Genomic DNA, 55,394 nt, shown 5'->3' with positions numbered 1-55,394 from the left:
GGTGGCCGACGCCGAGACGGTGGAGACCGAGCTGATGCTCGCCGATCTCGAGAGCCTCGAGCGCCGCACGGCGCAGACGCAGAAGCGCGCCACCGGCAAGGACAAGGAAGCGATGGCCGTGCTGCCGATGATGGAGAAGGCGCTGGCGCTGCTCCAGGACGGCAAACCGGTGCGCCTGATGCTCGACGGCATCGCCGCCGAAGACCTGAAGATCCTGCGCGGATTGAACCTGCTCACCTCCAAGCCGGTGCTCTATGTGTGCAACGTCGCTGAAGTGGATGCGGCTGGCGGCAACGAGCACAGCAAGGCCGTCGAAGCCATGGCCGAGGCGCAAGGGGCGAAATCGGTCGTCATCTCAGCGGCGATCGAAGCCGAGGTTGCACAGCTTCCCGATGCGGAAGCGGCCGAGTATCTGGAGGCGATGGGGCTCGAAGAGCCCGGTCTCGATCGCCTGATCCGCGCCGGCTACGAGCTTCTCGACCTGATCACCTTCTTCACCTCCGGCCCGAAGGAGACGCGCGCATGGACCGTGCAGAAGGGCTCGAAGGCACCGCAGGCCGCCGGGGTCATCCATTCCGACTTCGAGCGCGGCTTCATCCGCGCCCAGACCATCGGCTACAACGACTTCGTGACGCTCGGCGGCGAAGTGGCCGCCCGCGAGGCCGGCAAGGCCCGCGACGAAGGCAAGGAATATGTGGTGACGGACGGCGACGTCATGCTGTTCAAGTTCAACACGTAAAGCTCGGCGCGCGCGGGCTTGACGCCGCGCCCATGGCACCGGAAAGCTTGTGCGATCACAGCCGGAAGGAGCGCTCCATGATCAAGGCCTACATCGTCGACAATGAACGCCTGCGCGCCGTCGATGACATCGCGGCGCATCGGGACGCGATCGTGTGGGCGGATCTGCTGTCGCCGACGGCCGAGGAGATGGAGCGCATCGAGGGGTGGCTCGGCATCGCCGTGCCGACGCGCGAGGAGATGGAGGAGATCGAGATCTCCAGCCGCCTCTACACGGAGAACGGTGCCCATTTCATGACCGCCACCCTGCCCGCCCACGCCGACGGCGACCGGCCGGAGATGTCACCGGTCGCCTTCGTGCTGTCGGCCGGCCGGCTGGTGACGGTGCGCTTCCACGAGCCGCGCGCCTTCCAGACCTTCCCCCAGCGCGCCGAAAAGGCGGCGCTCGGCTGCAGCACGGGCGAAACCGTGCTCGTCACCCTGCTGGAAGTCATCGTCGACCGGCTTGCCGACATACTGGAGCGTGCCGGCAAGGAGATTCTCGACATATCGCGGGCCATCTTCCATCCCGCCGAGACCAAGGCCTCGCAGCGCGACCGCAGCTTCCAGATCATCCTGCGCAAGATCGGCCGCAAGGAGCATCTGGTGTCGAACCTTCAGGACAGCCTCCTGACCCTGCAGCGCCTGTCGAGTTTCCTCGGCGCCATTCCCCTGGGGGGCGGCAAGGACCTTCGCACGCGGATCAAGACCCTGGCGCGCGACGTCGCCTCGCTCTCCGACCACGCGACGGGCCTGTCGCAGAAGATCAACTTTCTGCTCGATGCCACGCTGGGCATGATCAACATCGAGCAAAGCGCCATCATCAAGATATTCTCGGTGGTGGCCGTGGTGTTCCTGCCGCCGACCCTGGTCGCTTCGATCTACGGGATGAACTTCGAGATCATGCCCGAGTTACGCTGGGATTTCGGCTATCCGCTGGCGCTTGTCCTGATGGTTCTGTCGGCCCTCCTGCCCTTCTGGTATTTCAAGCGGCGCGGCTGGCTCTGAAACCTCCTTCCCGTCCTTGCAGAACGCGACGCTTGCCGCCATAAGGTTCAAGCCTGAACAGGATTTGACCATGACAGACAAGAAATGGGCCTTCGAGGATCTGCGGGAGGGCGTCTCCATCCCCCTCGGGCGCAAGACGGTGAGCGCAGCGGAGATCATCGAGTTCGCCAGCCAATTCGACGCCCAGCCGATGCACCTCGACGAGGAAGCCGGCAAGGCGAGCATCCTCGGCGGTCTTGCCGCTTCGGGCTGGCACAGCTGCGCGATCTTCATGCGCATGCTTTACGAGGCACTGCTTTCCGACTCCACCTCGCAGGGCTCTCCCGGCATCACCGAGGCGCGCTGGAAGCGACCTGTGATCGCTGGCGACACGCTGACCGGCGAGACCACCGTGACCGCCAGGCGGCCCCTCCGGTCGCGGCCGGGGATCGGGCTCGTCACCTTCCACCATCTGGTCGTCAATCAGCGCGGGGAGACGGTGATGGAAATGGAGAACCCGATCATGTTCGCCATGCGCGACAAGGGGGACGCCCGATGAGCCTCGACACCTTTCTGCGTCTCGGCGAGACCGTCACGCTCGGCACGCACCGTTTCACCGCCGATGAGATCAAGGCTTTCGCCCGCGCCTATGATCCGCAGCCCTTCCACACCGACGAGGCGGCCGCCACGGCGAGCGTCTTCGGCCGCCTGTGCGCCTCCGGCTGGCACACCTGCTCGATGTGGATGAAATACAATCTGGAGAAAAGGGCCGACGCCACCGGTCCATGGGAGGGCTCCGGCCCGCGGCCGGAATTCGGCCCCTCGCCCGGCTTTTCCAACCTGAAATGGCCGAAGCCGGTCTATCCGGGAGACGCGATCACCTTTACCCGCTGCGCGACCGGCCACCGGCCGCTCGCCTCGCGACCGGGCTGGCGGCTCGTCACGCTCGTGGCGGAAGCGCACGATCAGGACGGCCGCGCCGTCCTGACGATGTCGAATGGCGTTCTCCTGAAGGCCTGAGATCAGAAGCTGAAGGAAAGGCCGAGCCGGGCCTGGTGCCGTTCGGATGCCTCGCGGAAAGAGCCGGAATAGCCCAGAAAAGCGGTCAGACCGGTCTCCGGCACGCGCAGGCCGACCTTCGCTCCGATGCCGAAGAGGTCGCGGCCGAGAGGCGCGGTGCGCGCCTCCATCTCGCGGCCGAGAAGCCTCGTCCCGACCGTAAAGCCATCCGACCCCACAAGCCGGGCATAGGAGATCTCAAGCTCCGGCTCGACCTGCCAGCCGCCGAGGCTGAACCTGTTCGAGACGCGGATGCCGGGGCCGACGCCGGCGGTCGACACGCTGCCCGAACGCAGATCGTAGCCGAGACTCTCCAGACCGCTCTCACTGGCGCTCCCGAAGTGCTGATAGGCACTCGACAAGCGGGCAAACATCGAAACATCCACCCGGCCGAGATCGACCTTGCGGCCCGCTTCCAGATCGGCGAAGGCGCCCCAGACGGCGTTGCGCGACCGCGCCTCGGGGTTCTGCAGGGCAAGCGCCGTGCCGGCAAGTCCGGGGATGGTGCGCCGCGCGTGCTTCTGCCGGAAATGGCTCAGGCCGGCGCTGGCTTTGGCATACCAGCCCTCGCCGTCCCAACGGCCGTAGCCGAAGCCATGAAAGCCACCCGCCGTGGCCTCGTTGGCCGTGCCGCGCTCACGGGTCCTGATGCCGGTGTAGCCCAACCCGATGCCGGCCGTCAGGTCGTCCCGTTCGATCAGATCGACGCCTGCGACGAGCATCCGGCTTCGCCCTCGGGTTCCCGGCAGACCGGGCGAAGCATCGATGCCGGCGGTTTCAAGGCTGCCGGTCATCCAGACCCGCCGGGACGCCGCGGGGCGCACCAGCGCCGCCAGGAAGGGCGCGCCCGCCACCTGCCCCATCGCCATGTGCCGGCTCCAGGCTGCGCCGGCAAAGATGCTGCGGCCCGACGGCGAGATGACATCGACTACATTGCCGAGATCGAGCCGTCCCCAGCCGAAGGTGGCATCGACGCCCGGGGCGCCGAGATCGACCGCCGTCTGGAGGAGCAGCCGGCGCAGATCGCGTGTGTCCGCCTGCGGGAAGATTTGGCGCGCGACGGCCAGCGCGCCGGTGACATGCGGTGCGGAGACGGACGTGCCGGACGCCGTCATATACCCTCCCCCGGCGGCCACCGAGAGGATGCCTTCAGGATCGCCGATATCGCCCTCTCCGCCGGGAGCGGCCAGGCACCACGCGGCCGCGACGCCGCATCTGTTGGAATAGGACGCCAGGAAGCCCGCCCTGTCGAGCGCGACGACGCTGAGCGTCGTCTCTTCCAGTTCCGGATAATAATGCGGCAGGCGCGCCTGCAGCTCGGCATTCTCGCCAGCATCGTTGCCCGCCGCCCAGACCGTGACCACACCCCTGCGCGCGGCCTCCCGGAGGGCGGGCACCGCATCGGGTAGATAGCCTTCGATAAAGGCTTGGCCGGCCCCCGCCGGCACCTCGCTTTCGTCCACACCGACCGAGGCGTTCACGAATTCCACGCCCTGCTCGGCGAGATGAGGGTGCCCATATCTAATCAAGGCGGCGAGGGGAACGCGGCCCGCACCATCGGAAACCGGCACGAGCAAGGCATCATAGGCGATGCCGTGCATGCCCTTTCCGTCTCTGCCCGCTGCCATGACGCCGGCAATGAACGTGCCGTGCCCCTCTTCGTCGCCGCGGACTGGCATTGCTCTGCCAGCGGCGAAACTGGCGTCGATATCGAGAGAATCCGGCGAAACGCGACCGGTGAATTCGGAGTGGCCTATGTCCAGGCCCGAATCGATAAAGCCAACACGGACGCCCTTGCCGCTATAGCCGGCCTCGTGCGCCTTTTGCGCATTGACCGCCGCAAGCCCCCACTGTGCATCGGCTTCGCGCTCTTCCGCAACGGCTATGCCGCAGAACGCCAGGGCGGATGCGCCCGCAAGCGCCCGCCAAAAATATAGTGCGAACAAATGAGTACCCTAAGATCTGAAAATACTAAGTATATGAAAAAATTGATATATATGTGAACCGGCAAAGAGAGCGGCGACCCATTTTCCAGGATGCGCCGCAAGCGTCTATGCTCTCAATCTCCCTCAAAGGCAATAAGCGTGTTGACGTCGACGCCGAGCGCCTCGAGCCGGGCGCGACCGCCGAGATCCGGCAGGTCGATGACGAAGCAGGCGGCGACGATCTCCGCCCCCATCTGCCGCAGCAGCTTCACCGCGCCTTCCGCGGTGCCGCCTGTGGCGATGAGGTCGTCGACCAGGATCACCTTCTCGCCGGGCGTCACCGCATCGCGGTGCATCTCCATCTCGTCGATGCCGTATTCCAGGCTGTAGGCCACGCGCACCGTGTCGTGCGGCAGCTTGCCCTTCTTGCGGATCGGGATGAAGCCGGAGGAGAGCTGGTGCGCCATGGCGCCGCCGAGGATGAAGCCGCGCGCCTCGATACCGGCGATCTTGTCGATCTTCGCCCCGGCATAGGGATGGACGAGCTCGTCGACCGCGCGGCGGAAGGCGCGCGCATTGCCGAGCAGCGTGGTGATGTCGCGAAACAGGATGCCGGGCTTGGGATAGTCCGGAATCGTGCGGATCGCCGTCAGAAGCGTGTCCTGGAGTGTCTGTGAAGCTGCCATATGCCTCGCCCTGCGGCGCCTGCGCCCATTGCTAAAGGCCGACGCCGTGAAGTGGTGGGGCGCATCACGGCTTGTCGCCGATGCGCCTGTCTGCCCGTGTCTTTTGCCGCCTCGCGCAGCAAAAGAAAAGGGCGCCCGCGGCGCCCTTGTCGAATTTCCAGATCCCGAAGCGCCTCAGTGCACGGCCGCCCAGATCTTGCGCTTGGTGAGATAGACGAGCCCGGCGAACAGGATCAGGAAGATCATCACCGTGAAACCGGTGGCCTTGCGCGCCTCCAGATGCGGCTCGGCGGCCCACATCAGGAAGGCGGAGACGTCGCGGGCGTACTGGTCGACCGTCTCCTGCGAACCGTCGTCATAGGTCACCTGCCCGTCGGACAGCGGCGCCGCCATGGCGAGCGAAGCGGAGGAGATGAAATACGGGTTGTAGTACGTGCCTTCCGGAACCTCGTGCTCGCCGGGATCCTCGCCATAGCCGGTCAGCAGGGCGTGGATATAGTCCGGGCCGCCTTCGGCATACTGGGTGAAGACGTCGAAGACGAAGGTGGGGAAGCCGCGTTCCACGGCGCGCGCCTTGGCGATCAGCGAGAAGTCCGGCGGAGCGGCACCGTTGTTGGAGGCCGCCGCCTGCTCCGGATTGGCGAAGGGCGCAGGGAAGTGGTCAGACGGCTTGGCCGGACGCATGAACATGTCGCCGGCATCGTCCGGACCGTCCTGAACCTCGTATTCGGCGGCGATCGTCTGCACCTGCGCCTCGGAATAGCCGAGATCTTCCAGGTTGCGGAACGCCACCAGGTTGAGCGAGTGGCAGGCCGAGCAGACCTCGCGGTAGACCTTGAAGCCGCGCTGCAGCTGGCCCTTGTCGTAGGTGCCGAAGGGGCCGGCGAACGACCAGTCCTGCTGGACCGGCTTCTTGATCGGATACTCGGCGGCATCGGCCGCGGTGACGGCCGCCAGGCCGAGGCCGAGCGCGGCCAACCCGTTGAGGACATTCTTCATTGCGAAAATCCTTTTGCGCATTCTCTCGCTCAGCCCTTTGCCTGTTCGGTGGCCGGCACGGCGGCGGACGATTTCTTCTCCAAAACCGCTTCCGTGATCGAATTGGGAAGACGACGCGGCGTCTCGATCAGGCCGAGCACCGGCATGACGACGAGGAAGAAGAGGAAGTAGTAGAGCGTCGCGGCCTGGGCCATCACCACATAGGTGCCCTCGGCAGGGCGCGAGCCCAGCCAGCCGAGGAAGATCGCGTCGAGGACGAAGAGCCAGAAGAACAGCTTGTACCACGGTCGGTAGACGGCCGAGCGAACCTTCGACGTGTCGAGCCACGGCACGACGAACAGGACCGCGATGGCGCCGAACATGGCGAGCACGCCGCCGAGCTTGGAATCGATCGGTCCGATGTTGAAGGTGATGGCACGCAGGATCGCGTAGAACGGCAGGAAGTACCATTCGGGCACGATGTGGGCCGGCGTCTTCAGCGCGTTGGCCTCGATATAGTTGTCGGGATGGCCAAGGAAGTTCGGGATGTAGAAGACGAAATAGGCGAACACGGCGAGGAACACGATCATGGCGAACGCGTCTTTGACGGTCGCATAGGGCGTGAAGGCCACGGTGTCCGTCTTCTGCTTCACCTCGATGCCGGTCGGGTTGGTCTGGCCCGTCACATGCAGCGCCCAGACGTGCAGGACGACGACGCCGGCGATCATGAAGGGCAGCAGGTAGTGGAGCGAGAAGAAGCGGTTCAGCGTCGGGTTGTCGACCGCGAAGCCGCCGAGCAGGAGCTGCTGGATCCAGTCGCCGACCAGCGGGATGGCGGTGAAGAAGCCGGTGATGACGGTGGCGCCCCAGAAGCTCATCTGGCCCCACGGAAGCACGTAGCCCATGAAGGCCGTGGCCATCATCAGGAGATAGATGATGCAGCCGAGGATCCACAGAAGCTCGCGCGGCGCCTTGTAGGAGCCGTAATAGAGACCGCGGAAGATGTGCACATAGACGGCGACGAAGAACATCGAGGCGCCGTTGGAGTGCAGGTAGCGCAGCAGCCAACCGGAGTTGACGTCGCGCATGATCTTCTCGACCGAGTTGAAGGCGACCTCGGTGTTGGCCGCGTAATGCATGGCCAGAACGACGCCGGTGAGGATCTGCGCCACCAGCATGATGGTGAGGATGCCGCCGAAGGTGTAGGCGTAGTTCAGGTTGCGCGGCACAGGATAGGCCACGAAAGAATCATAGACCAGACGCGGAAGCGGCAGGCGCGCATCCATCCAGCGGCCGAGGCCGGTCTTGGGCGTGTAGGTCGAATGTCCAGCGCTCATTGAAAATCCCCTCTCGCCAGGACTAGCCGATCTCGATGACCGTATCGGACGTGAATGCAAAGGTCGGCACCGCCAGGTTCTCGGGGGCCGGGCCCTTCCGGATGCGGCCGGCCGTGTCGTAGTGCGAGCCGTGGCAGGGGCAGAACCAGCCGCCGAAATCGCCGGCCTGGCCAAGCGGGACGCAGCCCAGATGCGTGCACACGCCCACCATCACCAGCCAGTTCTCCTTGCCCTCGCCGGCCGAGCGGTCGGTATCGGTCGCCGGTGCGTCGGCGGGCAGGTTGGCATTGCGGGCGACCGGATCCTTCAGATCCGCCAGCGGGACGGCCTTGGCCTCCTCGATTTCCTTATCCGTGCGGTTGCGGATGAAGACCGGGCGACCGCGCCACTTCACCGTCAGCGACATGCCGGGCTCGACGCCGGAGACGTCCACCTGGATCGAGGCGAGCGCCCGGGTGGACGCATCCGGCCGCATCTGGTCGATGAACGGCCAGGCAACACCGGCAGCGCCGACCGCCCCCGCAACGCCTGTCGCGACGTAGAGAAAATCACGCCTAGTATGTTCGGTCGAATCGGTAGCGCTCACGGGACTGCGATCCTTTCACCTCAGTTTCGGACGGGGACCAGCTTTATTGCAGTTGGAACCCGGGCAATCCGCTAGGCACAGCAAAACCGCCCGGTCCGACCCCCGGCATTTTTCGATGGTTTCTATGCGCCATGCCTGCACTTGTCCAGACGCGCAAACCGCGACAGGGCAGATTGTCGCGGGGAAAACACATGAATAAAGAAGAGTATAATACTCCTGTTTTTTCAAGCGCTACAGCGGCAACGCTCGGCTGGCACGATCACCGCCGGCCGGCCCGAAACTCCCGTGGACCGGGGATGCGGGAAACCTATCGCGCCCCGAGCCGCGCCAGCACCCTTGCGGGAATGCCAAGATCACGGATCACCGCTTCATGATTCCTGAGGCCGCACAGCTCGCGCTGGATGAAATAGCCGTGCACCGCATCGGCGGCGGCGAAAAGCAGGCGGCGCGCCTCGTCCTCGTCCGCACCGTCGGCGGTCGAGAGGCGTTTCAGCGCCGCCTCGACCCGGCGGCCGGCATGGCCGAGGGAGGACGCCTGCTCGGCGGCGATCTCCTGCTGCAGCACCACGTCGCCGCTGACGGGGTGCGGCACGAGACCGGTGACGGTGTTGGGCAGCCTGAGCATCGCACCTTCATTTTCTGGACCAAGGGCTCCGCCTCGACAGGCGGCAGCGACACCGTCTATCTTGCCGCCTCGGGCAGCCCACATCAACCCACGGAACCGCGGCCATGACCCTTGTCGAGCTTGCAACCTTCACCCTCGTTGCGGCGCTTCTGGTGATGTCGCCGGGACCGAACGGCGTGCTGATCGCAAAGACCGTCCCGACGTCCGGCAAGGCGGCGGGCTTTGCCAACATCGCCGGCTTCTTCGCCGCCTTCTACGTGCACGGGGCGCTGTCGATCCTCGGCATATCGATCATTCTCGTGCAGTCGGCCAACGCCTTCTTCATCGTCAAGATGCTCGGTGCGGCCTATCTCTGCTACATCGGTGCGAAGGCGCTGTGGCAGGCATGGCAGGGTGTGCCGGTGACGCCGTCCGTTGCCCCGGCGAAACGGCGCCGGACGCTGGCCAAGGCGGCGGCGGAAGGCTTCCTCACCAACGCACTGAACCCCAAGGTGTCGATGTTCTACCTGGCGGCCTTCCCGCAGTTCATTCCGGCGAATGCCGAAGCGACGTTGTGGGCTTTCGCGCTGGTGGTGATTCACTCGCTGCTCAACGTCGTCTGGTTCTCCAGCCTCGTGCTGCTGTTCTCCTCGCTGAAGGCGTTCGGCGGTCGCGCCGGCGTGCAGCGCTGGCTGAAGGCGATGACCGGCGCGGTGTTCATCGCCTTCGGCCTGAAGCTTGCGACACTGAGGCCCTGAGACGACGCTTACGGCCACTTCACCTCGGGCGGCAGGCTGGAAAGGATCGCCTCCACATTGCCGCCGGTCTTCAGCCCGAAGATCGTGCCCCGGTCGTAGAGCAGGTTGAACTCCACATAGCGGCCGCGCCGGACGAGCTGCTCCTCGCGGTCGGCCTCCGTCCAGTTGGTGTCAAAGTTCTTGCGCACCAGATGCGGGTAGACGATGGCGAAGGCACGCCCGACATCGCGGGTGAAGTCAAAATCGGCCTGCCAGCCGCCCGCCTCTTCCGGGCTCTTCAGCCAGTCATAGAAGATGCCGCCGATGCCGCGCGGCTCGTTGCGATGGGGCAGGAAGAAATATTCGTCGCACCACGCCTTGTACTTCTCGTAATCGGCGATCGCGGCGTGACGGTCGCAGACGAACTTCATCGACTGGTGGAAGGCCTGCGTGTCCGGGTCCTCCTGTGTCCGCCGCCGGTCGAGCACCGGCGTCAGGTCGGCGCCGCCGCCGAACCATTGCCGGGTCGTCACCACCATGCGGGTGTTCATGTGCACGGCCGGCACGTTGGGATTCTGCGGATGGGCGATCAGCGAGATGCCGGAGGCCCAGAAATGCGGGTCCTCCTCGGCGCCGGGGATCTGCTTGCGGAATTCGGGCGTGAACGCGCCGTGAACCGTCGAGACATGGATGCCGACCTTCTCGAACACGCGGCCATGCATGACCGACATGACGCCGCCGCCGCCGGCCCCCTCCTCGCGCTGCCACGGCGTGCGCTCGAAGCGTCCCGGTGCGCGGCTGGCCAGCGGTCCGGTCAAATCGTCCTCGAGTGCTTCGAATGCCGTGCACAAACGGTCGCGCAACTCCTCGAACCAGGCCTTGGCGGCTGCCTTCTTGTCTTCGATGCCTTCCGGCAGGCCGGCCGGTATGTCGGGTCTTTCCATTGTCGTTCCTTTCGGCCGGCACCCGCCCCGACGGGCCAGGCGACCTCACAAATGACTCGCTATTTTAAAGCGTGTTGCCTAAGCTTCTTATCTGACGGGTCAAGGAGTTCTTTCGTGCGTGTGCCCGCTAAGCCCCCGCTGGAAGGGCTGAAACGCAGTATCGACAAGCATCGCGCCAAGGCAAGCCGCCTTCCGCGCGACGGGTTCTTACGGGAAAGCTTTTCCCTGCCGAGAGCCCAGGCCCGCGCCAAGGCGCGCGAATGGCTCGAACGCTGGCCCAAGCAAGCCTACTGGACCGAGATCGAAAGCTGGTGCGAGCGCCCCGGCGACATGATCGAATTCACCATGCGGCGGCTGCCGAGCGCCGACTGATCGCGCAGACGAGACGACTTCAACACCTATCGAACCTGCCGGATCGCTTCCCCGGCCGCCATCGCCGCGCTCATCGCCAGGTTGAGGCTGCGCGCGCCTTCCTTCATGGGAATGAGAAGCCGCGCGTCGGCCGCGCTGTGCACGGCCTCCGGCGCGCCGGCCGACTCGCGCCCGAACAGAAGGATATCGCTGTCGGCGTAGGAAAAGTCCGTATAAGCGGTGTCGGCCGTGGTGGAGAACAGGAGAAGGCGGCGCCCCTCTCCTCGGCGCCAGGCCTCGAACGCCTCCCAGGAGGCATGGCGGTTGAGCACGGCGCGTTCGATATAGTCCATGCCCGCCCTCTTGAGGTTCCGGTCGGACAGGTCGAAGCCCGCCGGCTCGATCAGATCCACGGTGAGATCGAGGCAGGCGGCAAGGCGCAGGATGGCGCCGGTGTTGCCGGGTATGTCAGGCTGATAAAGGGCGATGCGCATATGGCTTTGTCTTTCGACATGGCTTGGAGCGTCGTGCGCCCATTCGGACGCACAAAGGACGATCAATCTTATTGCTTTGCACATTTATACGGGCATCAGGTGAATCCACCTGACTGCAGAATGCTGAACTGTGTCCACCAGGACACAGTTCCGGATCGGCCGCCCGCAAAGCGGAATACCCGCTGGCAAAGCGCCGCAACTGCAGGTATAAGCCCCCCACTGTCAACTCGAACCGAAGGAGAAAGGCATGATTACAATGTTGCACATGACTTGGCTCCACGCCCGCAGGCACACCGCCTGACGGCGGACTCGGTTCGAACAGCTCACTTTCAAAGCACGAAGAAGCATCGTTTCGAGTTCCGCCGGAAGCCGTTTTCCGTTTCCCAAGGACTGTTACGATGCATAACCGTTTCCCCCAACGGCCGAAAGGTCGACCGCCCAGTTTGCACAACCCGGCTCTCGATCCGGCCCGGCAGACCCTGCACGACCGGAAACTGGCCGCTTGGGCCCTGACCATCGGCGCGCACGTGCCGCTCGCCACGGATGAACCGGGGCGCCGCCCGCACCGCGGCCAGTTGCCCGACATCGACATGACACGCCTCGAGCCGGCTCCCCGCTCTTGGCGCGAGCGCCTGTCCGGGTGGTTTGAATGAAGGCGCCGGGCGCGAAAGCGGCGGCAGACACGGGCCGGTCCACCGGCCCCGCAGCCTGCCGCCCTTTCGGCGCCGGAAAGCGCGATACCGTCGATGGCGCCTTGACACCATTGGCAAACATGCACACTCGCGGCTATAAAGGCCGTTCTGTCAACGAACACCGCTGGAGGCGGCAATGGATTATCGGATGCTTTCCTCCCTCGTCGGTCTGCGCCCGTGGATCGTGGCGCACCGCGAGGCCTGACGGCGGTTTTCGTTCCCTAGCTCTTTTACAATCACCGAAGCAGCGCGAGCGGATCCGCCGGACATTCTTTCCGGAACTCCAAATGGATTCGCATCATGACTGCTCGTTTTCCCAACGGACGTTCGACGTCCGGACAACAACAACCGCCCCAAGCCGATCCGGCCGCTCCTGTCGCGACGTTGTCGGGAGCCTTCAAAGCCGCTCTTGGCAAACCTGCACAAGGACTGCAGTCCTTCGATTCGAAAAAGAGCGGCAAAGGGCACAAATTCATATCGACCGCCGGCCCGTTGCATGGGCCGGCACAGCAACCCGTTCACGGACCGGCGGTGACCGGCCCACGACGGGGACATCGCTAGCTTCACGAGGCCTTGCGGGCTGTGCATCGCGCACCCGCAAAGGCCATGCAAAACAAGGACCTGCCTCCTCGACACGACTCACCGTGCGAGGTTGACGGGGGCACCAGGACGAAAGATGCTGAAAACGATGTTTGATTGGTTCGAACGACGGCTCGACCCCTTCCCCGCGGAGGAGCCGCAGGAGCCACCGAAGACGCTGGTGGCCTTTTGCCTGCACTACACGAAGGGGGCCTGGCCCTATCTCGTCCCCGCCGCGATCCTGATGGCCGGCATCGCCATGGCCGAGGTGTGGATGTTCTCCTTCCTCGGCAACATCGTCGACTGGCTGTCGGAAAAGGATCGCGCCACCTTTCTGGAGACGGAAGGGTGGAAGCTTGCCGGCATGGCTTTCCTGGTGCTCGTCGGGCTGCCGCTGATGGTGTGGTTTCATGCCCTGCTCAACGACCAGACGCTGATGGGCAACTACCCGATGCGCATCCGTTGGCAGGTGCACCGCTACCTCCTCAAGCAGTCGATGAGCTTCTACCAGGACGAGTTCGCCGGCCGCATTGCCACCAAGCTGATGCAGACGGCGCTTGCCGTGCGCGAATGCGTGATCAAGCTGTTCGACGTGCTGAACTACGTGATCGTGTATTTCAGCGGCATGCTGTTCATCATCGCCTCGGCCGACTGGCGGCTGGCCGTGCCGATCGTCGGCTGGCTCGCCTGCTATGTGCTGCTGATGCGCTATTTCGTGCCGCGTCTCGGCAAGGTCGCCGAGCAGCAGGCCGACGCGCGCTCGGTGATGACGGGCCGCGTGGTCGACAGCTACACCAACATCCAGACGGTGAAGCTGTTCTCGCACGCCCGCCGCGAGGCCTCCTATGCAAGAGAAGGCATGAGCGGCTTCCTCGACACCGTCTACCGGCAGATGCGGATGATCACCGGCCTCTACGGCATTCTCTATGTGCTCAATTCGAGCTGCCTGTTCCTGATCGGCGCGCTCGGCATCTGGCTGTGGCTCGGCGAGGCCGTGTCGATCGGCGCGGTGGCGGTGGCACTCGGCCTGGTGCTGAGGCTCTGGGGCATGTCGCAATGGATCATGTGGGAGTTGTCGGCGCTGTTCGAGAACATCGGCACCGTGCAGGACGGCATCAGCTCGATCTCGCTGCCGCGCCTTATCGAGGACAGGCCGGGCGCCAGACCGCTCGCCGTGCCCGAGGGCCGCATCGATTTCGAGAAGATCGGCTTCCACTACGGCAAGAAGGGCGGCGTGATCGAAAGCCTGTCGCTGTCGGTGAAGCCGGGCGAGAAGGTCGGGCTGGTCGGACGCTCGGGGGCCGGCAAGTCGACGCTGGTCAATCTGCTCCTGCGCTTCTACGACCTGGAGCGCGGCCGGATCCTGATCGACGGCCAGGACATCTCGGCGGTGGCGCAGGATTCGCTGCGCGAGCATATCGGCATGGTGACGCAGGACACCTCGCTGCTGCACCGCTCGGTGCGCGACAACATCCTTTACGGCCGCCCGGACGCGACCGATGAGATGATGATCGAGGCGGCGCGGCGCGCCGAGGCCATGTCCTTTATCGACGGGCTTTCCGATCCCAAGGGCCGCAAGGGCTTCGACGCCCATGTGGGCGAGCGTGGCGTGAAGCTGTCAGGAGGCCAGCGCCAGCGCATTGCCATTGCCCGCGTGATGCTGAAGGATGCGCCGATCCTCATCCTCGACGAGGCGACGTCGGCGCTCGATTCGGAGGTCGAGGCGGCGATCCAGGAAAACCTCTACCGCCTGATGGAAGGCAAGACCGTGATCGCCATCGCCCATCGTCTTTCCACCATCGCCGCAATGGACCGGCTGGTGGTGATGGACGAGGGCCGCATCGTCGAGGAAGGCACGCACGACCAGCTCGTGGCGCAAGGCGGCCTCTATGCCGGCCTGTGGCAGCGCCAGTCGGGCGGGTTCCTCGACCTGGAGATGAGCGAGGCTGCGGAATGAAAGAGCAGACCGGCGAAGACGAGCAGGGCCGGGCAACGCCGTTATGGCGCGCCGTCGAAGGGGTGATCGACCCCTTCGCCGACACACCGCGCGCGGTGCTGCCGGGGAAGGCGCACGAGTTCATCCTGTTCTTCGCCAGGCAGGCCCGGTGGCCGTTCGTCCTGCTTCTGATCGCCGGCGGCCTGATGGGCGCTGTCGATGCCGGCCTCTACTGGGGGCTGGGCTGGATCATCGACCTGCTCGATTCCACCTCCCCGGCGGTGCTGATCGCCGATCACTGGAAGGAACTCGCCGCCTTCCTGGTGCTGCTGCTCGTCATCCGCGCCATCGTGATCGTCGGCAGCACGGTGCTCGAGGAGCAGGTCATCGCCCCCTCCTTCTATCAGCGCGTGCGCTGGCAGGCCTTCCGTAGGGTCATCGAGCAGCCCTACGAGTTCTATCAGAACGATTTCGCCGGCCGCATCGCGACGAAGATACTGCAGGGCGGCGAGGCGACGGGCGATTTCATCGTCAACGTGCTGCAGACCATGTGGAGCTTCCTGACTTTCGTGGTGCTGGCGGCCTCCATCCTGACGGTGCTCGATCCGATGATGGGTGTCGTGGTGGTGATCTGGATCGGCATCTATGTGGCGATCGCGCGCTATCTGCTGCCGCCGCTGCGCCGCGCCGGCCGCCGCACCGCCGACCAGCGTTCGATCCTCAACGGCCGCATGGTCGACGCCTTCACCAACATCCTGGCGGTCAAGCTGTTCGACAGCGGTCGGCGCGAGCACGCTTATGTGCGCGAGGGCATGGCGCATTTCCTGAGCGCCGTGCGGGTGCTGACGCGCGCCATCACGCGCGTGCGCGTGACGGTGGCCATCGTCAACGGCTTCATGATGGCGGCGGTCTTCGTTCTGGCCGTGTCGCGCTGGCTCGACGGTGCCATCACCACCGGCGAGATCGCCGCGGCCATGGGCCTCGTCTTCCGCCTCAACCAGATGTCGGGCTGGATGATGTTCAACATCAACGGGCTGATCCGCAATTACGCAACGGTGCAGGATTCGACGACGGTCGTGTCAGTGGAGCCGGCGATCCGCGACGCTGAGGACGCGGTGGAGATGCCGCGCGCCAGGGGCGACATCCGCTTCGAGAACGTCACCTTCAACTACGGCAAGCAGAGCGGCATCATCGAGGGGCTCGAACTTTCCATCAAGCCCGGCGAGCGCGTGGCGCTGGTCGGCCCGTCGGGCGCCGGCAAGACCACCATCGTCAACCTGATGCTGCGCCTCTTCGAGGCCGAGCGCGGCCGCATCCTGGTCGACGGCTACGACATCGCCAAGGTCACGCAAGCCTCGCTGCGTGCGCAGTTCGGCGTCGTCAGCCAGGAGCCGATGCTGATGCATCGCTCGATCCGCGACAACATCGCTTACGGGCGCGCCGGCGCGACGGACGAGGAGATCGTCGCCGCCGCCAAGCGCGCCTCTGCGCATGATTTCATCCTGAACGTGTCGGACCCGAAGGGCCGCACCGGCTACGATGCGGTGGTGGGCGAGCGCGGCGTGAAGCTCTCCGGCGGCCAGCGCCAGCGCATCGCCATCGCCCGCATGATGCTCAAGAACGCTCCGATCCTCATCCTCGACGAGGCGACCTCGGCGCTCGATTCGGAGATCGAGGCGGTGATCCAGGAAAATCTCGGGCGGCTGATGGAGGAAAAAACCGTGGTCGCCGTGGCGCATCGTCTTTCCACCATCGCCGCCCTCGACCGGATTATCGTGCTCGACCAGGGCCGCATCGTGGAGGAAGGCTCGCACGAAGCGCTGGTCGCGCGGAACGGCCTCTACGCCCAATTGTGGAAGCGCCAATCGGGCGGCTTTCTGGGCGAACGGCTCGCCGCGGAGTGACCGCATTCGCCGGCCGACGCTCGGGCGCGGCCGGCTCTTCCAAGCGCTCCTCATTTGCCGGATGGCGCATCGGCAGATCCGCAAGCTCGCGCATGGACATGGAGCGCAGCGCCGGATGCGCCAGCGGATCCCACCGCCAGGCTTGCGCATCCTCAAGCGCCCGCGCCTGCCGATAGCTGTCTCGGAAGGATCGGATCATATTCCAGAAAAACTGCAGCATGACGTCCATTCCTTTCATCAGACAGTAGAACGGGGCCAAAATTCCCCTCGTTTACGGCATTTTTCAATGGAGAATGCCTACCTGATGATTTAGGAAAACTATATGAAAAACCTGCACCGTGTTCACCTCAACGGATTGCGCGCCCTGGAGGCGGTCGGCCGTCTCGGGTCGCTGCGCATGGCGGCCGAGGAGCTCGGCGTCTCGATCGGCGCCGTGAGCCAGCAGGTGATCAAGACGCAGGCGCAGCTCGGCGCCGCGATCTTCGAGCGCACCGGGCGTGGCGTCACTGCCACCCCGCTCGGACGGCAGTTTCTCGACCGGCTGACCATCGGTTTCCAGACGCTCGATGCGGCGGTGGCGATGACGAGGCACGACAGCGATGCGGTGCTGACCATTTCCGTCGCCCCGGTCTTCGCCTCCAAATGGCTGGTGCCGCGCCTTGCGCGCTACGCGAAGGCTCATCCGGAGACCAAGCTCCGGCTCGATGCCTCGATCGGCCTCGTCAATCCCGACAGTTCAGACATCGATCTTGCCATCCGCGTCGGCGAGGGCAACTGGCCGGGCGTGAAGGCGGAGTTCTTCCTGGCGCAGGAGGTGTTTCCCGTCTGCGTGCCGGCGCTGGCCGAGACCCTGAAGACGCCCGCCGATATCCTCAAGGCACCGATCCTGCGCGACGCCAACTCCAACATCGACTGGAATGTCTGGCTGCGGCCTTTCGGGCTCGATCAGGCGGATCTCGCGGAGGGCGACAGCTTCACCGACGCAGCGCTCTGCCTCGACGCGGCGATCGCCGGCCAGGGGGTGATGCTCGCCTGGCACACCCTCGCCCATGACGCGCTGGCGGCCGGACGCCTCGTCGCACCGTTCAAGGAACGCGCCAGGACACGCCACAGCTATTGGCTGATCACTTCGGCCAACCGGCCGGAGCCGGCCAAGGTGCGCGGCTTCAAGGCCTGGCTGCGGACCGAGCTCGACGCGATGTTCAATGAATGATGTAGCTGATACCGTAAAGGATACGGTATCGGCCGGCGATCAAGGCATCTCCTCGCCGCATTTCGTGTTATAGTTTCAAGTCCATGTCATACGCGTACAGGAGGACAGACCCATGAAGGAATTTCATTGCGGCTCGCTCGTGCCCGGCTGTGACTGGCACACCCGCCACGACGAGGAGGCAGAAGTGATCCGCCGCGCCGCCGAACACATGCGCGAAACGCATGGCGAGACGGTCATCCGCGAAAGCATGGTCGAGGCCATCCGCTCACGCATCACCCAGGCCAAAAGCGCCGCCTAGGCTGAACCGACACTCAGCCTAGCGCCTGCCTTCGAGCATCTGCGCGGCGCGCTGCAACAGTGCGTCGCGTTTCATCGTGAAATCCGTGTCGATCCATTCGCTTTCCAGAGCGGAAAGGGCCGCACCCAACTGCTTGCCGGGCTTGAGGCCGAGATCGGCGAGATCGTTACCGCTGAGCGGGAAAACGGGCTTGCGCCATCCCTCGCAGAGCTTCAGCAGCCGGGCAAAGCCGGCCGCCTCCGTGAGTGCCGCATCATCCGTCACAGCGCGCCCGCGCGCGCTGACCAAGGCCAGCTTCAGGCGCCAGGAAAGTCCATTTACGCCAACGCGATAGGCGAGTTTTCGGAAGTCCGCCTCGCCGAGATCGGATGCCGGCACCGGGGCGAGCGCCCAGGCCGTCAGCGCCGTGGTTTCGGCGCGCGACAGGCGCAGGCGCTTCGCCATCTGTTCCACGCGCCCGGCATCGGGCGGGATGATCGCCGCCAGGCGCATGAGCGGCTCCGGCGCCCAGCCAAGCGCCCGCTCGGTCTCCATCAGGGACGGGATGGCGTCGATGCCCCATTTCTCCGATTCCGGCAGAACCTTGGTGAGGACGCCCGTCTGCCGCATCCACAGAAGGGCGCGCGAGGGATCGGGCGCCGCAAAAAGCTTCTTCAGCTCCGCCCAGACCCGCTCGGCCGACAGCCGCTCCAGGCCGTCCTTCAGCCGGGCGCAGGCCTTCAGTCCCGCAGCGTCGGGCCGCCCGTCGCCGTACCAGGCAAAGAAGCGGAAGAAGCGCAGGATGCGCAGATAGTCCTCGCGAATGCGGGTCTCGGCATCGCCGATGAAGCGCAAGGTGCGGCTTTCGAGATCGGCAAGGCCGCCCACCAGATCGACCACCGTCCCGTCGGCATCGGCATAGAGCGCGTTGATGGTAAAGTCGCGCCGCGCCGCGTCGCTCTGCCAGTCTCGTCCGAAGGTGACGCTGGCGCGTCTGCCGTCGGTCTCCACATCTGCGCGCAGCGTCGTCACCTCATAAGCATGATGGTCGGCGATGACGGTGACCGTGCCATGGTCGAAGCCGGTCGGCGCCGTGCGGAAGCCTGCCTTGCGCGCCCGGCGCGTTGTCTCGCGCGGCTCGGTGGTGGTGGCGATGTCGATGTCCGTGACCGGCTGGCCGAGCAGCGTGTTGCGCACCGCCCCGCCCACGACGCGCGCCTTTTCGCCATCGTCCGAGAGGATGGCGAGCAGCCTTTGCAGGCCTTCGTCCGACAGCCATTCCGAATCTGAAATCAGGCGCTTGTCCATCAGGCATAAAGTCTTTCGTAAAGCGTGCGGATGATGCCCGCCGTCACGCCCCAGATGAAGCGCTCGCCAAACGGCATGGTGTAGTAGAAGCGCTCGCGGTCGTTCCAGACGCGGCTCTCGCGCCGATGGTTTGTGGGATCCATCAAAAAGGCCAGCGGCACTTCGAACGCGGCATCCACCTCGTCCGGATTGATGGTCAGCGAGACGTGCGGCCGCACGATGCCGAGCACGGGCGCGATGCGGTAGCCGCTGCCGGTCGAATAATCCGGCATGCGCCCGATGACGTCGACCGCGCCGGGGTCGAGGCCGATCTCCTCGTTGGCCTCGCGCAGCGCCGCGGCTTCGGGCGTTTCGTCTTCGGGATCGATGCGCCCGCCGGGAAAGGCCACCTGCCCCGAATGACTGCGCAGATTGGCATTGCGCTGGGTGAGGATGACCGAGGCGCCGCGCGCGTGGTCGACCACCGGGATCAGCACCGCCGCATCGCGCAGGTCGGGCCGCACGATCAGATCCTTCATGTCGGGGTTGAGACGGTGATCGCCATAATCCTCCGGCCCCTCCGGCCCGCTCTGCAGGGCGGCGCGGCGGCGGAAATCCTGTGCCGAGAAAAGCGTGTTGGAGGCCATGTCGATCGTCATCCGGAAAGCCTGTGCAACTCGTCTGCCGGCATGATGGGAAAGAGCGTTCCGCGCGAGCGGACGGCGAACATCGCCCGTCCCTCGATCTCGACCTCCTCGCCGGCTTCGACGAGGTCGTACATGACGGTGCGCGCCAGCAGCGCCTCCAGCCGTCCGCGAACGTGCAGATAGGGCTTCAGGCCACCGGTCGCGGCCTCCGGGACGAAGCGCAGCGGGTGCTCCGGCCCCGCCTCCACCACATCGCCGACATTGGTGCGGAAGGTGAGCACCTGCGCATCGCCGGTGCCGGTGACAGCCATTTCGACGGCCAGGAAGGGGGCATCCTCGACGCGGATGCCGACTTTTTCCACCGGCGTGACGAGATAAGTCCTGCCGTCTTCGTCCTTGCGCAGCACCGTGGAGAAGAGCCGCACCAGGGCCTGCCGGCCGATCGGCGTGCCGAGATAGAACCAGGTCCCGTCGGCCCGGATCTCCATGTCGAGATCGCCGCAAAAGGGCGGATTCCAGCGCTCGACGGGCGGCGCGCCCTTGCCGGCGCGGGTGGCCCGCGCGATCAGCGCCTCGAGCCCGGCGGCATCGCCGGCGCGGGCAAGACCCTGAGCGGTGAATGGCTTTTCCTGATCCATGGTCACGAAATAGTCACTGTTGTTTCGCTTGTCAGCCTTGTTCAGTGTTTTAAATTCGATCAAGGGACGTGACGGTGCGATTCGTTTCTTACACGTGCCGGCTGGGTCCGTCCCGACCATCAGCGAGGATCGAGACGGCATGAGCATCGTTTCCAAAGACAGACTGCCCGGCGAAACGGCCATGAGTGATCAGCAGATGATCGCCGAGGCCGAACGAGCGCTGGGCGACATCGCCAAGGTCCGCGAGGGCGTCGGCCGGGTCATCTTCGGCCAGGAAGCCGTGGTGGAGCGCGCCCTGATCGCCGTTCTGGCCGGCGGCCATGCACTGCTGGTGGGCGTGCCTGGCCTTGCCAAGACCAAGCTGGTGGAAACGCTGGGCGTGGTGCTCGGCCTCGACGCGCGGCGCATCCAGTTCACCCCCGACCTGATGCCTTCCGACATTCTCGGCTCCGAGGTGATGGAGCAAAACGAGAAGGGCAAGCGCTCGTTCCGCTTCCTGCCGGGGCCGATCTTCTCGCAGCTCCTGATGGCCGACGAGATCAACCGCGCCAGCCCGCGCACCCAGTCGGCGCTGCTGCAGGCGATGCAGGAGTACCACGTGACGGTGGCGGGCCAGCGTTACGATCTGCCGTCGCCCTTCCACGTGCTGGCGACGCAGAACCCGCTGGAGCAGGAGGGCACCTACCCGCTGCCCGAGGCACAGCTCGACCGTTTCCTGATGCAGGTCGACATCCTCTACCCGGAGCTGGAGGCCGAGCGACGCATCCTCCTGGAGACGACGGGCATCGAGGAGGCGGAAGCGCGCAACGTGCTTTCCGCGGAGCGCCTCAAGGAAATCCAGATGCTGATCCGCCGCATGCCCGTGCCCGAGAGCGTCGTCGACGCGATCCTGCAGCTCGTGCGCACGGCGCGCCCCGGCATCGGCAATCCCGACACCGATCGGCATGTGGCCTGGGGCCCCGGCCCGCGCGCCAGCCAGGCGCTGACGCTGTGCGCCCGCGCCCGCGCGCTCTATGACGGGCGACTCGCTCCCTCGGTGGACGACATCCGGGCGCTGGCCGAGCCGGTGCTGCAACACCGCATGGCATTGACCTTTGCCGCACGCGCCGAAGGCATGAGCGTGCGCGACGTGATCCGCCATCTGGTCAAGGCGCTCGACGGATGAACGGGCGGCGCCGGATAGGTCTCTGATGGCGAAGATCGGCGCGGTCTCCCCTCCTGTCGCATCGAGCGATGCGCTGGTGCGTGCACGGGCGCGGGCCGCGTTCCTGCCCGACCTTCTGGTGGAGGCGCGCCGTGTCGCCAACAATGTGATCGCCGGCTGGCACGGCCGCCGCAAACGCGGCATCGGCGAGAATTTCTGGCAGTTCCGCCCCTATGTCGAGGGTGAAGCGGTCGCCCGCATCGACTGGCGGCGCTCGGCACGCGACGAGCATCTTTATGTCCGCGACCGCGAATGGGAGGCCGCGCACACGGTGTGGCTGTGGGCCGATCCCTCCCCCTCCATGCTCTACAGATCGCAATTGGCGCCGACCTCGAAGGAGGCGCGGGCGATGGTGCTCATCCTGGCATTGGCCGAGCTCCTGTCGCGCAGCGGCGAGCGCATCGGCTGGCCCGGCGTGACCGATCCCTTCTCGGCCCGCAACGGTGCCGAGCGGCTGGCGGCGCAGCTCATGCATGCCGCCCAGCAGCCGCAGCGGCCGGACCTCATCCAGGTGCGCCGCTTCTCCGACGTGGTGCTCGCCGGTGATTTCCTCGACCCGGTGGAGGAGACGATCGGCTGGCTCGACCAACTCGCCCGGCGCGGCGCCCGTGCGCACCTGATCGAGGTGGCCGATCCGGCGGAAGAGGGTTTCCCCTATTTCGGGCGCACGGAGTTCACCGATCCCGAATCGGGCGAAAAGCTGACCGCCGGGCGCGCCGAGACGCTCGCCGGGGAGTACCGCAGGCTCTATCTCGCCCGCCGCGAGGAACTGTCCTCCTGGTGCAAGCGGCTCGGCTGGAGCTACACCGTGCATCACACCGACCGCCCCTCCTCGCAGGCGCTGGTCGCCGTGCATCTCGCCATGAGCGCCGAGGCCGGCTACGCCATGGAGGGCAGCCTGTGAACTGGCTTTCCCTCTCCTTCGCCCAGCCGTTCCTGCTTTGGGGACTGCTGGCGCTGCCGGTGATCTGGTGGCTCCTGCGGCTGACACCGCCGCGCCCGCAGATGGAGACCTTTCCGCCGCTGAAGATCCTCGCCCGGGTGATCAAGCGCGAGGAGACCCCGCACAAGAGCCCCTGGTGGCTGACCCTGCTGCGCCTCCTGCTCGCGGCGCTGGTGATCCTGGCGCTGGCCGATCCGGTGCTGAACCCGCGCGAACGGGCGGCAAGCGGCAGCCCCGCGCTGGCGATCGTCATCGACAACGGATGGGCATCGGCCGCCGACTGGGACGAGCGGGTCGCCACCGCCGCCCGCCTGATCGACGACGCCAGGGCCGACGCGCAGCCGGTGGTGCTGGCGCTGACGGCCGAGGAGCAGAACCAGGAGATCGGCCCCTTCGATGCCGACACGGCGCTCGAACGGCTCAACGCCGCCCGGCCGCGCCCGGTGCCGGTCAACCGCCCGGCGATCTACGGACGGGTCGCCGCGGCGCTCGAGGATTTCCCGGGAGCCGCGGTCGCCATTCTCTCCGACGGGCTGGCTTCGACCGGCGACGAGGCGGCCTTTAACCAGCTCTTCTCGGGCAATCCGGGCGAGGTTCTGTGGGCGACGCCCGATCGCCTGCGCATGACGGCGGCGACGGACGCGCAGAACACCGCCGAAGCCTTCGAGGTCACGGCGACGCGGGCGGCGGGCGACGCCGCTCCGCGCCAGGTGGTCGCCTATGCGAGCGACGACAAGGGACGGCGCATCGCCGAGACGACGATCGCCTTCGGCCCCGGCGAGACCAGGGCGAAGGGCGCGATGCGCGTGCCCTTCGAGCTGCGCAACGATTTCGTCTCCGTCGGGATCGAGGGAGAGAACCAGGCGGCCGGCCTGCGCGTGCTCGACGAGAACACCAAGCGCCGCCGCATCGGCCTTCTGTCGCAGAGCGAGGCGGATCAGGCGCAACCGCTGCTTTCGCCGCTCTACTACATCAGGCGGGCTCTTTCGCCCTATGCGGATCTGGTCGAACCGTCGAGCGCCGAGCTCACCGAGGCGATCCCGGAACTGCTCGCCAGGAAACCCGCCGTCATCGTCATGGCCGACATCGGTACGCTGCCGGAGGCCGCCCGCCGGTCCATCATCGACTGGGTCAATGGCGGCGGCACGCTGGTGCGCTTTGCCGGCCCTCGCCTGGCGGCCGCCGAAAACGACGAGGACCTGTTGCCGGTGCGCTTGCGGCTGGGCGAACGCTCTCTCGGAGGCGCGCTCTCCTGGACCGAGCCTCAGTCGGTCGCCGATTTTCCGAACAACGGCCCCTTCTCCGATCTCGCACCGCCGCGCGAGGTGGTGGTCAACCGCCAGGTGCTGGCCGAACCCTCGCCCGACATCGTCGAACGAAGCTGGGCCAACCTTGCCGACGGGACGCCGCTGGTGACGGGCGTCCAGCGCGGCCAGGGGCAGGTGGTGCTGTTCCATGTGACGCCGGAAGCCACCTGGTCGACCTTGCCGATCTCCGGCAGCTTCGTCGAGATGCTGCGCCGCATCGTGCAGTTGTCGCGCAACCAGGGCACCATCAACGAGGCCAACGCCGAAGGCGGCAAGGCGCTCGCCCCTTACCGCATGATCTCGGCCGACGGCCTTCTGGTGCCGCCCTCGCCCGAGGCGGAGCCGCTGGCGAACGACAGCCCCGCCGTCACGCTGAAGAACCCGCCCGGCCTCTACGGCAGCGAGGAAGGCGTCGTGGCGCACAACCTGCTGCGGCCCGATGCCGAACTGACACCGCTCGGCCGCCCCGAAGCGCCGGCTCCCGTGACCGCGATCCGCTACGGCCTCGATGAGCAGCAGCCGCTGAAGGGACCGCTCTTCGCCGCCGCCCTCGCCCTGCTCGCGCTCGACTCCCTGGCCGTGCTGTGGCTCGGCGGCCGCCTGCGCCGCCGGCCGAAGATGGCGCGCACTGCCGCGACCCTGCTTGCCGTCGCGCTGGCGCTCGGCATCGGCGGGCCGGACATGGCCCGCGCGCAGGATGAACGCGCCGGTGAAGCCGATGCCATCGAAGCCATCTCCAAGACACGCATCGCCTATGTCGTCACCGGCCTTGCCTCGCTCGACGCCACCAGCAGAGCCGGCATGGCGGGCCTGTCGCAATTCCTTGCCGACAAGACCGCGCTGGAGCCCGGAGAGCCCGCCGGCATCAACATCGCCACCGACGAGCTCGCCTTCTATCCGCTGATCTATTGGCCGATCGATCCCGCAGCCCCGATGCCCTCGGAAGAGGCCGTCGCCCGCATCGACGCCTATATGCAGTCAGGGGGAACGGTCCTTTTCGACACGCGCGACCAGTATTCGGCCGGCTTCGGCGCCGATGCGACGAGCCCGGCGACGCTGCGCCTGCGCGAAATCCTCTCGGGCCTCAACGTGCCGCCGCTGGAGCCGGTGCCGGAAGACCACGTCCTGACGAAGTCCTTCTTCATCCTGCCGGAGTTTCCCGGTCGCTACCGCGGCAGCCCGCTGTGGGTGGAAGCCTCGCTCAACGCACCGACGCGGACCGACCGCCCGGTGCGGGTGGGCGACGGCGTGACGCCGATCATGATCACCGGCAACGACCTGGCAGGCGCCTGGGCGATCGACGAGGGCGGCCGGCCGCTTCTGCCGACGGTGCCCAACGACCCGCTGCAGCGGCTGCACGCCTTCCGCGCCGGGGTGAACATCATGATGTACATGCTGACCGGCAACTACAAATCCGACCAGGTGCACGTGCCCATCCTGCTCGAGCGGCTGGGACAGTAGGGGATGGCTGAATTGACCTTTTGCCCTGCCCCTCATCCGCCTGCCGGCACCTTCTCCCCGCACGCGGGGAGAAGGAAGATGGCCGCAACGCCGACGCCCCCCTCTCCCCGCAAGCGGGGAGAGGGTAAGGGTGAGGGGCGGTTCAGCCACATTCCGGAGCGCGCCCCATGAACTGGTCGGTGAACTTCGAGCCCTTCTTCTCCTGGCCCGTCCTGGCGGCACTGTTGGTGCCGGTCGCGCTGTTGGCCCTGGCGGGATTGTGGACGAGGCAGCGGGGCGCCTGGCTGAGGCTGGCGGCGCTGGTGGCCCTCGGTGCGGCGCTTGCCAATCCCGTGCTGCTCGACGAGGAGCGCGAGCCGTTGAAGAGCATCGTCGCCGTGGTTCTGGACGAAAGCCAGAGCCAGACGACGATCGGCGAGCGGGCAACGGCCACCGAGGCCGCCGCCGCCGAGCTCGAAGCGCGCCTCGCCCGCTTCAAGGAGTTCGAGACGCGCGTCGTCAGGAGCGGCCGGGCCTCCTCCGCCGCCGAGAACGCCGAAACGCGCCTCTTCGACGCGCTCGACGGCGCGCTGCGCGACGTGCCGCCGTCGCAGGTGGCCGGCGCAGTGATGATCACGGACGGCCAGGTGCACGACGTGCCCGACAACGCCGCCTCCCTCGGCGCACCGATCCACGGCCTGATCACCGGCCGCGCCGACGAGCAGGACCGCCGCATCCGCTTCGAGCGCGCGCCGCGCTTCGGCATCGTCGGTAAGCCGCTCGAGCTCACATACCGTGTGCTGGCGACCGGCGGCCAGAGCGGCTCGGTGGATGTGCGCGTCATCATCAATGGCGAGGAGAAATTCATCGAGGAGGCGCAGATCGGCCGCGAGAGCCAGCTCGAGATCGATGTCCCGGGCGCCGGCCGCAACATCATCGAGCTGGCCATCGACCCGGTCGAAGGCGAGCTGACGGACATCAACAACCGCGCCGTCGCGCTGGTCGACGGCATCCGCGAGAATCTGCGCGTGCTCTTGGTTTCGGGCGAGCCGCATTCGGGCGAACGCACCTGGCGTAACCTGCTCAAATCGGACGCCTCGGTGGATCTCGTCCATTTCACCATCCTGCGCCCGCCGGAGAAGCAGGACGGCACGCCGATCAACGAGCTGTCGCTGATCGCCTTTCCGACGCGCGAGCTGTTCGTCGAGAAGATCGACGATTTCGACCTGATCATCTTCGACCGCTACCAGCACCGCGACGTGCTGCCGATCCTCTATTACGACTACATCGCCGAATATGTGGAGAATGGCGGCGCCTTGCTGATCGCCGCCGGACCCGAATTCGCCGGCGGCCAGTCGATCGCCCGCACGCCGCTGATCTCGGCCCTTCCGGCCCTGCCCAATGGCGAGGTGATCGAGGAAGGCTACCATCCGCGCCTCACCGAGACCGGCGAGCGGCATCCCGTGACGCGCGGTCTGGAGGGCGCCGCCTCGGACCCGCCGCACTGGAGCCGCTGGTTCCGCCTGATCGGCATTGACCGGCCCGAGGGTCAGGTGGTTATGCAGGGCGCCAGGGAGCAGCCATTGCTGATCCTCAACCGCAAGGGAGAGGGTCGGGTCGGCATGTTCCTGTCGGATCAGGGCTGGCTGTGGGCGCGCGGCTTCGAGGGCGGCGGCCCGCATGTGGCGCTCTACCGGCGCATCGCCCACTGGCTGATGAAGGAGCCGGAGCTGGAAGAAGAGCGGCTTTCGGCGGCCGGCCGCGGGATGCGACTGGAAATCACCCGCCAGACCATGGCTGACGAGGCCCCGCCGGCCGAGATCACCACACCGTCCGGCAGGACGCTGTCCGCCGATCTCGGCCCGGCCGGGCCGGGGCGCTTTTCCGCCAGCATGGAGAGCGATGAGATCGGCATCTACCGCATCGCCAATGGCGATCTGTCGACCCTCGCCCATGTGGGGCCGGTCAATGCACCGGAATTCGGCGACATGGTCTCCACCGAGGACAAGCTGGCACCGGCCGCTGCCGCCACCGGCGGCTCCGTGCGCCGGCTCGCCGAAGGCGCGTTGCCCAACATCGTACCCGTGCGGCGCACCGGCAGCGCCTCCGGCAACGACTGGATCGGGCTTCGAACCACGAACGACAGCGTTCTGAAGGCCGTGCGGCGCGTGCCGATCTTCACCGGTTTCCTGGCGCTGGCGCTGCTGCTCTTCGCCTTCGGAGCGATGTGGTATCGCGAAGGGCGATAACGCGGCGCACAGACTACCGTCTCCGATCTTTCCGCGGCTTTGCGGCCATCAGGCAAGGCTCGGCTCGGCGAGCGCTGCATGCCTCACCTCGCCGGTGAGGCTCGCGACGGTATCGTCCTTCAGCTCGGCCGCAAGAAGCCGCTCGGGATCGACCGGACGGGGCATGGAAAGCTGGCCGGTGGGGATTTTCCGGAAACCGAGCGGCCCGTAATAGGGCGCATCGCCGACGAGCACCACGGCACCGGCGCCGGCCTCGCGCGCGGCATCGATCGCGATGTGCACGAGCTTGCGTCCGATGCCGATGTTCTTGAAGGCCGGGCGCACGGCGAGCGGCCCGAGAAGAAGCGCCCTGCCCCTGCCGGCGGCGATCCAGGTCATGCGCACGGAGGCGATGACCTTGTCCTGGTGGATGGCGACGAAGGACAGCGCGCGCTCGTGCGGCCCGCCTTCGCGGATCTTGTAGGCAGCGCGCGTGAAGCGGCCCGGCCCGAAGGCTTCCTCGTTGATCAGATCGATTTCGGCATCGTGCGCCGGCTGCTCCGGCAGGTAATGAATGTCGGCAGAAGACATGACTGGGAATTCCGGTGGTGTCGAAAGGTGAGCGGCGGGCATGCGCCTGCCTGCCCCAAGCCAGGGGCCTTCAGTCCTTTCGTCGTCGCTCCACCGGGAACCGGATCATGATGCGGGTCTCCACTCTGCGCTGTTTCCGCTAGCAGCAAATTTCCGACCCGTCCACCGGAAGATTGACCCGTATGCAAAATTGTTGACGCTGCGTTCACGCGCCGTCGGCTTGGGGGTTTCGGCCGAATAACCTACATGCAGGGCGGATTTTATGGAGATTTGACAATGGGTTTGCTCGTCGACGGTGTCTGGCACGACGAATGGTACGACACCTCCAAGACCGGCGGCCGCTTCGAGCGGTCGAAATCGCAGTTCCGCGACTTCGTGACGGCGGACGGGCAGCCGGCAAACGGCCGGTCGCGCGGCTTCAAGGCCGAGCCTCACCGCTATCACCTCTATGTCTCGCTCGCCTGCCCCTGGGCGCACCGGACGCTGATCTTCCGCAAGCTGAAGAAGCTCGAGGATGTGATCTCCGTCTCCGTCGTGCACCATTTCATGGGCGAGAACGGCTGGACCTTCCGCAAGGAGGACGGCGCGACCGGCGACGGCCTGTACGGTTTCGACTTCCTGCACCAGATCTACACCAGGGCCGACCCACATTATTCGGGCCGGGTGACGGTGCCGGTGCTTTGGGACCGGAAGAGCGAGACGATCGTCTCCAACGAATCCTCGGAAATCATCCGCATGCTCAACGAGGCATTCGACGAATGGGGCGACGACGCCGTCGATTTCTATCCCGAGGAGCTGCGGGCACAGATCGATGCGATCAACGAGCGCGTCTACAGCGACATCAACAACGGTGTCTACAAGGCCGGCTTCGCCACTGCGCAGACCGCTTATGAGGAGGCCTTCCAGGCGCTGTTCGCCGCGCTCGACGAGGTGGAGGACCGCCTTTCGCGCCAGCGCTACCTGACCGGCGACCGGCTGACGGAAGCCGACTGGCGGCTGTTCACGACGCTGGTGCGCTTCGATGCGGTCTATGTCGGGCACTTCAAGTGCAATCTGCGCCGCATCGCCGACTATCCGCACCTGTCGAACTACCTGCGCGAACTCTACCAGGTGCCCGGCGTGGCAGGCACGGTCGACATGCGCCATATCAAGGCGCACTACTACGGCAGCCACAAGACGATCAATCCGACAGGGGTGGTGCCGCTGGGCCCCGCGCTGGACCTCGATGCACCGCATGATCGTGGGCGGCTGGTCAAGGCGGCGTGATCCGGAAGGACGTCGCGCGGCAGCGTTTCCCCGATCTCCGCTTGCACATCGAAGGATGAAGCATCGGCGCCGATGCCCCCCTCTCCCCGCAGGCGGGGAGAGGGTAAGGGTGAGGGGCGGGCAACGGCGCCATCCATCGGCATGTCACAGGTAAACGTCGCGCACGCCCCTCATCCGCCTGCCGGCACCTTCTCCCCGCATGCGGGGAGAAGGAAGAAGCGGCTACCACTCGTCCGAAACCGGCGCCCCGTGAAAGAGCTCGGCGATGCGGCGGCGGGTGCCCTCGCTCACATCCTGCGGCAGCGCATCGAGCGGGAAGAAGCGCGCCTCGGCGATCTCGCGGTCGGGCACATGCGGGTGCGTCTGGCGGAAATCGGTGATGAGATAGACGGCGACGTGATCGCGCGCGCTGGCCTGCCGGTTGAAATGGAAGGACTTGAGCTCGGGCTCTCCGAGGATCTCGATATTGCCTTCCTCGGCGAGCTCGCGAGCAAGCGCCGTCTGCGTGCTCTCGCCAGGTTCGACACCGCCGCCGGGAAAGTACCAGCCCTCCACATAGGTGTGGCGGACGAGGAAGACGGAGCGGCTTTCCGCGTCGAACACCACGCCGCGCATGCCGAGCGTCATCGGCCGCCGCAGGCGCAGCCAGAAATGGAACAGCCGGATGCGCAGCGCCGGCTTCCTCGCCTCGCTCCGGGCTGGCTTCACACGACGGTCCATGCGGCCCTTCCTGCGGGCTGGTCAGCCCGCTCTGCGTGTTCTACACACGGCCTATGTTTCGGCTCGCGCATTTTTCCGACATTCATCTCGGACCCCTTCCCGCCATAAGCTATCGGGAACTCGCCTCCAAGCGCATCACAGGCTACATCAACTGGCAGCGCAACCGCAGGCTCAATCTCGATCACGGGGTGATCGACAGAATCACCGACGACATGCTGGCCGCCGCCCCCGATCACATCGCGCTGACCGGCGACCTCGTCAACCTCGCGCTCGACAAGGAGATCGAGATGGCGCGGCTGTGGCTGGAGAGCCTGGGGCCGGCACAGGCCATCTCCGTGGTGCCGGGCAACCACGATGCCTATGTGCCGGGCGCACTCGCCCGCTGCTGCCGCGCCTGGGGCCCGTATATGACCGGCGACGGCCAGAAACCGCCGAAGGGCAAGGGCGGCTTTCCCTATCTGCGCGTGCGCGGCCCGGTGGCGATCATCGGCGTCTCCTCGGCCCGGGCGACGGCGCCCTTCATGGCCAGCGGGCACTTTTCCAAGGCGCAGGCCAAGCGGCTTGCCCTCCTGCTCGACAGGGCCGCCGCCCAGGGGCTGTTCCGTGTCGTGATGATCCATCATCCGCCGGTGCGCGGCGCGACCAACGCGGCCAAGCGCCTCTACGGCATCAGCCGTTTCCAAAAGCTGATCCGCAGCCACGGTGCCGAACTGGTGCTGCACGGCCACACGCACCTGCCGACCGTCCACCACATCAAAGGCCCCGACGGCGCGAGCGTGCCGGTGGTTGGCGTCGCCGCCGCCGGCCAGGCCCATGGCAGCGCCAAGCCGCCGGCCCATTACAACCTCTTCGAGATCGACGGCGCCCCCGGAAGCTGGCAGATGCGCTTCAGCCGCCGCGGCATCGTTGCAGGCAATGGTGAGATCGGCGAGATCTCGGGCGCCGTGCTGAGCCCACCCGTCAGCGATCGGCCCGACGCGGTCCCCTGATCAGGTCAGAAGCGCGAAAGGAACTCGGTCAGTTCCGGAAAGCGATCCGACAGGACGAACATCACGGCGGCGGCGCCGACGAGGCCGCCCAATAGCACGAACAGCGCTCCGCTGAGGAACGCCCTCCACCCGCCGCGCCGCGGCAATTCGGCAGGCACACTCTCCTCCGCCGGCCGACGCGGCAGCGTCTCCACCTCGCCCTCGACCGCCCGCTGGCGCTCCACCATGCGTTCGGCGATGTAGCGCGTGACCTGGTCGGCGACGGGCTTCATGTCGGCGCTTTCGGCCAGCACGACGCGGCCGAGCCGCGTATCCCGCACGAACCGGAAGGTGCGGTGGTCGCGCGCCATCACCACATGGGCGACGGCGTCGATCCACAGGCGCGGCTGCTCGCCGGAGGAAATGGCGAGGTCGAAGGCCGGATCGTCCTTCGGCACCTCGGCGAAGATCGGCTCCAGTTCCTGGGCCAGCAGCTCGAGCCGGGCGCGGCTCGCCTCGCGCATGTCGATCACCACATCCGCACGGTCGGCGGCGGCGTTCTTCATCTCGCGAACGGCATCGGCAAGGCTCCGCACATTGCTGGCGGAAAGGCGGTTCTGACCGGCCTCGCTCATCGGCGGTACTCCTGAACGGATATCAGCGTTAATCCATCGTTAACACGGATAAATCCGGAAATCATCACGTTTTGTTCCGCTTCGAAAGGCATAGTAAATGCTGTAAGTTTACAAATAAACTTACTAAACGAAAAACGTCGCTCAGCTTTCGCCGAGTACCGCGCGCAGGATCGCCGCCATGCGCTGCGGCGCTTCCTCGGGCAGCATGTGCCCGAGCCCGTCGAGACGGTGGAGGACGAAGCCGTCCGGCAGATCATCGCACTGGCGGACCGGCAGGACGACGTCGCGTGTGCCCCAGACGACGTGAACCGGCATCGACAGCCCTTCCAGCATGGCGCGCGGGAACACGCCCTGAAGTCCGCTGCCTGCAATCAGATTGCTGATCTCATTGAGTTTTTCGCGCTGTCCCGGACGCTCGTCGAGAGCCATTGCCGCTTCGAGAACGCCTGGCGGCAGGGCGGCGTGCGGGCCAAACAGCCCTTCGAGCGCAGCGCGCAGCGCGCTTCTGCTGTCCGCCGCGGCACGGTTTGCCAGAAGATCGCCGGCGATCTCCGGGCCAAAGCCGCCCGGCGCAAAAAGGGTGAGCGATGAAACCCGCTCCGGGGCGGCGCATGCCACAAGGACCGCCACCGCACCGCCAAAGGAATGCCCCGCCAGATGGAACTCGTTTACGCCGCGGGCATCGAGGTCGTTTAGCACGGCCGTGGCCGATGCCCGTGCCTTGCCCGCCCCCGGACACGACAGGGAGCGGCCATGTCCCGGCAGATCGTGGGCGATGATGCGCAGGCCCGGCGGCAAGGCCGACCGGACGCCGTCCCAGACGCGATGCGAGCCGGCAAAGCCATGCAGGAGGACGAGGGCCTTGCCGCCCTCGCCCGTATCGTCGGCATAAAGCCGCTCGCTCACCCGGCGATCCGGTTGGCGGCCGAGACGACCGCCTCGAGCGAAGCGGCGACGATGTTGGTGTTGACGCCGACCCCGAACAGCTTGCCGCCCGGATGCTGCACCTCCATGTAGCAGACGGCGGCTGCATTGGAGCCCTGCTGGAGGGAATGCTCGGAGTAATCGACCACCGACATGTCGATGCCGACATGCTTGGACAGCGCGTCGATGAAGCCGTCCACCGGCCCCGTCCCCACGCCCTTGATGACGATCTCCTTGCCATGGTCGAGGATCGCCGCCTCGATGATGCGCTGGCCCTTCACCCCGGTGTCGGGAAAGGTCTGGTGATCGATGAACTTCAGGCGCGCATCGGGCTGATCGACATAGAGCTCCATGAAGCGCTCGTGGATGCGCTTCGACGGCAGTTCCTTGCCTTCGCGGTCGGTGATGTCCTGGATGTCCTCGCGGAACTCCACCTGCAGGTTGCGCGGCAGGTTGAGACCGTAATCGGCCTGCATGACATAGGCGATGCCGCCCTTGCCCGACTGTGAGTTGATGCGGATGATCGCCTCGTAGGAGCGGCCGACATCCTGCGGATCGATCGGCAGGTAGGGCACCTCCCAGAGCGGCTTGTTGGCCGTCTTGATGGCCTTCATGCCCTTGTTGATCGCGTCCTGGTGCGAGCCGGAGAAGGCCGTGTACACCAGTTCGCCTACATAGGGGTGCCGCTCGGGGATGACGAGCTGGTTGGAATACTCGTAGACGTCCTTCATGCGGGTGATATCCGAGCAGTCGAGCTCGGGGTCGACGCCTTGCGTGTACATGTTGAGCGCCAGCGTGACGATGTCGACATTGCCGGTGCGCTCGCCATTGCCGAACAGGGTGCCCTCGACGCGATCCGCGCCGGCCATCAGGCCGAGCTCGGTGGCGGCGATGCCGGTGCCGCGGTCGTTGTGCGGGTGCAGCGAGATGATCAGGCGGTCACGACGGTCGAGCTGGCGGCACATCCATTCGATCTGGTCGGCATAGATGTTGGGCGTCGCCATCTCGACCGTGGACGGCAGGTTGATGATCAGCTTGTCGTCCGGCGTCGGATCGACGATCTCTATGACGGCGTTGCAGATATCCAGCGCCACCTCGAGCTCCGTGCCGGTAAAGCTCTCCGGCGAATATTCGAAGCGATAGCCGCCGCCTGCCCTGGCCGCCATGTCGGTGATCATCTTGGCCGCGTCCGTGGCGATCTGCTTGATACCGCCGACATCCTTGCCGAAGACAACGCGGCGCTGCAGCTCGCTGGTCGAATTGTAGAAATGGATGATCGGCCGATGCGCGCCCTCCAGTGCCTCGAAGGTGCGCGTGATGAGTTCCGGACGGCACTGCACCAGCACCTGCAGCGACACCTCGTCGGGAACCTCGCCCTCTTCGATGCACCAGCGCGCGAAGTCGAAATCTGTCTGCGAGGCCGAGGGGAAGCCCACCTCGATCTCCCTGAACCCCATGTCCAGCAGAAGCTTGAACATGCGCGCCTTGCGCTCGTGGCCCATCGGGTCGATCAGCGCCTGGTTGCCGTCGCGCAGGTCGACGGAGCACCAGATCGGCGCTTTCTCGATGCGCTTGGAGGGCCAGCTGCGGTCGGCGAGATCGATCAACGGATAGGGCTGGTACTTGCGTGAGGCGTCGGGCATGCCCTTGCTCCGCACACCCGATACATCGCCCTTTGGGTCGTTTGCTGCCATGTCAGTCATCGTGTTTTGCGCGTCCATTTCATTCTCTTCCCGGCACCGGTTGCGTGCGCTCGGCACGACGGGCCTGTCAACAGTAAAGTGCGGTTTTGGGAAAGAGCTGCAGCCCAGCGGCGTCATCGACCGCCGGGCGCTCCTTCAACGGACCCGGCGATCGCCGATAAGGCCGAGAAGAAGAAGGCTGGAGGAAAGCGCACGTCCCATCGCGCCGAAAGAGGCGGCACGGGCTGCTGAAGCAGAGCTGGTCTGGCGCATAATCATGCTGCGTTCCATAGCCGAGGCGAGCCCGGCTGGCAAGTGCGCCTTGCCGAAGAGGGGTGATCGGCGCGGTGGCAACCCCGGTCCGCAGCCGTGCCGAAGGAACGATGCAGGACACCGGGTTGACAACCGGTCCGGTTTCGCTATTTTACCAATTATCTAATTAACCGATTGGTATATCACATGCAAACCGACCCTCTCAGCACCGCCTTTGCCGCCCTTGCCGACCCGACGCGGCGGGCGATCCTGGCGCGGCTTTCGCAAAGCGAGGCGACGGTGAACGAACTGGCGGAACCCTTCGACATGACCCTGCCGGCGGTGTCCAAGCACCTGAAGGTGCTGGAGCGCGCCGGTCTCGTCTCGCGCGGCCGCACGGCGCAGTTCCGGCCCTGCCGACTGGAGGCCGGACCGCTGAAAGACGTCGCCGGCTGGGTGGAGCAGTATCGCCGCTTCTGGGACGACAGCTTCAACCGCCTCGACGATTATCTGAAGGAACTCCAGAGCAGGGAGCGCTCCGATGACGCGTGAGGCCGAAGCCCCGAACCCGCATGCGAAGACCGGGGAAGAGATCGCCCTCGGCATCACCCGCATCTTCGACGCGCCGCGCAGCCTCGTGTTCAGGGTCTGGTCGACGCCCGAGCACCTTGCACGCTGGTGGGGCCCGCGGGATTTCACCGTTCCATCCATCAGATCGGATTTCCGCAAGGACGGCCAATGGCGCAGCTGCATGCGCTCGCCCGAAGGGGCGGAATACTGGGCAAGCGGCGTTTATCGCGAGATCGTGCCGCAAAGCCGGTTGGTCTTCACCTTCCAGTGGGAAGAGGACGGGGCGATCGAGACCCTGGTGACGGTGACTTTCGAGGACGCCGGCACGGGAACCAGGCTGACCTTCCGGCAGGCGCCGTTCCGCACGATCGAGGACCGTGACAGCCACGCGGAGGGCTGGAGCGAATGCCTGGACCGCCTGGGCAATCACCTGAACCGGCAGAATGGGAGTGGACGATGAAGAAGACCTATCACGGCAGTTGCCATTGCGGGGCCGTCCGCTTCACGGCCGGGATCGATCTGGCACCGCCCGGACAACGCTCCGCGCCCGAATTGCCCGGCATCTGGTGGACCGCAACCTTTCGCTGCAACTGCTCGTCCTGCCGCAAGAGCCGTTTCTGGAAGGCCTTCGTGAGGCCCGATGATTTCGCGTTGCTTTCAGGCGAGGAGGCACTTGGCGAATATCGTTTCGGCGAGAAGGCGATCAGCCATCGATTCTGCACGCGATGCGGCGTGCGGCCTTTCGCCAGCGCCGACTTCGAGCCGATGGGCGGCGCATTCCATGCCGTGAACGTGGCCTGCCTCGACGATGCGACGCCGCAGGAGCTCGAGGCCGCACCGATCATCTATGAGGACGGGGAGAATGACGCGTGGGACCGGCCACCGGCCCTTTGCGGGTATCTGTAACGATCGACGGCCGCGGGAAGATCGGCCGAGCCGTGTCAGCCCGAAACGCCATAGGAGGAGAAAGCCATGAATGCCCGAACCGCCGCCAAGGCCGATGCCGAACTCCACATCAACCGCACCTTCGACGCACCGCGCGCGCTGGTGTTCGAAACCTGGACGAAGCAGGAGCATCTCGACCGCTGGTCCTGCCCGGCCGGCTTCACCATGCCCCATTCGGAAGGCGATATCCGCACCGGTGGCTGGTTCCGCACCTGCATGCGCTCGCCGGACGGCCAGGACCATTGGCTGAGCGGACGCTACCGGGAAGTCGTTCCGCCCGAACGCATCGTCTTCACCCACGCATGGCACGACGAGAACGGTGAGCCAGGCCACGAAACGGTCGTTGAGGTGACCTTTACGGAAACGCCGGACGGCAGGACGAGAATGTCCTTTCATCAGGCATTCTTCGCCTCGAAAGCCTCGCGCGATGGGCACGAGGCCGGCTGGACCGAAAGTTTCGACAAGCTCGACGCACTGCTCGCCGCGCTCGCCTGACCGCCGATAAACGCGATCGATTCCAAGAATTAGACCGGGATGCGGGCGGAAAACCGCTTCACACTTTTCCTCATCTCCCTCTAGTCGTCGAGCGCGGCAGCGCTCGACACGATGCTGTACTCGATGCCCTGCGGTAGATAGTCGACCTTGGCCTCCCCCCGGAAGTCGGTCGCCACGAAGCGCTCGATCAGCTTCGAGCCGAAACCTCTCCGGGTCGGGACGTCGACCCTCGGCCCACCTCGCTCGCGCCAGCGGAAATGGAAACACTCGCTGGTGCGGTCCCATTCGATGACGATGCGGCCGGCATCATTCGACAAGGCGCCGTATTTGATCGCGTTGGTCAGAAGCTCGTTGAGGGCGAGCGACAGCGCCAGGGCCTGCCGTCCGTGCAGCGACACCCGCGGCCCGCTTGCCTGGATGCGTTCGGGCTCGAGGATGCGCTGCGAGAGCACCGTCTCGATCAGCCGGTCAATGGTTGTGTCGGGATGGTTTCCCGAAACGAGCAGCGCCTGCGCCTCGCCGAGCGCCCGCAACCGGTCCTGAAAGATCTGCAGCTTCTCGTCGACCGATTGCTCACCTCTGAAGGTCTGTCCCGCAAGCGCCGAGACCATCGCGACCAGGTTGCGCATGCGGTGCTGCAACTCGCCGTTCACCGCGGCGACCTGTTGCTGGGTGCGGATCGTCTCCGTGGTCTCGATCACCGTATCCATCATGCCGAGCACCACACCCCTCTCGTCCCGCACGGGGCTGTAGCAGAAGGTGAAATAGGCCTGCTCGTCGAACCCATGGCGATTCACCACCAGCGGAAAGTTCTCGATGAAGGTCGGCTCGCCGGCATAGGCCTTGTCGGCGATCGGGCCGATCACCTCCCAGGCCTCGGCCCAGACCTCGCGAAAGGAACGGCCGATGGCGTTGGGCTTGTCGCCGAGGATCGGCTTGAAGGCGTCATTGTGCAGCGTGATCATGTCGGGCCCCCAGACGAGGGCCTTGGGAAAGCTGGAGCTGATCATCAGGCCGACCGCCGTCTTCAGCGCCGGGGGCCAGTCCTCGATCGCTCCGAGCTTGGTCTTCGACCAGTCGACGGAGCGAATGGTCACCGCTGAGTCCCCACCCCCGACGAGAAATGCAAGGCTGTCGTCGCTCATCCATCAACCCCGCCAACATTTCGAAAGACCATCGAGAACAATATCAGCAATGCACGAATTGGCCACATATTTGCAGCCCGGCGAACGCCCCTTCGTCAGCGCCTCTGCCCCTACCCGGCCTTTCGCGCGGCAACCTCCTCATAGGCGGCCTGCAGGCGCTCGCGCACGGTGGGGCCGGACTTTGCACGTGCCGGCGCCTGCCCCAGGTGAGCGACGCGCAGATCGTCCATGAACTCATCCCACAGGGCCGGACCGCCCTCGTGCAGGAGGTGCGCACGGATCGACAGCTCCTCGGAGACCGGCAGCCATTTGCTGCCCCAGGCGCCGATCATCGCGAAGACCGGCACCAGATCGATCCCCTTCTCCGTCAGGCTGTAGATAGCCTTCTGCTTATGACTCGGATCGTCCGTCCTCGAGATGATACCCTCGGCCGTCAGCCGCCGCAGGCGGTCGGCCAGGATGTTCGAGGCGATCTTCTCCATCGAATTGTTGAGCAGGTCGCGGAAGTGCCTGTGATTGCCGAACATCATGTCGCGCAGGATGATCAGGCTCCATTTGTCGCCGAGGATCTCGAGGGCCAGATTGATCGGGCAACCGGAGCGATGCTGGTCTTTCATTCGTATCTCCAAAAAACTGGTTGCATTTTGCCATCAGTGTATATAATCTGCAACTGGTTTTAAATTGCAATCAGTATTGACATCCGAAAGGAGCACGACATGAGCAAGATCATCATCTGGAATCTGGTCTCGCTGGATGGTTTCTTCGAGGGGCCTGCCAAGTGGGACCTCGACTTCCACAACGTTGCCTGGGGCGAGGAGCTGGAGGCGCTCAGCAAGGAGTTCGGCAAGAGTGCTGCCGCGCTGGTCTTCGGCCGGGTGACATACGAAGGCATGAAGGCTCACTGGACCTCCGCCGCGGCCTCCAGCGAGGCGTCCGAGATCACCAGCTTCATGAACGCGCTTCCCAAGATCGTCGCATCACGCACGCTCAAGAGCTCGGACTGGAACAACACGCGCGTCACCGACGACATCGCCAGCGCTCTCCGCGCTGCGAAGGAGAAGGCCGAGCCGGGCAAGAACATCTATGTCTTCGGCAGCGCCGAGCTTTGCGATTCGCTGATCAGGGCGGGGATCGTCGACGAAGTGATGCTGGGGCTGGTTCCCGTGCAGCTCGGCAAGGGCACCCCCTTCTTCAAGCCGGGCGGCGAGGAACGCATCTACAAGCTGCTCGAGGCGCGACCGCTGAACAACGGCACCCTCATCCTGCGCTACGAACCGGCACGCCAGACGGCCGGCGCATGATCGCTGGGCGGGCGTTCACACGCCCGCCCAGCGCGCCACCATGCGGCTGATCGGCGGCCCGGCAAGGAGCACGAAAAGGAAGCGGCCCATCTGCACCGCCATGATGAAGGACAGGTTCACGTTCTGCGAGGCGGCGGCGATGATGGCGACGGAATCCATGCCGCCCGGGCTGGTCGCCAGATAGGCGGTCAGCGGATCGATGCCCCATTCGGCATGGAGCAGCCAGGCGAGACCGCCGCAGAACGCCATCAGGGCGATGATCGACAGCACCACCTGCGGCAGCGCCTTGAAGGCGGTGCGCAGAAGCGCCCGGTCGAATTTCAGGCCGATGGTCCAGCCGACCAGCATATAGGCGGCGCCCATCAGCCAGGGCGGCAGCTCGAGCGCCGCGCCGGCGCCCACATGGGCAAGCGCCCCGGCAAGCAGCCCGCCGAGGAAAAAGGGCGCCGGCAGGCGCGAGAGCTTGCCGGCCAAGGCGCCAAACACCGCCAGGCCGAGTGTCAGCGCAAAGGCTTCAAGCCGGATCGGCGCAAACCACACCGTCGCGGGTGCCTCCACACCGGACGTGTCCACCCACAGCCGAGCGATCAATGCCGCGGCAATGGTCACGAAGATCACCCGCAGATATTGCATGAAGGCGACGAGACGCTGGTCGGCGCCGAAAGCGCCGGCCATCAGCACCATGGCGGTCGCCGCCCCCGGAGCGGATCCCCAGACGGCGGTGGTGCCGGGAAGGATGCGCCAGCGGCTAACGAGGAAACCGAGAAAGCTGCTGGCGGCCACCGTCGCCAGGACCGCCAGAAGCAGGATCGGCCAGATATCGGCGAAGGAAGCGAGAATCGCCGGCTCCAGGGAGCCGCCGATCAGGAGGCCAACGAGCGTCTGCGCGCCGGCAAAGACCATCGTCGGCACCCTGATTGCCGCGCCCAGCGCCCCGGTTGCGACGGCAGCGAGCATGGGACCTATGAGAAGCGCCGCCGGAAGCGCCGTATAAAGCATCAGCCCGGAAAGAAGCGCGGTGAGGCCGATGAGGAACAGCCATTGGAGACCGCGGGGGCGACGGGTCAGCGGGCCATGAAACGAGGTCTTCGCCGTGGTGTCCATCAATGCATGCTCCCGCTGTTGCCCGGACGGGATACAGGATCGTGAACCACAAGGGAATGTCTCCGACTGCAGCCATGCGCCGGCGCACCGTGGCGAGCACATGGCGCCGGGCCTGGAATCTGCGTTATCCTGCGTCTTTCAAAGAGCGCGGGAAATTGCGGGATCGTTTTGTCGGGTCGGCAGTTTGCCGAACGTCCTCAGGCGGTCAACACCACAGGAGAACGACGATGCGTTACATGATGCTGATGATTCCGAAGGGTTATGAAAGCGCCGGGCCGGACCTGGAGCTTCCCCCCGACGCGGTCGACAAGATGATGCGCTACAATGAGGAACTGCGCTCGGCGGGCGTTCTGGTGGCGCTCGAGGGGCTGCATCCGCCTTCGGCGGGCGCCCGCGTCTCCTTCGCCACCGGCAAGCCCGTCGTCACCGACGGTCCCTTCATCGAAGCCAAGGAGGTGGTCGGCGGTTTCTGGATCATCGACGTGCCGACCCTTGCCGATGCCATCGAATGGGCGAAACGCTGCCCGGGCTCGCCCAACGAGACGATCGAGATTCGCCGGATCCAGGAAATGGACGACTACTCCGACGAGGTGCGCGCGATCATCGAATCGCATCCGGGCGTTCTGGAGAAGGGCTCCGGAAAGCACTGATCGCACCGCCGGTCAGGCGAATTTCGCCTTGTGCGCCGGCTCGACATGGATGGTGACCTGCGCGCCGGGGAGCTTTTTCTCCAGCGCGTTCTCGATGCGATCGCAGATACGGTGCGCCACCTCGACGGACATTTCCGAGGGAACCACGAGATGGAATTCGATGAAGCGGGCGCGCCCCGCTTCACGCGTCTTCAGGTCGTGGAATTCCAGCGCCCCGTCGCGGTTTTCCTCGACGATGCGCTCGATCTCCGCCAGATCGCCCGCGTCGACGGCGACATCCATCAGCCCCTGCACGGATTCGCCCACCAGGTGCCAGCCGTGCCAGAGGATGTTGAGGGCGACGACGACGGCCATGGCCGGATCGAGCCACAGCCAGCCGGTGGAAACGGCAAGCACCAGGCCGATCAGCACGCCGGCCGAGGTGACGACGTCCGTCCAAAGGTGTCGGCCGTCCGCCACCATGGCCGGCGAGCGCGCACGCCGGCCCGTAGAGATCAGCAGCCAGGCCCAAAAGCCGTTGCCGACAGCCGCCAGCGCGTTGATCGCTAGGCCCAGCGCCGGCTCGTCGAGAACGCGCGGGACGAAGAACGCCGACCATGCCTCGTGCAGGATGAGGAGCGCGGCCAGCACGATCAGCACGCCTTCGATGACGGCGGAGAAATATTCAGCCTTGTGATGGCCGAAGGGATGGTTCTCGTCCGCCGGCTTGTGGGCGAGCCGCAGCGCATACCACGCCATGGTGGAGGCGACGACGTTGACGACCGATTCCATGGCATCCGAGAAAAGCGCCACGGATCCGGTGAACCACCAGGCGAGCAGCTTCAGCGCGAAGATGGCAATGGCCACGACGATGGACCAGGCCGCAATGCGCTGCAGCGTGCCGTTCGAGGGCATGCCGTTGCCTTTCGACGATTCCTGCGCCCTGCTTTCAGGGGGCGCAGGCCTGTAGGTCTTCTGCATCATGCCGCCTTCACGCGCGCCCTTCGCGGCAGATGGGCCACGACGTTCTCGATCATGCGCATGCCGGCATTCTGGCCGAGGGTCATGATCGATTCGGGATGGAATTGCACGGCCGCAACCGGCTCCTTCTCGTGTTCTATCCCCATCACGACGCCATCGTCGGTCTCCGCCGTGACCGTGAAGACCTGCGGCAGGCGCACCGGATCGGCGAAGATCGAGTGATAGCGCCCCACCGTGATCTCGGAGGGCAGGCCGGAAAACACCAGGCTGTTGCCTCCGGCCCGGATGCGCGACGGCTTGCCGTGCATCGGCTCGGCCAGTTGGCGCAATTCGCCGCCATAGGCCTCGACCAGAGCCTGAAGCCCTAGACAGACGCCGAAGATCGGCAGCTCGCGCCCGCGCGCCTTGGCGATGGTGGCGGCGCAATCGAAATCCTCCGGCCGGCCCGGCCCCGGCGACAGCACGACCAGGTCCGGCGCGACACGCTCGAACGTCTCGTCGGTCACGGGCGTCCGCACCGTCACGACCTCAGCTCCGGTCTGACGGAAATAGTTGGCGAGCGTGTGCACGAAGGAATCCTCGTGATCGACGAGCAGGATCTTCACCCCCTCGCCGACGCGCGCCGCCGCGCGCGTCTCATTGTCCATATTCGCCTTTCCCGCGTCCCGGATCGCCGACAGCATCGCCGAGGCCTTCAGCTCGGTCTCGGCCTCCTCCTCCTGCGGGTCGGAATCATACAGCAGCGTCGCCCCCGCCCGCACCTCGGCGATGCCGTCCTTGATGCGGATCGTGCGCAGCGTCAGCCCCGTGTTCATGTCGCCGTTGAAATGCACCATGCCGATCGCCCCGCCATACCAGACGCGCGGGCTCTTCTCGTTCTCCTCGATGAAGCGCATGGCCCACAACTTCGGCGCGCCGGTGACGGTGACCGCCCAGGCATGGCTCAGGAAGGCGTCGAACGCGTCCATGCCCTCCCGCAAGCGGCCCTCGATGTGGTCGACCGTGTGGATCAGGCGCGAATACATCTCGATCTGCCGGCGGCCGATGACCCGCACCGAGCCCGGCTCGCAGACGCGGCTCTTGTCGTTGCGGTCGACGTCGGAACACATGGTGAGCTCCGACTCGTCCTTCTTGGAGTTCAACAGCTTGATGATCTGCTCGGCATCGGCGATCGCATCGTCGCCGCGCTTGATCGTGCCGGAGATGGGGCAGGTCTCGACCCGACGGCCGGTCACGCGGACGAACATCTCCGGCGAGGCGCCGACCAGATATTCCTGCTCGCCGAGATTGATGAAGAAGGAATAGGGCGACGGATTGATCTGCTTCAGCCGGCGCGAGATCTCGGACGGCGCGCGCTCGGCACGCTCCATGAACATCTGTCCCGGCACCACCTCGAAGAGGTCCCCGCGATGGAAGCTCTCCTTGGCCTTCTCAACCAGGCGGGCGTACTCGCCGGGCTCGTGATCGCTGCGCGGCGGCTTGCCGGGCGCCGTCCGGAACGGGTCGCGCGCACCCTCCCGCGGCAGCCCCTCGGTCGAGAACCCCTCGCCGGCGTAGTCGTAGCGGTCGTGCCAAGCTCTTGCCGCATGGTGATCCACCACCAGGATCTCGTCGGGCAGATAAAGGACCAGATCGCGTTGGCTCTGCGGGCGCGCGAGGCGCTGGCTGATGGGATCGAACTGAAAGGCGAGGTCGTAGCCGAAGGCTCCGTAGAGGCCGAGATTGGCATCGTGGTCGGAGTGAAACAGGGCGGTGACGGCGCGCAGCACGGTGAACACCGTCGGCGCGCGCGAGCGCTCCTCCTCGGAGACGACGCGCTGCGGCTCGGCGACGTCCAGCGCCAGAAGGCGTTCCGCGCGCTCCCTCACCGTCACCGCGTCGAGCGCCTCGACCGCCCGCGCCACGGCGGGCAGCAGCGCCTCGCCCCGCGCGTTGAGCGCCTCGATCCGCATGGCCCGGCCGTGCGCGGAAATCACCAGCGGCGGATCGACGATCGCCGTGTCCCAGCGGGTGTAGCGGCCCGGATACTCGTAATTGGACGAGAACACCGCGCCGCGCCGCGCGTCCAGCGCTTCGATATAGGCATCGATGGCGCCTTCGTAGGCGGTCTCGCTGCGCGTGCGGGTGATGGTGATTCCGCCCGCCGTGATGAAGCGTTCACCGCCGTCTTCCAGAACTTCCAGGCTCATTGTCTGCTCCCTTTTTTCAGGCACCGCCGGGAAGCTGCAACAAAAATGGCCGCCCGGTTTTCACCTGCGGCCATGGTCATTTCAACGCGCAAACTGCACGGCGGCCGCTGTCAGCGGGCCCACCACCAGAGTTTTGCGCAAGAAACCGTCGTCATGGCTTTTCCATAGCCTCACCGGCGCCATCGCGCAACCGCTTTCCTGCGCCCCGCGCGCTGCGGCTGTTGCGGTAGAGGGAGATCAGCGTGACGGCGAGCCAGGTGAGGCTCGCCCAGGCCGCCCCCAGCGCCCAGCCGGCGGCCACGTCGCTCGGCCAGTGGACGCCGAGATAAAGGCGGCTCACCCCGACGATGAAGGCGGTGAAGACCGCCACGCCGAGAACGTAGACCCGCACCCGCCAATCCTCGAAGAAGCGCATGACGAGCGCCGCCAGCGTCAGATAGGCGACGGTCGTCACCATGGCGTGGCCGCTCGGGAAGCTGGCGGTGTGGATGACGTCGAGATGCGCCACGATGTCCGGCCGGGGTCGATCGTAGAAGGTCTTCATCACATGTGCCACCAGCGCGCCCGAGCCGACCGAGAAGACCGCGTAGAAAGCCGAGCTGTAGCGGCGCGTGACGACCAGGAGCCCGGTCACCAGCAGCAGGGAAAGGGTGATGACGGGATAGCCGCCGATCGCCGTCACCTCCAGCGCCGTCTCCTCCAGCCAGGAAGGCCCGATCGGATCTGTCGGATCGGCGGGATTGCGCATGGCGAGCAGGATCCTCTCGTCGAGGCTGCGGATTTCCCCTTCCGCCACTTCCTCGGCGATGGAGAGGAAGAGAAAGGAGCCCGCCGCCAGAACGAGAAGCAGGAGGGTCGGCGCCAGGGCCTGGCGCCGGCGGGCGAGCCTCTTGATGAAGCGATCCGTTCTCTCGGTCATGCGATTCCGTTCTTTCCGGCCCAAATCCGCGCCTGCCTGTTCCGATGACTTGCCAAAACGGTGCGCCGGCAGGAAATGTTGCTTACATAAGGGATATAAAGCTTCTGTCCATGAAAGGACGCAGCCCATGACATGGTCCTTCAACATCGGCAAGATCGGCGGCACCGTGCTGCGGGTCCATGTCACGTTCTTTCTGCTGCTCGCCTGGATCTGGTACATGCACTACCAGATCGGCGGCACGGCCGCCGCCTGGGTGGGTGTCGCCTTCATCCTTGCGGTGTTCGCCTGCGTGGTGCTGCACGAATTCGGCCACGCCCTCGCCGCCCGCCGCTACGGCATCCGCACGCCGGACATCACGCTGCTGCCCATCGGCGGCATGGCACGGCTGGAGCGCATGCCCGAAGAGCCTGGCCAGGAGCTGGTCATCGCCCTCGCCGGCCCGTTGGTCAACGTCGTGATCGCCGGGCTCATCATCCTGGCGCTGGGCGGCGCGGCCGGCATCGAACAGATGATCCAGGTGGAGGATCCGCGCACGGATTTCCTGGTGCGGCTTGCCGGCGTCAACATCTTCCTCGTCCTTTTCAACCTCATCCCGGCCTTTCCGATGGACGGGGGACGGGTTCTGAGAGCGCTGCTGGCAACCCGCATGAGCTGGGCGCGCGCCACTCAGATCGCCGCGAGCATCGGGCAAGGACTCGCCTTCCTGTTCGGCTTTCTCGGGCTTCTCTACAATCCGCTCCTCATCTTCATCGCCATCTTCGTCTATCTGGCCGCCGCCGCCGAGGCGCAGGACGCCCAGATCCGCGGCATCGCCAACAGCGTGCTTGCCGGCGACGTGATGGTGACGGAATTCGCCAGCCTCGACCGCTCCGCCTCCGTGGCCGAGGCCATCGAGCGGCTTCTGGCGACGACCCAGAACGAGTTTCCGGTGGTCGACCCGTCCGGCCGCCTCGAAGGGCTCATCACCCGCAACGACATGATCCGCGCGTTGCGCGAGACCGGTCCCGATGCGCCGGTGGTGGGCGTCATGCGCAGCGGCCTGCCGACGATCCACAGGCGCCAGAGCCTGACGGACGGATTGCGCCTGCTGCGCGAAACCCAGGCGCCGGCCGTCGCCGTTCTCGACAGTCACGACCGGCTCGCCGGCCTCATAACATCCGAGACCATTGGTGAGATGATGATGGTGGGCGCAGCCATGCCCGAGGGTTTCCGCTTCGGCAAGCTGCGGCGCCGCAACCGCCGTCAAAGCTAGCATCGGGCCCGTGGGCTACCCCTTGGCAACCGGGTGTCGGCGGTGTGTTTCGGCCGCATCGCCTTGACATCCCCACTGTGCTGCACCACTTTCAAGGGTATGGAACAGGACCGGAAACAGACTTTCGACTTCTTCAGGGTGTGTCCCATAGCGGGGCACTGACCCCCGGTTCGGTGTCATGCGCCTCCGAACCGAGGGGCGCGTATCCGCTCGCCGGCAGACATCGGCCGGCATGCAAGGCGGATCAGGTTTCCAAGGCGCATCAACCACACTTCTGACAACAGCCACAGGCCCTTGGGGAACGCGTATACGCGGGCCGACAGCATCGCATGGACACGCAAAAATGCAGCACAAGACCGGGCGCAAGCCGAGCATCACGATTTCCGAAACCGACTACGAGCGCCTGACCGGTCTCGCAGCCGCCCTGGAGGATCGCAACCCCGAAATGTCGGAAACCATGATGGCCGAGCTCGACCGGGCCCGCGTCGTGCGCGATGACGCGCTGGCACGGACGATCGTGCGCATGGGCTCCACGCTGACCTACACCGCCGACGAGGGCGAGAAGAAGACCGTAACGCTGGTCTATCCCGGCGATGCAGACATCGAGAAGGGGCGGATTTCCATCACGACGCCGGTCGGCACGGCGCTGATCGGCCTCAAGGAAGGCCAGTCGATCCACTGGACGGCGCGCAACGGGCGCACCCACCAGCTGACCGTGCTCGAAGTGAAGCAGCCGGCCGAGAGCGCCTGAGCCGGAAGCCATGCACCACCCGCATCTCCTGTTCTTCACGGGGCATCTCCTGACGGGAGCTTAACCCCTGCGCCGGAAACGCCCAGCGCAGGGGTTCCTCTTCCCGAACAGACACGGCGACCGGCATGCCGGCGCGCCAACGGAGATTGCCATGTGGACCCGGAAGGGATGCATCCTCACCACCAGGGATTTCGCGATCCTTGAGATTCTTCACGAACAGCGGACGGAGCTTGACCAGTCTCTCGCCGCGCTGCTGCGCCACAAGCTCGCCAGCGCAGCGGTGGTCTTTCACGACGACGTGCCACCCGACGCGGCGACGCTGAACAGCCGCGTGCGCTATCGCGTCGGCGGCAATGCACCGGCAACGCGCATCATCACCCGCGATGCGACGCAAGCCATGGTGGGACTGGCCCTGCCGCTGAACACGCTGCGCGGGCTGGCGCTGCTCGGCCTGCGCGAGGGAGAAGCGATCACCCTGCCGCAGCGCGGCGCCGGCCTCGCCGAGCGCATCACCCTTGAGGCAGTCCTCTATCAGCCCGAGCGGGCCGGGCGTTCGGCTGCCGAGCGGGTGAGGATGCGCCCTGCCCTGCGCCTGGTGCATGACGCCGACGCGATCCCGCCTCCGCTGCCACGCGAGCGGGGCGGCGGCGAGGATCCCGGCCCGAGCGCTGCCTGACCTGCCGCCCACGAAAACAGGCGTGCAGACGGCCCGCGAGGGATTTCTCTGGCGCGGGCCTTGATCCGGCCGCATAGTAGGCTCACCAGAGCGATGTCTGGTGAGCCTTTCGGACCCGCAATGAAAACGCCGTTTCGGCATCTCGCACTTCTGATCCTGCTTGCCCTGGCTTTTGCCGGAGCGCCCGGCCATGCGGCGACGATGGCCGCCATGGGCCAGATGACGGATTGCAGCGCCCACGGTGCCCATGCCAAGGACTGCGACTGTAAGGCTCACACGGCGATGCGCTGCGCCGCCGACTGCGTCGCCACCCCGTTCAGCAGCGAAGCCGCCGCCACGCATTGGCGGCCGAATGCACCAAGGGTCCTGGCGATCGCCGACCAGCCGCATTCCGGCTGGCACCTCAGACCGCAAACGCCGCCGCCCCGCCTCCTCGCCTGAACGCACGTCCATCACCCACGGCCGTCCGGCATCCGCGAAAGCGCGTTTTCGCGCCCGGCATCCACGGGTTTCACGACCATTGCTTCAGGAGAAACCTATGCACTCCATCATCACCCGTCGCGGCTTCCTGGCCGGAAGTGCGGCATTCACCGTGGCTGCGGCCCTTCCGCCGGTCACCCACGCCGCCTCGCAACGAAAGCTCGTTGCGACCACCCGCACGCTCGACATCAAAGGCAAGCCGGCCACCGTGTTCGGCATCGCCAACCAGCAAGGCGGGCAGGGTCTCGTGCTCGAGCCCGGCGAACGCTTCAGCCTTACGTTGGAAAACAAGCTTGCCGAGGAAACGCTGATCCACTGGCACGGCCAGATCCCACCGAACCGGCAGGACGGGGTTCCGGACATGCCGATGCCGAAACTCAAACCCGGCGAGAGCCGCGACTACGATTTTACGCCGCTTGCCGGCACGCACTGGATGCATGCCCATATCCCGGCGCAGGAGATGCAGCTCCTGGCCGCTCCCCTGATCGTGCGCAGCGAGGAGGACAAGAAGGCCGACCGCCAGGAGGCGGTGCTGTTTCTCCACGACTTCACCTTCACCCCGCTTGCCGAATTGCTCGACCGATTGGGCGCCGGCGGAGCCGGGCACGGCTCCGGCATGGGTATGATGCCGGGCATGGGCGGTATGAACGGCATGGGCGGCATGGGCGGCATGAATCACGGCGCCATGCAGATGGACCTCAACGACGTCGAGTTCGACGCCTATCTCGCCAACGACCGCACGCTCGCCGATCCCGAGGTGGTGACCGTCGAGCGCGGCGGCGAGGTGCTGCTGCGCATCGTCAATGCGTCGTCGGCCACGGTCTACTGGATCGACAGCGGCGCCCTCGATGCCGAACTGGTGGCGGTCGACGGCCATCCGGTCGCGCCGTTGAAGGGGCGCCGGTTCGGCCTCGCCATGGCCCAGCGTCTCGACATCGTCCTGCGGCTGCCGTCCGCCGGCGGCGCCTTCCCGATCCTGGCGCTGCGCGAGGGCGCGCGCGAACGGACCGGGCTGGTCCTGGCAACGCCCGGAGCTGAGGTGAAGCGCATCGGGGAGATGGGAGAGGACGAAGCGCCTGCCTTCGGTCTCGAGCAGGAGGCACGCCTCAGCGCCCTCGCCCCGCTCCCTTCACGACCTGCCGTCAACGGCCGGATGGTGATGCTCGGCGGCGGAATGGAGCCCTATCTGTGGACCATCGACGGCCGCACCTGGGGCGAGCATGCGCCGATCGCCGCACGAAGCGGCGAGCGCTTCGAGATCGCCCTGCACAACATGTCGATGATGGCGCACCCGATGCACCTGCATGGCCACAGCTTCCAGGTGGTGGCGATCAACGGGCGGCGCTTTTCCGGGGCGATCCGCGATACGGTCCACGTGCCTCCCATGGCCATGATCACCATCGCCGTCGACGCGGGCGAGGCGGCGCGCTGGATGTTCCACTGCCACCACATGCTGCATCTGGAAACAGGCATGATGACGGAATTCTCCGTCGCGGCCTGACGATCGAAGCTGCGCCGGCGGTCTTTGCCGGCGCAGCGATCGGGATGACTCCGCTTTTAAGACAATCCTTCGATCAGCCCGTCATCATTGAGGAAAATCCGCTCCGACGACGGCACTTTCGGCAGGCCGGGCATGGTCATGATCTCGCCGCAGATGGCGACCACGAAGCCGGCGCCGGCCGACAGGCGCACCTCGCGCACCGGCACCACGTGCCCCGTCGGTGCACCGCGCAGGTTGGGATCGGTGGAGAAGGAATACTGCGTCTTGGCCATGCACACCGGCAGATGGCCGTAGCCCTGTTCCTCCCACTGCCGGAGCTGGCTGCGCACCGACTTATCGGCGATCGCCTCCGAGCCGCGATAGATGCGCTTGACGATGGTGTCGATCTTCTCGAATAGCGGCATGTCGTCGGCGTAGAGCGGCGCGAATTGCGAGGCGCCGCTTTCGGCCAGCGCCACCACCTTGTGCGCCAGTTCCTCGACGCCGGCCGATCCCTCGGCCCAATGCCGGCACAGCACCGCCTCCTCGCCCTGGGCGGCGACATAGGCCTTGACCGCCTCGATCTCCGCCTCCGTGTCGGTGTGGAAATGATTGATCGCGACGATGGCCGGCACGCCGAACTGCTTCACGTTCTCGATATGGCGCCCGAGATTCGCACAGCCATGTTTGACGGCATCGATGTTCTCGGTGCCGAGATCCTCCTTCTTCACGCCGCCGTTCATCTTCAGCGCCCTGACCGTGGCGACGATGACGGCCGCGGCCGGCTTCAGCCCCGCCTTGCGGCACTTGATGTCGAAGAACTTCTCTGCCCCGAGATCGGCGCCGAAGCCGGCCTCCGTCACCACATAGTCGGCCAGCTTCAGGGCGGTGGAGGTGGCCATCGCCGAATTGCAGCCATGGGCGATGTTGGCGAACGGCCCGCCATGGACGAAGGCGGGATTGTTCTCCAGCGTCTGCACCAGGTTGGGCTGCAGCGCATCCTTGAGAAGCACCGTCATCGCGCCGTCGGCCTTGATGTCGCGCGCATAGACCGGGCTCTTGTCGCGCCGGTAGCCGATGATGATGTCGCCCAGCCGCTTTTCGAGATCCTTCAGATCCGTCGCCAGGCACAGGATGGCCATCACCTCCGAAGCAACGGTGATGTCGAAACCCGCCTCGCGCGGAAAGCCGTTGGCGACGCCGCCGAGCGAGCAGACGATCTGCCGGAGCGCACGATCGTTCATGTCCATCACCCGCCGCCAAGTGACGCGGCGCGTGTCGATCTCCTGCGCGTTGCCCCAGTAGATGTGATTGTCGATGAGCGCGGAGAGAAGGTTGTGCGCCGAGGTGATGGCGTGGAAATCGCCGGTGAAGTGGAGGTTCATGTCCTCCATCGGCACCACCTGCGCATAACCGCCGCCGGCCGCGCCGCCCTTGACGCCGAAGCAGGGGCCGAGCGAGGCCTCGCGGATGCAGATCATGGCCTTCTTGCCGATCCGGTTGAGCCCGTCGCCAAGGCCGACGGTGGTGGTGGTCTTGCCCTCACCGGCCGGCGTCGGGTTGATCGCGGTGACGAGGATCAGCTTGCCGTCGCGATTGCGGCGCGCCTCGGCGATGAATTCCGCCGAAATCTTCGCCTTGTCGTGCCCGTAGGGCAAAAGGTGCTCGGACGGAATGCCGAGCTTCGCGCCGATTTCCTGGATCGGCTTTTTCTTCGCCGCCCGCGCGATCTCGATGTCGGACTTCACTTCGGCCATGACGATGACTTCCTCTCCCGAACAGGTTCCGCATGGCATAAAGCCGCGAAATACCGCCTTCCACCGTCGCAAAAGAGGCGCTGAATGCGTGAAATGCGACAGCTACCGCCCACGAGCGGGCCAGGACCAGGCCGGCGGCTGGTGCTCCTGCAGAACGATTGTCTCGCCGAGTCTCTTGGCGAGCGTGAAGGACATGGCCCCGTTGATCGTCTCGAGCGCGGCGACCAATGGCTGTGAATGGGTCACGACGATAAGCTGCGAGGCGTGGGAAATTCGCGCCAGAAGCCGCGCCAACGGGTCGATCAAATCGGGGTGCAGGCTCGTCTCCGGCTCGTTCAGGACCAGCAGGGATGGCGGGCGCGGCGACATGAGGGCCGCGATAAGGAGCAGGTAGCGCAGCGTTCCGTCGGAAAATTCAGCCGCGCGCAGGGGCCGCAAGAGGCCCGGCTGGCGCATCTGCACCTCAAAGGCGCCATCGTTTACGGCGATTTCGACGGTACTGCCGGGAAACGCATCGTCGACGGCCTGCGCGAGACCGGCGTCATCGCCGATCTCGATGATGGTCCGTAGAGCGGCCGCCAGATCCGAACCGTCGGAGGCAAGAACGGGGGTGCGCGTGCCAATCTGCGCTCGTCGCGCCGCCGCCTCCGGATCCGTGCGAAAATGATCATAGAAGCGCCAGCCGCGCATCCGGTCGCGCAGGATCAGAAGCTCCATCGCATTCCTTGGATCCGCAGCATGCGTCATCATGCTGTCGAACGACGGGAGGTTCTTGAGGACCGAGGTTCGCTTGCCGCTTTCGTCGAGAATACTGACATGCGGTCCATTGCGCTGGGCGAACACATTGCGTGCCGATAAAGCTTCGCCGGCCCAAACTGCCTCCGCCTTGATCTCCGGATCCAGCGCAAACATGCTGGGCGATGGTGCCGCCAAACCGAGATCGATGGCATAACCATAATCCTCGTCGGCAAATCCCAGCCTCAGGCTGACGGAATTGCGCCGCAGCGTGCCCTGAACCGGTTGATGTCCGGCCTTCATGCCGGCCGAAAGTCTCTCCGGCCCGGCCCATAAGGTCGAGCGCAGACCGCCTTCCCGCGCAAGCGAAGCGATGACCCCACCCTGCGCCGTCTCGGCAAGGAGACGGATCGCCTTGTAGACGCTGGACTTGCCACTCCCGTTGGCTCCGGAGATCACATTCAGGCGGCCGAGCGGCAGCACGAGATCGTGAATAGAACGATAATTTGAGATCGCGATCGTGATGAGCATGAAAACGGTCCTTGAAAACGGGTGATCCGAAATGGGCAAAGATCGATCCCCGAGCGGAACTCCCGGGAAACACTACCGGTTTTCAAAGAAGATGCGGAAATTGAAGACCACACTATGGCGAGCGGCGCGGTGACGCCGCCGAAGCTTCCGGCGATTAACCGGCGATCACCGGTCCAGCACCTGCCGGAGCTCGACCAGGTTGGAGCGGGCGCGCAGGATGTAGAAGCCCATCGTCGCCAGATGGGTCGGCATGATCCAGCCATCCTCGCGGCCGTTCGAGATGATGAAGGGCGTGATGTTCAACGCGGCGCGGAACTGCTCGTCGGTCGTCCTCCAGAGCGACCCCAGCGAGCGCTGCGCGACGACATCCTCGAAGTCGGCACCGGCGGCCTTCAGGAGCCCGTAATAGGCGTAGAGCTGGCCATAGGCGAACCAGAAGCGGTCGTCGGCGCGGGTGTCGAACCAGCCTGAATTGTAGTTTTCCGAGCGCTGCCGCAGCAGATCCGAGGTGGAACCGAGGTCGCTGGCGATGCGGTCGAGGAACTGGATCAGGTTGTCGGCGCGCGCGTCGAAGACCGCTTCGCAGCTTTCGAGCCGGTCGTTGAACTTGCGCAGGTCCCGGATGGCGGCGCGGTAGAAGCTCGGCGTCGGCGTCTTCGGGCCGAACGGGCTCAGGCCGAAATACCAGGTCTCCTCGTCGAAGGTGATGGCGCCGCGCGCGTTCTGCAGGTCGCGGTCGATCTGCGAGGTGCCGCGCACGCGGCCGAGCGCATCGACGAGTTCGATGGCGCTGCGCCGGACGGCCTGATTGACGCCGCGCTGAAAGGAGGCCTTGTTGTCGAAGAAGGGCGTATCGTCCCAGTCGAGGACGAAGAACAGGCCGAGCTTGTAAAGCAGCATGGAGGAAATCCATGCGTTCTGGTTGACGTTGAAATCGGCAAGGTCCGCCGTCACGTCGACGATCGCCGAACGGCCGCAGGTGCGTGTCTCGCCGCCTTGCGTGCCCGCCGTCTGCTCGCCGGCGGAAACGCCGCGCGCCTCCAGCCCGTATTTCTTCACGTAATCGGGGTCGAACCCGTTCCAGACCTGCGTCTGCCAGAAGAAATAGGCGTAGAAGCCGACGATCAGCAGCACCACCAGCCCGACGCTGCCGCGAATGATCCAGCCGCGCCGCGTGTACCAGCGGCCGACGGCCAGGAACGGCCACAGGATCCAGGCGATGACCAGCCCTATGCCCCGCCCGATCCAGTGAAAGACACGGGTGAAGAAGTCAACGATGGGATCGAGCACGGGAGCCCCCTCAATCTAGGCCGTAGAGGCGCCGCCTCAGCGCCGGTTTGTCCCTGAGATAAGTGGTTTTGAGACGTGTCACAACATATTCGCGCCAGGCATCGGAATAGCCTTGGTAATCCTGATAGAAGCCCTGCTTGTTGAAGACGTAGCGCGCGATGAAGTCCGACGGGACGAAGTCGGAGATCAGCCGGTTGGTCAGCCAGGCATCCGGATGGCCGGGATCGGCACGCGTGACGAGGAAGCGCAGATGCGGCGGCACCTCCTCCACCTTCAGCTGGCCGAACTGGCCGATCTCGCGCACCGCCGCGTTGAGGAAGGGAAAGGCGCCGTCGCGCGTCACGAGGTCGGCGTTGCGATGCGTCCAGGTCTGCAGCCAGACCGGGTCCATACGGGAAAAATCCTGATCGGGATTGGCGCGGCGGACGAGGTCGCTCAGCACCATTTCCGCACGGTGGACGAGATAGCCCGAGCCTTCCACCCAGGAAGCGCGCGGCAGCTGGATGCGGCCGGTCTCGGCCAGGAAGCGGAAGATGCGGGCCGGGTCGTCCTTCGACAGATAGCTCACTTGCCAGGGCCGCGAGCGGCGGAAGCCGGGCGCTGCCGGGTCGGCGATGACGGTCGTCGTGTCGCGGTCGGCGAAGATGTAGACGCCGCCGAAATGGCTGGTCCAGTAGGCGTTGTGATGGAACACCACCTGCTCCGGCACCAGACTGTTCTCGCGGATGTCGCCGGTCTGCTCGGCGAGCGCCACCATGCGGTTGAGCAGCGCGTCGTCGCGCCAGGCCTCCGGCTCGTGCTTGACGCGGTCGGCGAGCCGGCCGAGTTCGGCGGCCTTGCCGAGCAGGTCCTCCGCCGACAGGACCTTGAATTCCACCTGAACGATGGAGAGCAGGTCCTCGATGTCGCGCACCTTCGTCACCTGCTCCTCGATCTCGCCATAGACCACATCCTTGATGGTGATGGCGTTGATGGCGCGGGCATTGGCCGTCATGAACTCGTAGACGAGCTGCGAGGTGTTGGAAAAGGCGGTGTGGACGACGGGCAGCTCGATCTGCGCCGGCGTCAGGATGATGAAGCGCCGGTTGACCCCGTTCGGGTCGAGATACTGGTCATCCTTAAGCTCCTCGGCGACCTGCGGCGAGAACCCCGTGCGGTCGATCTCGAAGGATGTGAGCCTGGTCGGCTTGAGCCCGAAAGCCTCCAGCGCCTTGTTGTAACGTGCGATCAGATGCGGCTCCTCGATCTTGAGGAGCCGTCCGAAGATAAGGTCGTTGTCGCGCAGGAGATTCATCGCGCCCGCCCCTCGGTTTGCGCTCGCCCCTCACCCTTACCCTCTCCCCGCTCGCGGGGAGAGGGGGCCGTC

General features: G+C 65.8%; 54 protein-coding genes (1 of these 54 running past the window's edge). 28 read left to right on the top strand and 26 right to left on the bottom strand.

Annotated features, from left to right (window positions below):
- From ychF to NUU27_RS06140, 4 genes are all read left to right on the top strand, one after another.
- Positions 1–739, top strand: partial view of a redox-regulated ATPase YchF gene (ychF, locus tag NUU27_RS06155; protein WP_257761200.1) — the 3' portion only. The gene continues 365 nt to the left of window position 1, outside the view; 739 of the gene's 1,104 nt are visible here — the last part of the coding sequence; its start codon lies beyond the left edge, outside the window; the stop codon is at positions 737–739.
- A 77-nt stretch (positions 740–816) separates the two neighbouring features.
- The gene (locus NUU27_RS06150; protein ID WP_257761199.1) at positions 817–1,785 is read left to right on the top strand and encodes a magnesium transporter CorA family protein; all 969 of its coding nucleotides are present in this window, start codon (positions 817–819) and stop codon (positions 1,783–1,785) included.
- 70 nt (positions 1,786–1,855) lie between these two features.
- Complete coding sequence (locus tag NUU27_RS06145) at positions 1,856–2,323, top strand: MaoC family dehydratase (RefSeq protein WP_257761198.1); 468 nt, start codon at positions 1,856–1,858, stop codon at positions 2,321–2,323.
- Entirely contained in the window at positions 2,320–2,784 is a 465-nt protein-coding gene (locus tag NUU27_RS06140) for a MaoC family dehydratase (protein WP_257761197.1), read from the top strand. Before NUU27_RS06145 ends, NUU27_RS06140 begins: the two co-directional genes overlap by 4 nt.
- Before the next feature lie 2 nt (positions 2,785–2,786).
- On the opposite strand, the gene NUU27_RS06135 is transcribed toward NUU27_RS06140, so the two are convergent.
- The 6 genes from NUU27_RS06135 to NUU27_RS06110 all read right to left on the bottom strand — a co-directional run bounded on the left by NUU27_RS06135 (position 2,787) and on the right by NUU27_RS06110 (position 8,960).
- A complete protein-coding gene (locus NUU27_RS06135) occupies positions 2,787–4,769 on the bottom strand; it encodes a S8 family serine peptidase (protein WP_257761196.1) in 1,983 nt (660 codons plus the stop codon).
- 113 nt (positions 4,770–4,882) lie between these two features.
- On the bottom strand, positions 4,883–5,434 hold the full coding sequence (locus tag NUU27_RS06130; protein WP_257761195.1) for an adenine phosphoribosyltransferase: 552 nt from the start codon (positions 5,432–5,434) through the stop codon (positions 4,883–4,885).
- A gap of 174 nt (positions 5,435–5,608) precedes the next feature.
- Entirely contained in the window at positions 5,609–6,433 is an 825-nt protein-coding gene (locus NUU27_RS06125; protein ID WP_257761194.1) for a cytochrome c1, read from the bottom strand.
- Positions 6,434–6,462: 29 nt separating this feature from the next.
- Positions 6,463–7,749: a cytochrome b N-terminal domain-containing protein gene (locus NUU27_RS06120; RefSeq protein WP_257761193.1), complete on the bottom strand. Its 1,287-nt coding sequence runs from the start codon at positions 7,747–7,749 to the stop codon at positions 6,463–6,465.
- Positions 7,750–7,771: 22 nt separating this feature from the next.
- On the bottom strand, positions 7,772–8,335 hold the full coding sequence (gene petA, locus NUU27_RS06115; protein ID WP_257761192.1) for a ubiquinol-cytochrome c reductase iron-sulfur subunit: 564 nt from the start codon (positions 8,333–8,335) through the stop codon (positions 7,772–7,774).
- A gap of 307 nt (positions 8,336–8,642) precedes the next feature.
- Positions 8,643–8,960 (bottom strand): DUF6665 family protein, encoded by a 318-nt coding sequence (locus tag NUU27_RS06110; RefSeq protein WP_257761191.1) that lies wholly within the window; start codon positions 8,958–8,960, stop codon positions 8,643–8,645.
- Positions 8,961–9,064: 104 nt separating this feature from the next.
- Between NUU27_RS06110 and NUU27_RS06105 the strand changes: the two genes are divergently transcribed.
- Positions 9,065–9,697 (top strand): LysE family translocator, encoded by a 633-nt coding sequence (locus NUU27_RS06105; protein WP_257761190.1) that lies wholly within the window; start codon positions 9,065–9,067, stop codon positions 9,695–9,697.
- Positions 9,698–9,705: 8 nt separating this feature from the next.
- On the opposite strand, the gene hemF is transcribed toward NUU27_RS06105, so the two are convergent.
- Positions 9,706–10,620, bottom strand: coding sequence for an oxygen-dependent coproporphyrinogen oxidase (gene hemF / locus NUU27_RS06100; RefSeq protein ID WP_257761189.1), 915 nt, complete (start codon positions 10,618–10,620; stop codon positions 9,706–9,708).
- Positions 10,621–10,734: 114 nt separating this feature from the next.
- Between hemF and NUU27_RS06095 the strand changes: the two genes are divergently transcribed.
- Positions 10,735–10,992 (top strand): hypothetical protein, encoded by a 258-nt coding sequence (locus NUU27_RS06095; RefSeq protein ID WP_257761188.1) that lies wholly within the window; start codon positions 10,735–10,737, stop codon positions 10,990–10,992.
- A 26-nt stretch (positions 10,993–11,018) separates the two neighbouring features.
- Here the strand turns inward: NUU27_RS06095 and NUU27_RS06090 are convergent, their stop codons facing one another.
- Complete coding sequence (locus tag NUU27_RS06090) at positions 11,019–11,465, bottom strand: tRNA (cytidine(34)-2'-O)-methyltransferase (protein ID WP_257761187.1); 447 nt, start codon at positions 11,463–11,465, stop codon at positions 11,019–11,021.
- A gap of 398 nt (positions 11,466–11,863) precedes the next feature.
- Between NUU27_RS06090 and NUU27_RS06085 the strand changes: the two genes are divergently transcribed.
- The 5 genes from NUU27_RS06085 to NUU27_RS06065 all read left to right on the top strand — a co-directional run bounded on the left by NUU27_RS06085 (position 11,864) and on the right by NUU27_RS06065 (position 18,087).
- Positions 11,864–12,118: a hypothetical protein gene (locus NUU27_RS06085; protein ID WP_257761186.1), complete on the top strand. Its 255-nt coding sequence runs from the start codon at positions 11,864–11,866 to the stop codon at positions 12,116–12,118.
- Positions 12,119–12,845: 727 nt separating this feature from the next.
- On the top strand, positions 12,846–14,693 hold the full coding sequence (locus NUU27_RS06080) for an ABC transporter ATP-binding protein (RefSeq protein ID WP_257761224.1): 1,848 nt from the start codon (positions 12,846–12,848) through the stop codon (positions 14,691–14,693).
- A complete protein-coding gene (locus tag NUU27_RS06075; RefSeq protein ID WP_257761185.1) occupies positions 14,690–16,576 on the top strand; it encodes an ABC transporter ATP-binding protein in 1,887 nt (628 codons plus the stop codon). The genes NUU27_RS06080 and NUU27_RS06075 overlap by 4 nt, the downstream gene beginning before the upstream one ends.
- 322 nt (positions 16,577–16,898) lie before the next feature.
- Complete coding sequence (locus NUU27_RS06070) at positions 16,899–17,789, top strand: LysR substrate-binding domain-containing protein (protein WP_257761184.1); 891 nt, start codon at positions 16,899–16,901, stop codon at positions 17,787–17,789.
- 112 nt (positions 17,790–17,901) lie between these two features.
- Positions 17,902–18,087: a DUF1059 domain-containing protein gene (locus NUU27_RS06065; RefSeq protein WP_257761183.1), complete on the top strand. Its 186-nt coding sequence runs from the start codon at positions 17,902–17,904 to the stop codon at positions 18,085–18,087.
- 18 nt (positions 18,088–18,105) lie between these two features.
- On the opposite strand, the gene NUU27_RS06060 is transcribed toward NUU27_RS06065, so the two are convergent.
- Genes NUU27_RS06060 through NUU27_RS06050 form a run of 3 tightly spaced genes read right to left on the bottom strand, consistent with a single transcriptional unit; the run spans position 18,106 to position 20,638 of the window.
- Positions 18,106–19,374 (bottom strand): CCA tRNA nucleotidyltransferase, encoded by a 1,269-nt coding sequence (locus NUU27_RS06060; protein WP_257761182.1) that lies wholly within the window; start codon positions 19,372–19,374, stop codon positions 18,106–18,108.
- Positions 19,374–20,012: a CoA pyrophosphatase gene (locus NUU27_RS06055; RefSeq protein ID WP_257761181.1), complete on the bottom strand. Its 639-nt coding sequence runs from the start codon at positions 20,010–20,012 to the stop codon at positions 19,374–19,376. Before NUU27_RS06055 ends, NUU27_RS06060 begins: the two co-directional genes overlap by 1 nt.
- Positions 20,009–20,638 (bottom strand): DUF1285 domain-containing protein, encoded by a 630-nt coding sequence (locus NUU27_RS06050; RefSeq protein ID WP_257761223.1) that lies wholly within the window; start codon positions 20,636–20,638, stop codon positions 20,009–20,011. Before NUU27_RS06050 ends, NUU27_RS06055 begins: the two co-directional genes overlap by 4 nt.
- A 139-nt stretch (positions 20,639–20,777) precedes the next feature.
- On the opposite strand from NUU27_RS06050, the gene NUU27_RS06045 reads away from it, so the two are divergent.
- The 4 genes from NUU27_RS06045 (at position 20,778) to NUU27_RS06030 (ending at position 27,781) form a co-directional block, all read left to right on the top strand.
- Positions 20,778–21,803: a MoxR family ATPase gene (locus NUU27_RS06045; protein ID WP_257761180.1), complete on the top strand. Its 1,026-nt coding sequence runs from the start codon at positions 20,778–20,780 to the stop codon at positions 21,801–21,803.
- Between the two features lie 25 nt (positions 21,804–21,828).
- Positions 21,829–22,746: a DUF58 domain-containing protein gene (locus NUU27_RS06040; RefSeq protein ID WP_257761179.1), complete on the top strand. Its 918-nt coding sequence runs from the start codon at positions 21,829–21,831 to the stop codon at positions 22,744–22,746.
- Positions 22,743–25,553, top strand: coding sequence for a DUF4159 domain-containing protein (locus NUU27_RS06035; protein ID WP_257761178.1), 2,811 nt, complete (start codon positions 22,743–22,745; stop codon positions 25,551–25,553). Before NUU27_RS06040 ends, NUU27_RS06035 begins: the two co-directional genes overlap by 4 nt.
- A gap of 167 nt (positions 25,554–25,720) precedes the next feature.
- Positions 25,721–27,781, top strand: coding sequence for a hypothetical protein (locus tag NUU27_RS06030; protein WP_257761177.1), 2,061 nt, complete (start codon positions 25,721–25,723; stop codon positions 27,779–27,781).
- 48 nt (positions 27,782–27,829) lie between these two features.
- On the opposite strand, the gene NUU27_RS06025 is transcribed toward NUU27_RS06030, so the two are convergent.
- Positions 27,830–28,351: a GNAT family N-acetyltransferase gene (locus tag NUU27_RS06025; RefSeq protein WP_257761176.1), complete on the bottom strand. Its 522-nt coding sequence runs from the start codon at positions 28,349–28,351 to the stop codon at positions 27,830–27,832.
- A 276-nt stretch (positions 28,352–28,627) separates the two neighbouring features.
- Here NUU27_RS06025 and NUU27_RS06020 point away from each other — a divergent pair, with 276 nt between their 5' ends.
- A complete protein-coding gene (locus NUU27_RS06020) occupies positions 28,628–29,617 on the top strand; it encodes a glutathione S-transferase family protein (RefSeq protein ID WP_257761175.1) in 990 nt (329 codons plus the stop codon).
- A gap of 222 nt (positions 29,618–29,839) precedes the next feature.
- Here the strand turns inward: NUU27_RS06020 and NUU27_RS06015 are convergent, their stop codons facing one another.
- Positions 29,840–30,337: an NUDIX domain-containing protein gene (locus tag NUU27_RS06015; protein ID WP_257761174.1), complete on the bottom strand. Its 498-nt coding sequence runs from the start codon at positions 30,335–30,337 to the stop codon at positions 29,840–29,842.
- Positions 30,338–30,390: 53 nt separating this feature from the next.
- Between NUU27_RS06015 and NUU27_RS06010 the strand changes: the two genes are divergently transcribed.
- Complete coding sequence (locus NUU27_RS06010) at positions 30,391–31,326, top strand: metallophosphoesterase (protein ID WP_257761173.1); 936 nt, start codon at positions 30,391–30,393, stop codon at positions 31,324–31,326.
- Positions 31,327–31,331: 5 nt separating this feature from the next.
- On the opposite strand, the gene NUU27_RS06005 is transcribed toward NUU27_RS06010, so the two are convergent.
- The 3 genes from NUU27_RS06005 to leuA all read right to left on the bottom strand — a co-directional run bounded on the left by NUU27_RS06005 (position 31,332) and on the right by leuA (position 34,507).
- Entirely contained in the window at positions 31,332–31,940 is a 609-nt protein-coding gene (locus tag NUU27_RS06005; RefSeq protein WP_257761172.1) for a hypothetical protein, read from the bottom strand.
- Between the two features lie 141 nt (positions 31,941–32,081).
- The gene (locus tag NUU27_RS06000) at positions 32,082–32,846 is read right to left on the bottom strand and encodes an alpha/beta fold hydrolase (RefSeq protein ID WP_257761171.1); all 765 of its coding nucleotides are present in this window, start codon (positions 32,844–32,846) and stop codon (positions 32,082–32,084) included.
- Positions 32,843–34,507, bottom strand: coding sequence for a 2-isopropylmalate synthase (gene leuA, locus NUU27_RS05995; protein WP_257761170.1), 1,665 nt, complete (start codon positions 34,505–34,507; stop codon positions 32,843–32,845). Before leuA ends, NUU27_RS06000 begins: the two co-directional genes overlap by 4 nt.
- A 498-nt stretch (positions 34,508–35,005) precedes the next feature.
- On the opposite strand from leuA, the gene NUU27_RS05990 reads away from it, so the two are divergent.
- The 4 genes from NUU27_RS05990 (at position 35,006) to NUU27_RS05975 (ending at position 36,808) form a co-directional block, all read left to right on the top strand.
- Complete coding sequence (locus tag NUU27_RS05990; protein WP_257761169.1) at positions 35,006–35,350, top strand: helix-turn-helix transcriptional regulator; 345 nt, start codon at positions 35,006–35,008, stop codon at positions 35,348–35,350.
- Positions 35,340–35,828, top strand: coding sequence for an SRPBCC domain-containing protein (locus tag NUU27_RS05985; protein WP_257761168.1), 489 nt, complete (start codon positions 35,340–35,342; stop codon positions 35,826–35,828). The genes NUU27_RS05990 and NUU27_RS05985 overlap by 11 nt, the downstream gene beginning before the upstream one ends.
- The gene (locus tag NUU27_RS05980) at positions 35,825–36,274 is read left to right on the top strand and encodes a GFA family protein (RefSeq protein ID WP_257761167.1); all 450 of its coding nucleotides are present in this window, start codon (positions 35,825–35,827) and stop codon (positions 36,272–36,274) included. The genes NUU27_RS05985 and NUU27_RS05980 overlap by 4 nt, the downstream gene beginning before the upstream one ends.
- Positions 36,275–36,340: 66 nt before the next feature.
- Positions 36,341–36,808, top strand: a complete 468-nt coding sequence (locus tag NUU27_RS05975) for an SRPBCC domain-containing protein (protein ID WP_257761166.1) — start codon at positions 36,341–36,343, stop codon at positions 36,806–36,808.
- A gap of 80 nt (positions 36,809–36,888) precedes the next feature.
- On the opposite strand, the gene NUU27_RS05970 is transcribed toward NUU27_RS05975, so the two are convergent.
- Together NUU27_RS05970 and NUU27_RS05965 are read right to left on the bottom strand one after the other, a co-directional pair.
- The gene (locus NUU27_RS05970) at positions 36,889–37,905 is read right to left on the bottom strand and encodes a sensor histidine kinase (protein WP_257761165.1); all 1,017 of its coding nucleotides are present in this window, start codon (positions 37,903–37,905) and stop codon (positions 36,889–36,891) included.
- Between the two features lie 158 nt (positions 37,906–38,063).
- On the bottom strand, positions 38,064–38,570 hold the full coding sequence (locus NUU27_RS05965; protein WP_257761164.1) for a helix-turn-helix domain-containing protein: 507 nt from the start codon (positions 38,568–38,570) through the stop codon (positions 38,064–38,066).
- A 99-nt stretch (positions 38,571–38,669) separates the two neighbouring features.
- Between NUU27_RS05965 and NUU27_RS05960 the strand changes: the two genes are divergently transcribed.
- The gene (locus NUU27_RS05960; protein WP_257761163.1) at positions 38,670–39,254 is read left to right on the top strand and encodes a dihydrofolate reductase family protein; all 585 of its coding nucleotides are present in this window, start codon (positions 38,670–38,672) and stop codon (positions 39,252–39,254) included.
- Between the two features lie 15 nt (positions 39,255–39,269).
- Here NUU27_RS05960 and NUU27_RS05955 read toward each other — a convergent pair whose 3' ends face one another.
- The gene (locus NUU27_RS05955; RefSeq protein ID WP_257761162.1) at positions 39,270–40,358 is read right to left on the bottom strand and encodes an AbrB family transcriptional regulator; all 1,089 of its coding nucleotides are present in this window, start codon (positions 40,356–40,358) and stop codon (positions 39,270–39,272) included.
- A gap of 227 nt (positions 40,359–40,585) precedes the next feature.
- Here NUU27_RS05955 and NUU27_RS05950 point away from each other — a divergent pair, with 227 nt between their 5' ends.
- On the top strand, positions 40,586–41,008 hold the full coding sequence (locus NUU27_RS05950; RefSeq protein WP_257761161.1) for a YciI family protein: 423 nt from the start codon (positions 40,586–40,588) through the stop codon (positions 41,006–41,008).
- A 12-nt stretch (positions 41,009–41,020) separates the two neighbouring features.
- Here NUU27_RS05950 and NUU27_RS05945 read toward each other — a convergent pair whose 3' ends face one another.
- The 3 genes from NUU27_RS05945 to NUU27_RS05935 all read right to left on the bottom strand — a co-directional run bounded on the left by NUU27_RS05945 (position 41,021) and on the right by NUU27_RS05935 (position 45,076).
- Positions 41,021–41,902 carry a cation diffusion facilitator family transporter gene (locus NUU27_RS05945; protein WP_257761222.1) on the bottom strand — a complete coding sequence of 294 codons (882 nt, stop codon included), beginning with the start codon at positions 41,900–41,902 and terminating at the stop codon, positions 41,021–41,023.
- 65 nt (positions 41,903–41,967) lie between these two features.
- Entirely contained in the window at positions 41,968–44,157 is a 2,190-nt protein-coding gene (locus NUU27_RS05940; protein WP_257761160.1) for an anthranilate synthase, read from the bottom strand.
- Positions 44,158–44,308: 151 nt separating this feature from the next.
- Positions 44,309–45,076 carry a phosphatase PAP2 family protein gene (locus NUU27_RS05935; protein WP_257761159.1) on the bottom strand — a complete coding sequence of 256 codons (768 nt, stop codon included), beginning with the start codon at positions 45,074–45,076 and terminating at the stop codon, positions 44,309–44,311.
- Positions 45,077–45,203: 127 nt separating this feature from the next.
- Between NUU27_RS05935 and NUU27_RS05930 the strand changes: the two genes are divergently transcribed.
- The 5 genes from NUU27_RS05930 to NUU27_RS05910 all read left to right on the top strand — a co-directional run bounded on the left by NUU27_RS05930 (position 45,204) and on the right by NUU27_RS05910 (position 49,736).
- Positions 45,204–46,328, top strand: coding sequence for a site-2 protease family protein (locus NUU27_RS05930; protein WP_257761158.1), 1,125 nt, complete (start codon positions 45,204–45,206; stop codon positions 46,326–46,328).
- 343 nt (positions 46,329–46,671) lie between these two features.
- Complete coding sequence (gene rnk / locus NUU27_RS05925; protein ID WP_257761157.1) at positions 46,672–47,079, top strand: nucleoside diphosphate kinase regulator; 408 nt, start codon at positions 46,672–46,674, stop codon at positions 47,077–47,079.
- A 151-nt stretch (positions 47,080–47,230) separates the two neighbouring features.
- On the top strand, positions 47,231–47,755 hold the full coding sequence (locus NUU27_RS05920) for a nucleoside-diphosphate kinase (protein ID WP_257761156.1): 525 nt from the start codon (positions 47,231–47,233) through the stop codon (positions 47,753–47,755).
- Between the two features lie 120 nt (positions 47,756–47,875).
- On the top strand, positions 47,876–48,196 hold the full coding sequence (locus NUU27_RS05915) for a hypothetical protein (protein ID WP_257761155.1): 321 nt from the start codon (positions 47,876–47,878) through the stop codon (positions 48,194–48,196).
- Between the two features lie 97 nt (positions 48,197–48,293).
- Complete coding sequence (locus NUU27_RS05910; RefSeq protein WP_257761154.1) at positions 48,294–49,736, top strand: multicopper oxidase family protein; 1,443 nt, start codon at positions 48,294–48,296, stop codon at positions 49,734–49,736.
- Positions 49,737–49,792: 56 nt separating this feature from the next.
- Here NUU27_RS05910 and NUU27_RS05905 read toward each other — a convergent pair whose 3' ends face one another.
- From NUU27_RS05905 to NUU27_RS05890, 4 genes are all read right to left on the bottom strand, one after another.
- Positions 49,793–51,472: a formate--tetrahydrofolate ligase gene (locus NUU27_RS05905; protein ID WP_257761153.1), complete on the bottom strand. Its 1,680-nt coding sequence runs from the start codon at positions 51,470–51,472 to the stop codon at positions 49,793–49,795.
- Between the two features lie 102 nt (positions 51,473–51,574).
- On the bottom strand, positions 51,575–52,738 hold the full coding sequence (locus NUU27_RS05900) for an AAA family ATPase (RefSeq protein ID WP_257761152.1): 1,164 nt from the start codon (positions 52,736–52,738) through the stop codon (positions 51,575–51,577).
- Between the two features lie 165 nt (positions 52,739–52,903).
- Positions 52,904–54,028, bottom strand: coding sequence for a DUF2333 family protein (locus NUU27_RS05895; RefSeq protein ID WP_257761151.1), 1,125 nt, complete (start codon positions 54,026–54,028; stop codon positions 52,904–52,906).
- A gap of 10 nt (positions 54,029–54,038) precedes the next feature.
- Positions 54,039–55,322, bottom strand: a complete 1,284-nt coding sequence (locus NUU27_RS05890; RefSeq protein WP_257761150.1) for a DUF6638 family protein — start codon at positions 55,320–55,322, stop codon at positions 54,039–54,041.
- Positions 55,323–55,394 lie beyond the last annotated feature (72 nt).

It is taken from the genome of Nitratireductor sp. ZSWI3 (assembly GCF_024655565.1).
Classification (GTDB): Bacteria; Pseudomonadota; Alphaproteobacteria; order Rhizobiales; family Rhizobiaceae; genus Nitratireductor.
Note: the sequence above shows the minus strand (reverse complement) of the source record. Positions and strands in the feature narration are given on the sequence as shown.

Coding starts and splice junctions, on each gene's coding strand:
- NUU27_RS05930 (WP_257761158.1), top strand. CDS start 45,204: ATGACATGGTCCTTCAACATCGGCAAGATCGGCGGCACCGTGCTGCGG.
- hemF (WP_257761189.1), bottom strand. CDS start 10,620: ATGGAAAGACCCGACATACCGGCCGGCCTGCCGGAAGGCATCGAAGAC.
- NUU27_RS05945 (WP_257761222.1), bottom strand. CDS start 41,902: ATGCCCTCGAACGGCACGCTGCAGCGCATTGCGGCCTGGTCCATCGTC.
- NUU27_RS06125 (WP_257761194.1), bottom strand. CDS start 6,433: ATGAAGAATGTCCTCAACGGGTTGGCCGCGCTCGGCCTCGGCCTGGCG.
- NUU27_RS06055 (WP_257761181.1), bottom strand. CDS start 20,012: ATGACGATCGACATGGCCTCCAACACGCTTTTCTCGGCACAGGATTTC.
- NUU27_RS05955 (WP_257761162.1), bottom strand. CDS start 40,358: ATGGACACCACGGCGAAGACCTCGTTTCATGGCCCGCTGACCCGTCGC.
- NUU27_RS05960 (WP_257761163.1), top strand. CDS start 38,670: ATGAGCAAGATCATCATCTGGAATCTGGTCTCGCTGGATGGTTTCTTC.
- NUU27_RS05940 (WP_257761160.1), bottom strand. CDS start 44,157: ATGAGCCTGGAAGTTCTGGAAGACGGCGGTGAACGCTTCATCACGGCG.
- NUU27_RS06065 (WP_257761183.1), top strand. CDS start 17,902: ATGAAGGAATTTCATTGCGGCTCGCTCGTGCCCGGCTGTGACTGGCAC.
- NUU27_RS06130 (WP_257761195.1), bottom strand. CDS start 5,434: ATGGCAGCTTCACAGACACTCCAGGACACGCTTCTGACGGCGATCCGC.
- NUU27_RS06070 (WP_257761184.1), top strand. CDS start 16,899: ATGAAAAACCTGCACCGTGTTCACCTCAACGGATTGCGCGCCCTGGAG.
- NUU27_RS05890 (WP_257761150.1), bottom strand. CDS start 55,322: ATGAATCTCCTGCGCGACAACGACCTTATCTTCGGACGGCTCCTCAAG.
- NUU27_RS06045 (WP_257761180.1), top strand. CDS start 20,778: ATGAGCATCGTTTCCAAAGACAGACTGCCCGGCGAAACGGCCATGAGT.
- NUU27_RS06010 (WP_257761173.1), top strand. CDS start 30,391: ATGTTTCGGCTCGCGCATTTTTCCGACATTCATCTCGGACCCCTTCCC.
- NUU27_RS06025 (WP_257761176.1), bottom strand. CDS start 28,351: ATGTCTTCTGCCGACATTCATTACCTGCCGGAGCAGCCGGCGCACGAT.
- NUU27_RS06030 (WP_257761177.1), top strand. CDS start 25,721: ATGAACTGGTCGGTGAACTTCGAGCCCTTCTTCTCCTGGCCCGTCCTG.
- NUU27_RS05905 (WP_257761153.1), bottom strand. CDS start 51,472: ATGGCCGAAGTGAAGTCCGACATCGAGATCGCGCGGGCGGCGAAGAAA.
- NUU27_RS06090 (WP_257761187.1), bottom strand. CDS start 11,465: ATGCGCATCGCCCTTTATCAGCCTGACATACCCGGCAACACCGGCGCC.
- NUU27_RS06085 (WP_257761186.1), top strand. CDS start 11,864: ATGCATAACCGTTTCCCCCAACGGCCGAAAGGTCGACCGCCCAGTTTG.
- NUU27_RS05915 (WP_257761155.1), top strand. CDS start 47,876: ATGAAAACGCCGTTTCGGCATCTCGCACTTCTGATCCTGCTTGCCCTG.
- NUU27_RS06145 (WP_257761198.1), top strand. CDS start 1,856: ATGACAGACAAGAAATGGGCCTTCGAGGATCTGCGGGAGGGCGTCTCC.
- NUU27_RS05900 (WP_257761152.1), bottom strand. CDS start 52,738: ATGCTCATCACGATCGCGATCTCAAATTATCGTTCTATTCACGATCTC.
- NUU27_RS05975 (WP_257761166.1), top strand. CDS start 36,341: ATGAATGCCCGAACCGCCGCCAAGGCCGATGCCGAACTCCACATCAAC.
- NUU27_RS06150 (WP_257761199.1), top strand. CDS start 817: ATGATCAAGGCCTACATCGTCGACAATGAACGCCTGCGCGCCGTCGAT.
- NUU27_RS06060 (WP_257761182.1), bottom strand. CDS start 19,374: ATGGACAAGCGCCTGATTTCAGATTCGGAATGGCTGTCGGACGAAGGC.
- NUU27_RS06080 (WP_257761224.1), top strand. CDS start 12,846: ATGTTTGATTGGTTCGAACGACGGCTCGACCCCTTCCCCGCGGAGGAG.
- NUU27_RS06110 (WP_257761191.1), bottom strand. CDS start 8,960: ATGCTCAGGCTGCCCAACACCGTCACCGGTCTCGTGCCGCACCCCGTC.
- NUU27_RS05980 (WP_257761167.1), top strand. CDS start 35,825: ATGAAGAAGACCTATCACGGCAGTTGCCATTGCGGGGCCGTCCGCTTC.
- NUU27_RS06075 (WP_257761185.1), top strand. CDS start 14,690: ATGAAAGAGCAGACCGGCGAAGACGAGCAGGGCCGGGCAACGCCGTTA.
- rnk (WP_257761157.1), top strand. CDS start 46,672: ATGCAGCACAAGACCGGGCGCAAGCCGAGCATCACGATTTCCGAAACC.
- leuA (WP_257761170.1), bottom strand. CDS start 34,507: ATGCCCGACGCCTCACGCAAGTACCAGCCCTATCCGTTGATCGATCTC.
- NUU27_RS06050 (WP_257761223.1), bottom strand. CDS start 20,638: ATGGATCAGGAAAAGCCATTCACCGCTCAGGGTCTTGCCCGCGCCGGC.
- NUU27_RS05965 (WP_257761164.1), bottom strand. CDS start 38,570: ATGAAAGACCAGCATCGCTCCGGTTGCCCGATCAATCTGGCCCTCGAG.
- NUU27_RS05985 (WP_257761168.1), top strand. CDS start 35,340: ATGACGCGTGAGGCCGAAGCCCCGAACCCGCATGCGAAGACCGGGGAA.
- NUU27_RS06140 (WP_257761197.1), top strand. CDS start 2,320: ATGAGCCTCGACACCTTTCTGCGTCTCGGCGAGACCGTCACGCTCGGC.
- NUU27_RS06105 (WP_257761190.1), top strand. CDS start 9,065: ATGACCCTTGTCGAGCTTGCAACCTTCACCCTCGTTGCGGCGCTTCTG.
- NUU27_RS05920 (WP_257761156.1), top strand. CDS start 47,231: ATGTGGACCCGGAAGGGATGCATCCTCACCACCAGGGATTTCGCGATC.
- NUU27_RS05950 (WP_257761161.1), top strand. CDS start 40,586: ATGCGTTACATGATGCTGATGATTCCGAAGGGTTATGAAAGCGCCGGG.
- NUU27_RS06040 (WP_257761179.1), top strand. CDS start 21,829: ATGGCGAAGATCGGCGCGGTCTCCCCTCCTGTCGCATCGAGCGATGCG.
- NUU27_RS06020 (WP_257761175.1), top strand. CDS start 28,628: ATGGGTTTGCTCGTCGACGGTGTCTGGCACGACGAATGGTACGACACC.
- NUU27_RS05935 (WP_257761159.1), bottom strand. CDS start 45,076: ATGACCGAGAGAACGGATCGCTTCATCAAGAGGCTCGCCCGCCGGCGC.
- NUU27_RS06015 (WP_257761174.1), bottom strand. CDS start 30,337: ATGGACCGTCGTGTGAAGCCAGCCCGGAGCGAGGCGAGGAAGCCGGCG.
- NUU27_RS06005 (WP_257761172.1), bottom strand. CDS start 31,940: ATGAGCGAGGCCGGTCAGAACCGCCTTTCCGCCAGCAATGTGCGGAGC.
- NUU27_RS05990 (WP_257761169.1), top strand. CDS start 35,006: ATGCAAACCGACCCTCTCAGCACCGCCTTTGCCGCCCTTGCCGACCCG.
- NUU27_RS05910 (WP_257761154.1), top strand. CDS start 48,294: ATGCACTCCATCATCACCCGTCGCGGCTTCCTGGCCGGAAGTGCGGCA.
- NUU27_RS06120 (WP_257761193.1), bottom strand. CDS start 7,749: ATGAGCGCTGGACATTCGACCTACACGCCCAAGACCGGCCTCGGCCGC.